58 protein-coding genes and 1 pseudogene (1 of these 59 cut by a window edge) are annotated in these 54,912 nt (G+C 60.0%); 30 read left to right on the top strand and 29 right to left on the bottom strand.

What is annotated here, in order from left to right:
• From M8Q45_RS07120 to M8Q45_RS07110, 3 genes are all read right to left on the bottom strand, one after another.
• On the bottom strand, window positions 1–1,681 hold the 5' portion of the coding sequence (locus M8Q45_RS07120) for an ABC transporter permease (protein ID WP_249877280.1). Its footprint begins 791 nt before the window's first position; 1,681 of the gene's 2,472 nt are visible here — the first part of the coding sequence; the start codon lies at window positions 1,679–1,681; the stop codon falls past the left edge of the window.
• Entirely contained in the window at window positions 1,678–2,346 is a 669-nt protein-coding gene (locus tag M8Q45_RS07115; protein ID WP_249874102.1) for an ABC transporter ATP-binding protein, read from the bottom strand. Before M8Q45_RS07115 ends, M8Q45_RS07120 begins: the two co-directional genes overlap by 4 nt.
• Before the next feature lie 243 nt (window positions 2,347–2,589).
• The gene (locus tag M8Q45_RS07110; protein ID WP_249874101.1) at window positions 2,590–4,287 is read right to left on the bottom strand and encodes a sulfatase-like hydrolase/transferase; all 1,698 of its coding nucleotides are present in this window, start codon (window positions 4,285–4,287) and stop codon (window positions 2,590–2,592) included.
• A gap of 377 nt (window positions 4,288–4,664) precedes the next feature.
• Here M8Q45_RS07110 and M8Q45_RS07105 point away from each other — a divergent pair, with 377 nt between their 5' ends.
• The 16 genes from M8Q45_RS07105 (at window position 4,665) to M8Q45_RS07030 (ending at window position 22,863) form a co-directional block, all read left to right on the top strand.
• Complete coding sequence (locus tag M8Q45_RS07105; protein ID WP_249874100.1) at window positions 4,665–6,023, top strand: UDP-glucose dehydrogenase family protein; 1,359 nt, start codon at window positions 4,665–4,667, stop codon at window positions 6,021–6,023.
• Entirely contained in the window at window positions 6,020–7,078 is a 1,059-nt protein-coding gene (locus tag M8Q45_RS07100; protein WP_249874099.1) for an NAD-dependent epimerase, read from the top strand. The genes M8Q45_RS07105 and M8Q45_RS07100 overlap by 4 nt, the downstream gene beginning before the upstream one ends.
• A complete protein-coding gene (locus tag M8Q45_RS07095; protein WP_249874098.1) occupies window positions 7,075–7,821 on the top strand; it encodes a sugar transferase in 747 nt (248 codons plus the stop codon). Before M8Q45_RS07100 ends, M8Q45_RS07095 begins: the two co-directional genes overlap by 4 nt.
• Entirely contained in the window at window positions 7,822–8,466 is a 645-nt protein-coding gene (locus tag M8Q45_RS07090; RefSeq protein ID WP_249874097.1) for a CpsD/CapB family tyrosine-protein kinase, read from the top strand.
• A gap of 20 nt (window positions 8,467–8,486) precedes the next feature.
• The gene (locus M8Q45_RS07085) at window positions 8,487–9,509 is read left to right on the top strand and encodes a polysaccharide biosynthesis/export family protein (protein ID WP_249874096.1); all 1,023 of its coding nucleotides are present in this window, start codon (window positions 8,487–8,489) and stop codon (window positions 9,507–9,509) included.
• Window positions 9,510–9,524: 15 nt separating this feature from the next.
• A complete protein-coding gene (locus tag M8Q45_RS07080; protein ID WP_249874095.1) occupies window positions 9,525–11,117 on the top strand; it encodes a GumC family protein in 1,593 nt (530 codons plus the stop codon).
• On the top strand, window positions 11,114–12,217 hold the full coding sequence (locus M8Q45_RS07075) for a glycosyltransferase family 4 protein (RefSeq protein WP_249874094.1): 1,104 nt from the start codon (window positions 11,114–11,116) through the stop codon (window positions 12,215–12,217). The genes M8Q45_RS07080 and M8Q45_RS07075 overlap by 4 nt, the downstream gene beginning before the upstream one ends.
• Window positions 12,214–13,584 (top strand): O-antigen ligase family protein, encoded by a 1,371-nt coding sequence (locus tag M8Q45_RS07070; protein WP_249874093.1) that lies wholly within the window; start codon window positions 12,214–12,216, stop codon window positions 13,582–13,584. The genes M8Q45_RS07075 and M8Q45_RS07070 overlap by 4 nt, the downstream gene beginning before the upstream one ends.
• Window positions 13,581–14,549, top strand: coding sequence for a glycosyltransferase (locus tag M8Q45_RS07065; protein ID WP_249874092.1), 969 nt, complete (start codon window positions 13,581–13,583; stop codon window positions 14,547–14,549). Before M8Q45_RS07070 ends, M8Q45_RS07065 begins: the two co-directional genes overlap by 4 nt.
• A complete protein-coding gene (locus M8Q45_RS07060) occupies window positions 14,542–15,678 on the top strand; it encodes a glycosyltransferase family 2 protein (RefSeq protein WP_249874091.1) in 1,137 nt (378 codons plus the stop codon). The genes M8Q45_RS07065 and M8Q45_RS07060 overlap by 8 nt, the downstream gene beginning before the upstream one ends.
• A 9-nt stretch (window positions 15,679–15,687) precedes the next feature.
• Window positions 15,688–16,704, top strand: a complete 1,017-nt coding sequence (locus M8Q45_RS07055) for a polysaccharide deacetylase family protein (RefSeq protein WP_249874090.1) — start codon at window positions 15,688–15,690, stop codon at window positions 16,702–16,704.
• Complete coding sequence (locus M8Q45_RS07050; RefSeq protein ID WP_249874089.1) at window positions 16,701–18,005, top strand: oligosaccharide flippase family protein; 1,305 nt, start codon at window positions 16,701–16,703, stop codon at window positions 18,003–18,005. Before M8Q45_RS07055 ends, M8Q45_RS07050 begins: the two co-directional genes overlap by 4 nt.
• Window positions 18,006–18,253: 248 nt before the next feature.
• Window positions 18,254–20,230: a hypothetical protein gene (locus M8Q45_RS07045; protein ID WP_502940230.1), complete on the top strand. Its 1,977-nt coding sequence runs from the start codon at window positions 18,254–18,256 to the stop codon at window positions 20,228–20,230.
• Complete coding sequence (locus M8Q45_RS07040) at window positions 20,227–20,916, top strand: GNAT family N-acetyltransferase (protein WP_249874087.1); 690 nt, start codon at window positions 20,227–20,229, stop codon at window positions 20,914–20,916. The genes M8Q45_RS07045 and M8Q45_RS07040 overlap by 4 nt, the downstream gene beginning before the upstream one ends.
• Before the next feature lie 5 nt (window positions 20,917–20,921).
• Complete coding sequence (locus tag M8Q45_RS07035) at window positions 20,922–22,097, top strand: GNAT family N-acetyltransferase (RefSeq protein WP_249874086.1); 1,176 nt, start codon at window positions 20,922–20,924, stop codon at window positions 22,095–22,097.
• Window positions 22,069–22,863, top strand: a complete 795-nt coding sequence (locus M8Q45_RS07030) for a ChbG/HpnK family deacetylase (protein WP_249874085.1) — start codon at window positions 22,069–22,071, stop codon at window positions 22,861–22,863. Before M8Q45_RS07035 ends, M8Q45_RS07030 begins: the two co-directional genes overlap by 29 nt.
• A 57-nt stretch (window positions 22,864–22,920) precedes the next feature.
• On the opposite strand, the gene M8Q45_RS07025 is transcribed toward M8Q45_RS07030, so the two are convergent.
• Both M8Q45_RS07025 and M8Q45_RS07020 read right to left on the bottom strand, forming a co-directional pair.
• Entirely contained in the window at window positions 22,921–23,463 is a 543-nt protein-coding gene (locus M8Q45_RS07025) for a hypothetical protein (RefSeq protein ID WP_249874084.1), read from the bottom strand.
• 97 nt (window positions 23,464–23,560) lie between these two features.
• Window positions 23,561–23,788, bottom strand: a complete 228-nt coding sequence (locus M8Q45_RS07020; RefSeq protein ID WP_249874083.1) for a hypothetical protein — start codon at window positions 23,786–23,788, stop codon at window positions 23,561–23,563.
• Between the two features lie 184 nt (window positions 23,789–23,972).
• On the opposite strand from M8Q45_RS07020, the gene M8Q45_RS07015 reads away from it, so the two are divergent.
• Entirely contained in the window at window positions 23,973–24,914 is a 942-nt protein-coding gene (locus M8Q45_RS07015) for an alpha/beta hydrolase (protein ID WP_283939016.1), read from the top strand.
• A 177-nt stretch (window positions 24,915–25,091) separates the two neighbouring features.
• On the opposite strand, the gene M8Q45_RS07010 is transcribed toward M8Q45_RS07015, so the two are convergent.
• From M8Q45_RS07010 to M8Q45_RS06985, 6 genes are read right to left on the bottom strand one after another with little or no spacing between them, the layout of a single operon-like run.
• Window positions 25,092–26,834 (bottom strand): ABC transporter substrate-binding protein, encoded by a 1,743-nt coding sequence (locus M8Q45_RS07010; protein WP_249874082.1) that lies wholly within the window; start codon window positions 26,832–26,834, stop codon window positions 25,092–25,094.
• A gap of 42 nt (window positions 26,835–26,876) precedes the next feature.
• Window positions 26,877–27,149 carry a DUF2160 domain-containing protein gene (locus M8Q45_RS07005; RefSeq protein ID WP_249874081.1) on the bottom strand — a complete coding sequence of 91 codons (273 nt, stop codon included), beginning with the start codon at window positions 27,147–27,149 and terminating at the stop codon, window positions 26,877–26,879.
• A 10-nt stretch (window positions 27,150–27,159) separates the two neighbouring features.
• Window positions 27,160–27,960 carry a carbohydrate ABC transporter permease gene (locus tag M8Q45_RS07000; protein ID WP_181288985.1) on the bottom strand — a complete coding sequence of 267 codons (801 nt, stop codon included), beginning with the start codon at window positions 27,958–27,960 and terminating at the stop codon, window positions 27,160–27,162.
• 10 nt (window positions 27,961–27,970) lie between these two features.
• Window positions 27,971–28,837, bottom strand: coding sequence for a carbohydrate ABC transporter permease (locus M8Q45_RS06995; RefSeq protein ID WP_249874080.1), 867 nt, complete (start codon window positions 28,835–28,837; stop codon window positions 27,971–27,973).
• The gene (locus M8Q45_RS06990) at window positions 28,834–29,943 is read right to left on the bottom strand and encodes an ABC transporter ATP-binding protein (RefSeq protein WP_249874079.1); all 1,110 of its coding nucleotides are present in this window, start codon (window positions 29,941–29,943) and stop codon (window positions 28,834–28,836) included. The genes M8Q45_RS06995 and M8Q45_RS06990 overlap by 4 nt, the downstream gene beginning before the upstream one ends.
• Window positions 29,943–31,037: an ABC transporter ATP-binding protein gene (locus tag M8Q45_RS06985; RefSeq protein ID WP_181288988.1), complete on the bottom strand. Its 1,095-nt coding sequence runs from the start codon at window positions 31,035–31,037 to the stop codon at window positions 29,943–29,945. The genes M8Q45_RS06990 and M8Q45_RS06985 overlap by 1 nt, the downstream gene beginning before the upstream one ends.
• 335 nt (window positions 31,038–31,372) lie before the next feature.
• Here M8Q45_RS06985 and M8Q45_RS06980 point away from each other — a divergent pair, with 335 nt between their 5' ends.
• A complete protein-coding gene (locus tag M8Q45_RS06980) occupies window positions 31,373–33,211 on the top strand; it encodes a sigma-54-dependent Fis family transcriptional regulator (RefSeq protein WP_249874078.1) in 1,839 nt (612 codons plus the stop codon).
• 124 nt (window positions 33,212–33,335) lie between these two features.
• On the opposite strand, the gene M8Q45_RS06975 is transcribed toward M8Q45_RS06980, so the two are convergent.
• On the bottom strand, window positions 33,336–33,836 hold the full coding sequence (locus tag M8Q45_RS06975; protein WP_249874077.1) for an anti-virulence regulator CigR family protein: 501 nt from the start codon (window positions 33,834–33,836) through the stop codon (window positions 33,336–33,338).
• Window positions 33,837–34,193: 357 nt separating this feature from the next.
• Here M8Q45_RS06975 and M8Q45_RS06970 point away from each other — a divergent pair, with 357 nt between their 5' ends.
• The 4 genes from M8Q45_RS06970 to M8Q45_RS28375 all read left to right on the top strand — a co-directional run bounded on the left by M8Q45_RS06970 (window position 34,194) and on the right by M8Q45_RS28375 (window position 35,648).
• Window positions 34,194–34,391, top strand: coding sequence for a hypothetical protein (locus M8Q45_RS06970; protein WP_198795984.1), 198 nt, complete (start codon window positions 34,194–34,196; stop codon window positions 34,389–34,391).
• A 272-nt stretch (window positions 34,392–34,663) separates the two neighbouring features.
• A complete protein-coding gene (locus M8Q45_RS06965; protein ID WP_249874076.1) occupies window positions 34,664–35,092 on the top strand; it encodes a DUF2628 domain-containing protein in 429 nt (142 codons plus the stop codon).
• Window positions 35,093–35,199: 107 nt separating this feature from the next.
• Window positions 35,200–35,376 carry a DUF3606 domain-containing protein gene (locus tag M8Q45_RS06960; RefSeq protein WP_080628505.1) on the top strand — a complete coding sequence of 59 codons (177 nt, stop codon included), beginning with the start codon at window positions 35,200–35,202 and terminating at the stop codon, window positions 35,374–35,376.
• 137 nt (window positions 35,377–35,513) lie between these two features.
• Window positions 35,514–35,648 (top strand): hypothetical protein, encoded by a 135-nt coding sequence (locus M8Q45_RS28375; protein WP_264427241.1) that lies wholly within the window; start codon window positions 35,514–35,516, stop codon window positions 35,646–35,648.
• Between the two features lie 33 nt (window positions 35,649–35,681).
• On the opposite strand, the gene M8Q45_RS06955 is transcribed toward M8Q45_RS28375, so the two are convergent.
• Window positions 35,682–36,113, bottom strand: coding sequence for a PACE efflux transporter (locus M8Q45_RS06955; protein WP_249874075.1), 432 nt, complete (start codon window positions 36,111–36,113; stop codon window positions 35,682–35,684).
• 105 nt (window positions 36,114–36,218) lie between these two features.
• On the opposite strand from M8Q45_RS06955, the gene M8Q45_RS06950 reads away from it, so the two are divergent.
• Window positions 36,219–37,103, top strand: coding sequence for a LysR substrate-binding domain-containing protein (locus tag M8Q45_RS06950; protein ID WP_249874074.1), 885 nt, complete (start codon window positions 36,219–36,221; stop codon window positions 37,101–37,103).
• 207 nt (window positions 37,104–37,310) lie between these two features.
• Here M8Q45_RS06950 and M8Q45_RS06945 read toward each other — a convergent pair whose 3' ends face one another.
• The 3 genes from M8Q45_RS06945 to M8Q45_RS06935 form a co-directional block, all read right to left on the bottom strand.
• Window positions 37,311–37,514 carry a hypothetical protein gene (locus M8Q45_RS06945; RefSeq protein ID WP_249877278.1) on the bottom strand — a complete coding sequence of 68 codons (204 nt, stop codon included), beginning with the start codon at window positions 37,512–37,514 and terminating at the stop codon, window positions 37,311–37,313.
• A gap of 77 nt (window positions 37,515–37,591) precedes the next feature.
• On the bottom strand, window positions 37,592–37,822 hold the full coding sequence (locus M8Q45_RS06940) for a hypothetical protein (RefSeq protein WP_249874073.1): 231 nt from the start codon (window positions 37,820–37,822) through the stop codon (window positions 37,592–37,594).
• Window positions 37,823–38,018: 196 nt separating this feature from the next.
• Window positions 38,019–38,573, bottom strand: coding sequence for a TetR/AcrR family transcriptional regulator (locus M8Q45_RS06935; RefSeq protein ID WP_249874072.1), 555 nt, complete (start codon window positions 38,571–38,573; stop codon window positions 38,019–38,021).
• Between the two features lie 81 nt (window positions 38,574–38,654).
• Here M8Q45_RS06935 and M8Q45_RS06930 point away from each other — a divergent pair, with 81 nt between their 5' ends.
• Window positions 38,655–39,344: a DJ-1/PfpI family protein gene (locus M8Q45_RS06930; protein WP_502940538.1), complete on the top strand. Its 690-nt coding sequence runs from the start codon at window positions 38,655–38,657 to the stop codon at window positions 39,342–39,344.
• Between the two features lie 23 nt (window positions 39,345–39,367).
• The gene (locus M8Q45_RS06925) at window positions 39,368–39,886 is read left to right on the top strand and encodes a DUF2867 domain-containing protein (protein WP_249874071.1); all 519 of its coding nucleotides are present in this window, start codon (window positions 39,368–39,370) and stop codon (window positions 39,884–39,886) included.
• An 88-nt stretch (window positions 39,887–39,974) separates the two neighbouring features.
• Here M8Q45_RS06925 and M8Q45_RS06920 read toward each other — a convergent pair whose 3' ends face one another.
• Window positions 39,975–40,616, bottom strand: a complete 642-nt coding sequence (locus tag M8Q45_RS06920) for a DUF998 domain-containing protein (RefSeq protein ID WP_249874070.1) — start codon at window positions 40,614–40,616, stop codon at window positions 39,975–39,977.
• Between the two features lie 152 nt (window positions 40,617–40,768).
• On the opposite strand from M8Q45_RS06920, the gene M8Q45_RS06915 reads away from it, so the two are divergent.
• Complete coding sequence (locus M8Q45_RS06915) at window positions 40,769–41,182, top strand: cytochrome c (RefSeq protein ID WP_249874069.1); 414 nt, start codon at window positions 40,769–40,771, stop codon at window positions 41,180–41,182.
• A gap of 142 nt (window positions 41,183–41,324) precedes the next feature.
• Window positions 41,325–41,489: pseudogene (locus M8Q45_RS06910) on the top strand (helix-turn-helix domain-containing transcriptional regulator); the annotation flags it as partial.
• A 141-nt stretch (window positions 41,490–41,630) separates the two neighbouring features.
• On the opposite strand, the gene M8Q45_RS06905 reads toward M8Q45_RS06910, so the two are convergent.
• A complete protein-coding gene (locus M8Q45_RS06905; protein ID WP_249874068.1) occupies window positions 41,631–41,903 on the bottom strand; it encodes a hypothetical protein in 273 nt (90 codons plus the stop codon).
• Window positions 41,904–42,371: 468 nt separating this feature from the next.
• Complete coding sequence (locus M8Q45_RS06900) at window positions 42,372–43,004, bottom strand: VOC family protein (RefSeq protein WP_249874067.1); 633 nt, start codon at window positions 43,002–43,004, stop codon at window positions 42,372–42,374.
• A 290-nt stretch (window positions 43,005–43,294) separates the two neighbouring features.
• Between M8Q45_RS06900 and M8Q45_RS06895 the strand changes: the two genes are divergently transcribed.
• Window positions 43,295–43,594 carry a hypothetical protein gene (locus M8Q45_RS06895; protein WP_249874066.1) on the top strand — a complete coding sequence of 100 codons (300 nt, stop codon included), beginning with the start codon at window positions 43,295–43,297 and terminating at the stop codon, window positions 43,592–43,594.
• A gap of 334 nt (window positions 43,595–43,928) precedes the next feature.
• On the opposite strand, the gene M8Q45_RS06890 is transcribed toward M8Q45_RS06895, so the two are convergent.
• Window positions 43,929–44,573 carry a hypothetical protein gene (locus tag M8Q45_RS06890; RefSeq protein ID WP_249874065.1) on the bottom strand — a complete coding sequence of 215 codons (645 nt, stop codon included), beginning with the start codon at window positions 44,571–44,573 and terminating at the stop codon, window positions 43,929–43,931.
• Window positions 44,574–44,998: 425 nt separating this feature from the next.
• Here M8Q45_RS06890 and M8Q45_RS06885 point away from each other — a divergent pair, with 425 nt between their 5' ends.
• Together M8Q45_RS06885 and M8Q45_RS06880 are read left to right on the top strand one after the other, a co-directional pair.
• Complete coding sequence (locus tag M8Q45_RS06885) at window positions 44,999–45,379, top strand: hypothetical protein (protein WP_249874064.1); 381 nt, start codon at window positions 44,999–45,001, stop codon at window positions 45,377–45,379.
• A gap of 18 nt (window positions 45,380–45,397) precedes the next feature.
• Window positions 45,398–46,090, top strand: a complete 693-nt coding sequence (locus tag M8Q45_RS06880) for an SOS response-associated peptidase family protein (protein WP_249874063.1) — start codon at window positions 45,398–45,400, stop codon at window positions 46,088–46,090.
• On the opposite strand, the gene M8Q45_RS06875 is transcribed toward M8Q45_RS06880, so the two are convergent.
• From M8Q45_RS06875 to M8Q45_RS06835, 9 genes are all read right to left on the bottom strand, one after another.
• On the bottom strand, window positions 46,068–46,583 hold the full coding sequence (locus tag M8Q45_RS06875) for a lysis system spanin subunit (RefSeq protein WP_249874062.1): 516 nt from the start codon (window positions 46,581–46,583) through the stop codon (window positions 46,068–46,070). The two genes, M8Q45_RS06880 and M8Q45_RS06875, sit on opposite strands and share 23 nt — an antisense overlap.
• Window positions 46,580–47,005 (bottom strand): cell wall hydrolase, encoded by a 426-nt coding sequence (locus M8Q45_RS06870; RefSeq protein ID WP_249874061.1) that lies wholly within the window; start codon window positions 47,003–47,005, stop codon window positions 46,580–46,582. Before M8Q45_RS06870 ends, M8Q45_RS06875 begins: the two co-directional genes overlap by 4 nt.
• Window positions 47,006–47,063: 58 nt before the next feature.
• Window positions 47,064–47,432 carry a phage tail protein gene (locus tag M8Q45_RS06865; protein ID WP_249874060.1) on the bottom strand — a complete coding sequence of 123 codons (369 nt, stop codon included), beginning with the start codon at window positions 47,430–47,432 and terminating at the stop codon, window positions 47,064–47,066.
• Entirely contained in the window at window positions 47,429–47,776 is a 348-nt protein-coding gene (locus M8Q45_RS06860; RefSeq protein ID WP_249874059.1) for a hypothetical protein, read from the bottom strand. The genes M8Q45_RS06865 and M8Q45_RS06860 overlap by 4 nt, the downstream gene beginning before the upstream one ends.
• A complete protein-coding gene (locus M8Q45_RS06855) occupies window positions 47,776–48,954 on the bottom strand; it encodes a pyocin knob domain-containing protein (RefSeq protein ID WP_249874058.1) in 1,179 nt (392 codons plus the stop codon). Before M8Q45_RS06855 ends, M8Q45_RS06860 begins: the two co-directional genes overlap by 1 nt.
• Window positions 48,955–48,966: 12 nt before the next feature.
• Window positions 48,967–49,641, bottom strand: a complete 675-nt coding sequence (locus M8Q45_RS06850; RefSeq protein ID WP_249874057.1) for a hypothetical protein — start codon at window positions 49,639–49,641, stop codon at window positions 48,967–48,969.
• A gap of 319 nt (window positions 49,642–49,960) precedes the next feature.
• Window positions 49,961–53,527: a TipJ family phage tail tip protein gene (locus M8Q45_RS06845; RefSeq protein WP_249874056.1), complete on the bottom strand. Its 3,567-nt coding sequence runs from the start codon at window positions 53,525–53,527 to the stop codon at window positions 49,961–49,963.
• Between the two features lie 57 nt (window positions 53,528–53,584).
• The gene (locus M8Q45_RS06840) at window positions 53,585–54,145 is read right to left on the bottom strand and encodes a tail assembly protein (RefSeq protein ID WP_283939132.1); all 561 of its coding nucleotides are present in this window, start codon (window positions 54,143–54,145) and stop codon (window positions 53,585–53,587) included.
• An 88-nt stretch (window positions 54,146–54,233) separates the two neighbouring features.
• Window positions 54,234–54,578: a hypothetical protein gene (locus M8Q45_RS06835; RefSeq protein ID WP_249874054.1), complete on the bottom strand. Its 345-nt coding sequence runs from the start codon at window positions 54,576–54,578 to the stop codon at window positions 54,234–54,236.
• Window positions 54,579–54,912 lie beyond the last annotated feature (334 nt).

Here is a 54,912-nt window from a genome sequence, read left to right as displayed (position 1 = left end):
GCAACGGCCAGTGCTGGCGGTAGGAAGCATGGTCGATAATGCCGAAAATATCCGTCGGCCAGCCTTGCAAGGGAATCGACACCTGCCAGTTGGGCAATACGGCGGTAACCGTCGGTTGCTGCTTGAGCCAGGCGTACAGCTCGCCGGCCTGGGCAGGCGTTTGCGGGCTGATGTACAACTCGGCGGTCAATCGTTGCTCCAGCCAATCGCTGAACGTCTGGCGAAAACCGCCGGTCATGCTACCGGCGCCGATGTTCGCCGCCAACGCCAGCAGCAACGCCATCAGCGCCAGGCTCAGCGTGGGTAATTGCTGGCGGCAATCGGCGAGAAACCACTGCCCAAGCACCGAACGACTGCCGCGCAACAACCGGTTCAACACCCCATTGAGCAGCACCGGCAAGGCCAGCGCCGCGCCCAGCAACAATGCCGTCATCAAGACAAAACCGCTCGCCAGGCTGTCGCCCCAGACCAGCACGGACGCGGCGATCAGCGCGGCCAACGTCGCCACCGCGCCCTGGCGCCGCAGCCATCGCGCATGGGCCTGGTGCCAGGCCTGGGGATTGGCCAGTGCCAGCAGAGGCAGGCGTGCTGCGCGCAACAGGCTCTGGGCCCCGGCCAGTAGCGCGCCGAGCAGGCCCAGCCCAATTCCGCCCAGCCACCACCAGGGGCTGAGGTTCAATTGCCCGGGCACTTCCGCGCCGTACAGGCCCCGCAGGCTCGCCGCCACATCGGGCAGCAACAGACTCGCCAGCCAATACCCACTGAGCACCCCAGCCACGCCGCCCAACAAGGCCAACGCGCCCAGCTCCAGCGCCAGGCTGGTAATCAGCACCCGCGCGCTGATGCCGCAGGCCCGCAGGGTCCGCAACAGGCTGCGGCGTTGTTCCAATGCCAGGCCGATGGCCGCATGAACGATGAACAACCCCACCACAAACGACAGGAACCCCAGCGCGTCGAGGTTCAAATGGAAGCTTTCGGTCAGGCGCGACAGGTTGTTTTCCTCGTCCGCGTGTTTGAATTGCAACAGGCCGTTGAATGCCTCGGGCAAAGTGGCCGTGAACGTGGCGGGCAGCAGCAATCGCGAAACCTGCTCCGGCAAGCCCAGCAGTTGCTGGGCGAAGCCGATGTCCATCAACAACACGCCCGGCGCCATGTCGGGTTGCACATGCAAGGGCGGCAAGGCCTGGTCGCCGACGGTGCGAGGCCTGTCGCCCTCCTTCAGCTCCAGGGCTTGCAAGGTCGAGGGGGCGATCCAGGTACGCCCGGCACCGGTGAAAAACTCCACCACCTCATCGATTTCCCGGGCCTGCCCCGCCACGGCCGAACCCGGCGGCAGCGACACCGGGTCGATACCCATCACTTGCAGCCGCTGCTCTTCGTGCCCCTTGAGCGTCACCCGCGCCTGCAACACCGGCGACACGGGCCAGCCTTGGCGACGCAGGTCGACAAACCATTGCTGCGCGAAGGTGCCGCCACCCGGCGCGCTCAGGCTGGCCTGGGGTTCGCCACCGATCAACTGACTGGCCCGGGCGTAGCTGTCGCGAGCCTGGCTGTTCAGTGCCTGGACGCCGACGAGCAGGCTGGTGGCGAGCCAGAGCCCGGTCAGCACACTGAAGAATTGCACCGGGTGTCGTCGCCAGTGGCTGAGCAGGGCCTTGAGCGTCTGGCGAAAAACCATCAGGCCTGGACCGCCTGTGCCAGACGCCCGCCTTGCAGCACCACACGATGCGCGAGGCGCGCCGCCACCCGTTGACTGTGGGTGACCATCAACAGGCTGGTGGGGCTGCCGTCGAGCAATTCCAGCAACAATCGCAGCACTTCGTCGCTGGTGGCTTCGTCGAGGCTCCCGGTGGGCTCGTCAGCCAACAGCAACGGCGGCCGTGAAGCCAGCGCCCGCCCCAGCGCCACCCGTTGTTGCTGTCCGCCAGAAAGTTGCTCGGGATAGCGCCGCAACAGGTCCGATAGCCCGAGCCGCTGTACCAGATGCGCCTGCCAGCCAGCATCGAAACGCCCACACAGGCGCGCCTGGAAGGCGAGGTTGTCGTCCACCGACAGGCTGCTGATCAGGTTGAATTGCTGGAACACCAGGCCGATTTCCGTGCGTCGCCAATTCGCCAGTTGGGGTTCGCTCATGCCGTCGAGCCGGTAGCGGCCGCTGCGGATGCTGCCTCGGTCGGCTTTGTCCAGGCCGGCGACCAGGTGCAACAAGGTGCTCTTGCCGCTGCCCGATTCGCCCATCAGCGCCAGGCTGCTGCCGGGAGGTAGCGTGAGGTCGACGCCCTGCAACACGGGCAGCGGGCCTTGGGGGGTGGCGTAGCTTTTGAAGACGTTGCGGACTTCCAGCATGGGCAAGACTCGGGGACAGATCGGCGAAGGCGTCAGGATAGCGGAGGTTCGAGGGTTGTGAGAGTTCCAAAAAGATGCTTGGCCTAGTGTCCAACTGTGGGAGCGAGCTTGCTCGCGATGGCGGTGTGACAGTCGATGAAGATTTTGAATGGGCTGACCTCATCGCGAGCAAGCTCGCTCCCACAAGGGATCTGTGGTGCGCGGTCCCTTCAGTCATGGCGCTGGATCAACCAGGGTCGATCCTCACTGCCCCGCCGCCACTTCGGTCTTCACCGGCCCTGGTGTGACGATGCTGTCCAAGTCGATATGTTTCCAGGCCGGCTTGGCCCCCAGCCGGGCATTGAAGCGGTAGTTGAAGGTGAAGTCGTCTTCGGTCGGTTGGCTCAACGGCTTGCCATAGTGGGCCATGACCGCGGCCGGGTCGTAGCCCATCAACTCCAGCAGCGTCGGGAAGATGTTGTAGTGGCTGGAGCGGTCCTTGTTCTGTGCCAAGGTGCTACGCCAGTCCAGCGTCTGCAGTTGGCTGCCCTGGATCACGACGAGCGGCACCAGCCCTTCTTCCTCCACTGGATCACCGCCGCAGTGAGTGTTGAGCCCGGGGTTGCCGCGTTCGTGGAGGTCCTGGCCGTGGTCGGAGGTGTAGATCAGCACGGCGTTCGTGAGGTTGCCTTCACGGAAAAGCCGCTGGAAAAATTCGCCGACGTTCCACAGCAAGGTGTTCTGGTAAGCGTTGCGGTAGAGCGCCCAATCGCCTTTCTCGCCGTTGAAACCATCGCGGCTGCCGGTGTCGCTCACGTCTTGGAACTGCCCGCGTGGCAGGGCCGGACGGTAGGTCATGAAGTCATCGGGGTATTTGTCATGGACTGGAAAATGCGCGCCGACCTTGTTGATCACCACCAGCTCGGCCCGGTCGTTGCCCAGCAACTCGACCAGCTTCGCCACGGCCGCCATGTCCCGGTCGCGTACGCGGGTCTGGTCGAATTGGACGAATTGATCGATCGCTTTTTTTTCCAGCTCGGTCATCAGGTTCTGCAGGTTGCCGCCAGTGCGCTGGGCGTCGATGTAGACAGTGCGCAACCCGGCCTGGTGGGCATACTGCCAGATTGACGGTTGTGTGCTGTTGATGCGCACGTAGTCGCCTCGGGTGCCGCCATAACGCAGGGTAACGTTGGTGTCGGCGCTGCAATTGGCAACAGACGCCGCGTAGCCATAATTGAAGATGTCGACGCCGGGTGGCGGTGTCTTCAGCCCAGTGGAGATGCCGGACGGGGTGTTGATGTCGAGGTAGTTGCCGGCAATGCTTTCGTCGATGATCAGCACGATATCGTGGTCGATCGGAGACGATTGCCGGGCGAGACTGACCGGCTCCCGAGGCCCGACGGTGTTGTGCAACGTCTCGTAGATGAACAGGTTCAGATAGGCCAGCGGCGTGTACATCACCGGCAGGCCGCGCGCGCCCTCGCCCGCTCGCACGAACAGCACAGCGCTGAGCAGCAGCACGCCCAACACGGGCGCGACGATCGGCACGTAGCCGGGCAGCGGTAGCCGACGTCGCGGCTTGAGGGCGATGCCCAACAACAGCAACACACCGCCGGCCACCGCGCTGATGATGACCTCGCGATATTGATAGGCCGCCTCCTGGATAAAACCACCGGAATACACCAGCGAGACGAACTGGCTGTAGGTCAGGTAACTGTCGGTCACCCGCATGTACGTCTCGAAGAACACCGCCGAGACAAACATCGCCAGGGCAAACAGATGCCTGACCAACGCCGGGCGAATGTAGGCGGTCATCCATAGCGCCAGCACCAAGGCCAGGAACATCGCGCCAAACAGCACCGTTGCAAAACCAAAACCCAGGGCCGCCAGACGTTCCAGGTACAAGTCATGCCCCCGGAAAAGGTACAGCACCAGCAGCACTTCCTTGAGGTATCGGGTCATGGGTTTCTCGACGGCGTCGCGCAGCAATGGAGGGTTCGTTTTCTGCACACTAGCAGCGGGTTTTCAAAGCGCAAGAAACTGGACGAACGGCTAGAGCGTCAAAAAAACGTTAGCCCGAAAATGACACCTTTGACACCCAAAAAATATAAAAAACTATGGATAGATACCGTTCATCGCCTCGTTAAACAACGATATCACCCTTTAAAAACGGCACTTCTCCAAGTCTGTCAATGACTTGATATCAAAAAGCCCCAATCTCTCGAGTTTGCCAACACTGACAACTGTCATTTTGCTGACACGCTTTTCAGAACCTGCGCTATACCCCTCTAAACAGTTTCATCCGAGTTACATCAATCGGTTTACGAGGCGCGCGAAAGATGGACGTGAGCGTATTTGGAACGGGGTATGTAGGTCTGATCCAGGCGGCGGCGCTGGCCGATGTCGGGCACCGCGTCCTGTGCGTCGACATCGACCCGAACAAGATCCGTCAATTGCAGCACGCGGTACCGCCGATCAGCGAGCCGGGACTGTCCGGCTTGCTCGAAGACAACATCAAGACCGGACGCCTGTCGTTCAGCTCCCAGGCCAGCGATGCGGTGAACCATGGCGAACTGATCTTCATCGCCGTCGGCACACCCGCCGATGAAGACGGCTCGGCGGACTTGAGCCATGTGCTGGCGGTCACCCGGCAAATCGCCGACTTCATGGACAGCGATCGCACCCTGATCATCAAGTCCACGGTGCCGGTCGGCACGGCTGACAAGGTGGCCGAATGTGCCCGGCAGGCGTTGGCGCGGCGTGGCCTGAAGCAGCTGAACGTGCGCGTGGTATCCAACCCCGAATTTCTCAAGGAAGGCAGCGCCCTGGCCGATTGCATGCGCCCGGACCGGATCATCATCGGCACCAGCGATCAGCTGGCGCGCGATCAGATGAGCGAGCTCTACGCGCCGTTCTGCCGCAACCACGAAAAACTGATGTTCATGGACAACCGCAGCGCGGAGCTGACCAAGTACGCCGCCAACGCCATGCTCGCCACCCGCATCAGTTTCATGAACGAGCTGGCGAACCTTACCGAACGCCTGGGCGCCGACATCGAGGCCGTGCGCAAGGGCATCGGCTCGGACCCACGCATCGGCTATCACTTCATTTATCCAGGCTGCGGCTTTGGCGGCTCGTGCTTTCCCAAGGATCTTCGGGCGTTGTTGCACACCGCCGAGCAAAGCGGCATGCCCCTGCGCCTGCTGCGCAGCGTCACCGATGTGAACGACAGCCAACGGCACATTCTTTTCGAAAAACTGGCGCAGCAGTTCCCGGGCGGATTGGCCGGCAAATCGATTGCCATCTGGGGCCTGGCCTTCAAGCCCAACACCGACGACATGCGTGAAGCGCCCAGCCGCTACCTGATGGAAGCGCTGTGGCGCGAAGGCGCGAAAGTCCACGCCTACGATCCGGAAGCCATGTCCGAATGCCGGCGCCTGTATGGCTACCGCAAAGACTTGAACCTGTGCGCGACCCGCGATGACACGCTGGAAGACGCCGACGCCCTGGTGATCTGCACGGAATGGAAGAATTTCCGCGTGGTGGATTTCGATTTCCTGGCCGGCAAGCTGCGCGCGCGGGTCATCATCGATGGCCGCAACCTGTACAACCCCGAGCACCTCGCCGCTGCCGGGCTGTTGTATCGCGGCATCGGCCTGCGGCACACCGTGCCCAGCATCCCGGGGCCACAAGCGTGAACATCCTGGTGACCGGCGCGGCCGGTTTCATCGGCGCCCATTGCGTGCTGCGGTTGCTGCGCGACGGCCACGACGTGTGCGGGCTGGACAATTTCAACGACTACTACGACCCGCAACTCAAGCACGACCGCGTGGCGTGGGTGAAGGACCAGGTCGGGGAATTTCCACTGGCGCACATCGACCTGACCGACGCGTCGGCGATCGATGAACTGTTCCAGTTCCGTCGCCCGGACGTGGTGATTCACCTCGCCGCCCAGGCCGGTGTGCGTTATTCGCTGGAGAATCCCCGCGCCTATGTCGACAGCAATCTCGTCGGGTTCCTGAACATTCTCGAAAGCTGCCGCCATCACCCGGTCAAGCACCTGATCTACGCTTCTTCCAGCTCGGTGTACGGCGCCAACCAGCGCACGCCCTATTCGGTGCAGGACGGCGTGGACCATCCGTTGTCGTTGTACGCGGCGACGAAAAAGGCCAACGAATCGATGGCCCACAGCTACAGCCACCTGTTCGGCATCCCTTGCACCGGCCTGCGGTTTTTTACCGTGTACGGCCCCTGGGGCCGGCCGGACATGTCGCCGATCCAGTTCGCCAAGGCCATCACCGAAAACCAGGTGTTGCAACTGTTCAACCACGGCGAGCACGCACGCGACTTCACCTACATCGACGACATCGTCGAAAGCATCGCCCGGCTGATCGAACGCCCGCCCCAGGCCACACCGGACTGGAATCGCGAGCAACCAGACCCGGCCACCAGCCTGGCGCCATGGTGCCTCTACAACATTGGCGGACAGCACCCGGTGGCGCTGCGGACCTACGTCGCGCTGCTGGAAAAACACCTGGGCCGCACGGCCCGGATCGAGCTGCTGCCCCTGCAGCCGGGGGACGTGCTCAACACCTGCGCCGATGCCAGCGACCTGGCCCGGGCCACCGGTTTCCAACCGCGCATCGAACTGGACGACGGCCTGGGTCGCTTCGTCGACTGGTTCCTCGGTTACTACGCGCCCCCCATCGTCCACGCGCCGCTTGCGGCCGAATCTCAGCGGAGGAGTCTATGACCCGACATGAACAAGGCATCCCGATCAGCGCCTTCGGACGCGACAAACGTGTCGACCCCGAGCACCGCCGACGCCTGGACGCGGCGATTCACCGCCAGGGTCGCGGCTGGTTGACCGGTCGCGATGGCGGTCGGCCCTGGACGGTCTCGCGGACCAATCGGGTGGTGGCCTGCCTCGGCGCATTGGCGATGCTGGTGCTGCTCGCCCCGGTTCTGCTGGGCCTGGCATTGCTGGTCAAGTTTTCCAGCCCTGGCCCGGTGCTGTTCGTGCAAAAACGCACCGGTTATCGCGGTCGCGTGTTTGGCATGTACAAATTCCGCACCATGGTCGCCGACGCCGAAGCCCTGAAAGAGTCGTTGCGCCACCTGAACAAGCACGGCGCCGACGCCATCGACTTCAAGATCGACAACGATCCGCGCATCACCCCCATTGGCCGGTTCCTGCGACGCAGCAGCCTCGACGAACTGCCCAACCTGATCAACGTAGTGACCGGCGACATGCGCCTGGTCGGCCCCCGGCCCACCTCGTTCAATGCCTATCGCTACAAGGACAACCATCTTGTGCGCCTGAGCATCTACCCCGGCCTCACCGGCCTGTGGCAGATCTCCGGGCGCAGCAATATCGACTTCGACCAGCGCGTGGAACTGGACCTCAGCTACATCGCCGAGCAGAGCCTGCTGTTGGATTTGAAGATCCTGATGATTACCCCCTTCAAAGTGTTCAGCGGCCACGGAGCGAGTTAAATGGACGGTTCGACGAATATCCTGACCATAGCCAGCCCGAGCGAGTCCAACCTGACCTCGACCGTGCTCGACCCGGATCTGCGGATCCTTCTGATGACGGCCGCCAACACCGGCACCGGCACGAGCACCAGCGCGATGGCGCTGGCCGCCCAGCTGGCGCAGATGAGCAACGGTCGCGTGTTGCTGGTGGATGCAAGCCAGTCGCCGCATAACCTCAGCCAACAACTGTCGCTGCAAAAAGAGCGCGGCTTCAGTGACCTGCTGTTCAACAGCCTCGCCCCGCCCCTGTTGCAGGACTGCGTGGTGCAGGTTTCCAGCCTGCCCTTCGATGTGCTGCCCAACGGTCGCCTCGGACACAACGCCGAGCGCCTGAGCCCCGAGCGACTGCGTCCGTTGTTCAGGCAACTGGCGGCGCAGTACCGCTTCGTGGTGATCGACGCCGACGCGGTGTATTCGGCCACCGACACCCTGGTCATGAGCACCCAGGTGGACGGCGTGGTGCTGGTGGTGCGCGGCGAAGACACCCGTTGGGAAGTCGCCCAGGCCGCGCGGCAGCGCTTGGTCCAGGCTGGCGCGAAGGTGGTCGGCAGCGTGTTCAACCGCCGCAAGTACTACATGCCCAAATGGCTCTACAACAACCTTTAAGCCTGCAAAAGGATGACGAGATGAACGCCAGAATACTTGTCCTGCTGTTGCTGCCGCTTGCCGGTTGCTCCAGCACCACCGATACCCGCTCGATGCCGGTGCAGATCCTCACGGCCGCGCCGGCCAACGCCCAGGCCACCGACATGCCCAAGGTCGAACAGACCTTGAGACCCCAGGATATCCTGGATGTGATTTTTCACATCGACACGACCTCTTCCCAGGCTTATCGCGTGCAGCCAGGTGACCAGGTTGCCTTGAACTTTACCGCCGCCAGCCAGCTCAACGGCACGCAACAGGTGATGCCCGACGGCACTATTGAACTGCCCGGCGCCAACACCTCGGTGAAAGTCGCCGGCCTGACCACCGACGAGGCGCGCCTGGAAGTACAGCGTGTCTACAACCAGAAGATGCTGTTCCAACCCAACCGCAACCAATTGAGCGTTTTGGTGACCAGCCCGCTGTCCGGCGAGACGAGCCTGCGCAATACCCTGACCCACCCGGCCACCGGCATGAGCCGGGAAATCATCGTGGGCCGGGATGGCTACGCCAGCTTCCCGGAAATCGGTGCCGTGCCGTTGCAAGGCATGACCGTCACCCAGCTGGAAACCTTCCTCAACGAGCGCTATGCCCAACTGCCTGGCCACATGACGGTGGACGTGCTGCTCAAGTCCACCGGCGGCAACGAAATCTATGTCCTCGGTGAAGTGGCCCAGCCCGGTTCCTACCCGATCCGCCGACCCATCTCGGTCCTCGAGGCGCTGACCCTGGCCCGCGGCACCAACGTCAAGGCCCGGCTCGATTCGGTGGTGATCATGCGTCGCAACGGCAATCAGGTCGAAGCCCGTCACTACGATGTAGAGAAGGCCCTGAGCGGTGACGCCTCGCAGATCGCCTACCTGCAACCGGAAGACATGCTTTTCGTGCCCAAGACCGGCCTGGCCAAAGCCGGTGAAATGGCCCGGCAACTGGCCGACGTGGTGCTGTTCCAGGGCGTTGGCGTCAGCTTCGGCTACGACCTCGACAACAATAGCAGCGGCAACTGACCCGGGTGAATGATCATGAATCCCAAGGAAAACTACCTGCACGAGTTCTTCAGGATCTTCTTCGCCAACAAGCAGTGGGTGAAGCGCGTCTTCCTGATTTTCGCCGTGATCGCCCTGGTGCTGCCGTTGATGCTCAAGCAGAGCTTCGACATCACCGCCCAGGTGATCGTCCAGTCGAAAAAGCTCTCCCAAGGCGATGCCACGACTTCGCTGAACCAGGAAAACGCGACGTTCGTTCCGCCATCCCTGGCGGACATGGAAACCGAGAGCAACATCCTGCGCTCGCCGGCGTTGATTCGCGAAACCATCAAGACCCTGCGCGACCAGGGTGAATACACCCCAAGCCCGGGCATCCTCAACAAGTGGGTGAGCGAACCGCTCAAGACATACATCACCCAGCCTTTGCGCGAATACGTCATCAATCCGCTGCGCGACGGCCTGGGGCTGGAAGTGGATCCGGTGCGCGACACCGTGCTCGATACGCTGACCGACGAGGCCATCGAAAACCTGAAGATCGAAACCCTCCCCGGCTCCAACGTCATTTCGATCGTCTACAGCTTCGGCGACCCGGCCCAGGGCACCCGGTTCGTGGCGCAACTGCTGGAAAACTACCTCACCGGCCGCCAGGACCTGCAATCGATCGAGTTGCCCCAGACGTTCTACGAGCAGAAAAAAGTCCAGTACCAGACCCGCCTTGACGGCTTGGAGGGCAACCGCCTGACGCTGCTTGAAGGCGTGGGTTCTTCCGATCCCAAGGAAGAAATCACGTTTCGCTTGAATGCGATCAACACCGAGGAACAGGCCCTGAACCTGTACCAGGACCGGCTGCTGCAAGGCCAACGCTGGCTCGATTATCTCAAGACCAGCCTGGCGGCGGCGAACAGCTCGCGATTCAACGACTACACCTTCCCGTACACCTTCACCACTACCGTGGACAACGTTGCCTTCGACGATCGGGAAATCAGGCAAATGGGTGAGCAATTGACCAGCCAGGTCAGCCGCTACATGAACGACCTGGCGATCTTCCAACCCAGCAGCGAACCCATGCTTCTGGCCCGGGAGCAGATCGTGCGCACTCGCCAGCAATTCCTCAAAGTGGTGAACAACCGCATCCAGGAGCGCACCACCGACCTCGCGGTGGTCAGTTCGGTGATCAATCAGAAAGTCGAACGTATCGCTGCCTTCAAGGAGCGCATCCACCAACTTCAGGAAACCCAGAGCAAGCTGCGGCAGATGGACACCGAGATCAATGCGCTCCACGCGGCGTTCTCCACCTATGCCCAACGGTTCGCCGAAGCCAGCTCCGCCCGTTCGCTGGACAACGACTTGTCCAACGCCCGAGTGCTGAGCCCGCCATTCGAACCCACTGCGGCGGCGTTTCCCAAGCCGATGCTGATCATCCCCTTCGGCCTGTTCTGCGGCTTGCTGCTGGCGATCGCCTTGGTCTATGTGCGGGAGTTCTTCGACCATCGCTTCAAGCATCCAGCGCAAATCGGCCATCAATTGGACTTGCCTGTGCTGTTGGTCATCAACGAGCAGTCTCCCGATCAGGTCAACCCCTACCGCAACTGGAGCGTGCCCAGCCTTGTCCATTGGGTGAAAAATTGAACGCGCCGCTCAGCCCGTCCCACCGCAGCCTCCCCCTGTCGATCATTCATCTGCTCGGCAGCGGAGGCTTCTATGGGGCCGAGCGGATGTTGCTTGATCATTGCCTGGCGACACCAGGACAGCACCAAGTGGTGTTCCTGTCGGCACCACCGACCTTGATCATGCGCTTCCGTCAAGCCGGGGTTGACTGCTGCAATTGCGCCAACTGGGCTGAGCTGTTGCAGCATTTACGGCAACGGCGCGTCGAGCGACCGCTGATCAATACGCACAACTTCAAGGGCCTGTTGTTCGGCTGGGCCGCAGCAACGATGCTGCGCCTGCCGCTGGTGATCACCCAGCACGGCTTCACGCCACACAGCCCCAAGCAGCGGTTCTATACGTGGTTGAGCCTGCAACTGTGCCGTACCGCGCCGGTCAAGCGCGTGGTGTGCGTGGCCGAAAGCATCGCGGCGCTGCACCGCCAGGCCAGTGTCAACGCGGAAAAACTCGACGTGATCCCCAACGGTCTGCCAGCCGTCACGACGCCGCTGCCCCACCGCAACGACAGGCAACGCTGGCGGGTCGGCTACGTCGGCCGCTTGAGCAGCGAGAAAGGCCCGGACCTGTTCCTCGACGCGATGATCCCGTTGTGCCAGCGCCATGCGTCGCTGCACGCGGTCATGCTCGGCGACGGGCCGGAACGCCAGCCCTTGCTCAAGCGCATCGTTGACGCCGGGCTGCCCCTGCGCATCGAATTGCCCGGCTATCAGACGGACATGAACGACTGGTGGAGCCGCCTCGATGTGCTGGTGATCAGTTCACGCACCGAAGGCACGCCGATGATCCTGCTCGAAGCCATGCAGGCCGGCGTGCCCGTGGTGGCGTTCGGCGTCGGTGGCATTCCCGATATCCTGCAAGACCGTCACAACGGCCTGCTCGCCACACCGGCCGATAGCGAGGAGCTGGCACGCCAGATCGAAACGCTGTTCAGCGAACCGCCACTGGCGCGGATCCTCGCCGACAACGCGCGCCGCACCCAGCGCGACCGCTACGACCTGCGCATGCTGGCCGAACGCTGGTCGCAACTTTATATCCGCACGGCACGGGAGGCTCGGCCATGATCGTCCCGCTCTCGATCGTCAGTCTGCTGGGGCTGGTGTGCCTGGCATTGCTCGCCAGTCCTTATCCGTTTCTCGCACCGGGTGCGGTGCTTGGGCTGGTGGGTGTTGCTGTGCTGTACCGCAAGCCTGGCTGGGGCTTGCTCGGCATTACCGCGCTGCTGCCGCTCGAAGGCCTGTTCAAGGACAATGCGTTTTCCGGCAGCAAGTTCCTCGGCGTGGCGCTGATCCTGATCCTGATGTTGCAGTTGGCCTTGCACCAGATCCCTGCAACGCGCTTGCGTAGCAATATCTGGAAGCCACTGCTCGGCTTCATGGTGTTGTATGGCCTGAGCCTGTTGATTTCGGAAAACATGGACCTGTCCCTGACGCAGCTGCGTGACCTCGCCGTAGGGCCGACTCTGTTCGTAATCACCTTGTTGATCGGTCGCGAGCTGAACCTGGAGATGTTCGCCCGGCTGATGACCGTGAGCGTCGCCGCGACCTGCGGGCTCGCGATGTTTTCCGCCAAATACCAGGAACAGGGCCGCGCCTTGGGTTTGCTGGAAGACCCGAACGGCTTTGCACTGTTGATTGCGTTTACCGTACCGCTGGCATTGTTGTTGACCCTACGCAGCCGGAACCTGCTGCACCGGTTGTTCTGGGGTGGCGGTCTCATGCTGTTGTTGGGTGGAATGACCAAGACCGAATCGCGTTCAGGATTGGTCGTGCTGTTGCTGACCCTGATGATCGGGTTGTATCACTATCGGGCGCAGCTCCCACGCGTGCGTCCTCGGCACCTGGGGTTCGCGATGCTCGGCCTGGCACTCATGATCCCGGCGGCAGTCGCCTTGATGCCTGCCAGCTACGTGGCACGCATCCAGTCCTTGAGCATCCTCAGCTCCGGCACCAACGACTACAAGGACGGGTCCCTGGGTCGCCGCACCTCATACATTGTGGTGGGCAGCCAGATGATCCGCGAGAAGCCGATACTTGGCTCAGGCCCGGGAACGTTTCCAGAGCACTATGCCCCCACCGGCTACGCCAAGGCGTTCTCGGCCAATCGCAAACGGGGGGACCTGTACCGCCAGGCCCATAACACCTACCTGGAAATCTTCAGCGAAATCGGCATACCAGGCGGCTTGATGTTTGTCGGCATGATTGGGCTGGGCCTCTACAACCTGATGCACGCGCGCCGACTCTGGCTCCAGCGCCGGGACTGGGCCCAGGCGGACCTGTTGACGCACCTGGGCATGAGCTTCCTGTCGCTGGCGTTGTTCCTGATGTTCCTCAGCGCGCCGAACCACAAGCTACTGTGGATCATGCTCGCGTTGACCAGTGTGTTGCGCTACGACGCCGAACAGGTCGCGCCGCAGGAGGCCCGTCCATGAGCCGCATCAGTATCGTCATCCCGATGTACAACGAGGCTCGGCACATCGGCCGCACGCTGCTTGCCGCACAGCGCGCCGCCAACGCCGCCGGTCTTGCGTGCGAGTTGATCGTGGTCGACAACGGCTCGCAGGATCAGGGCCCGGAGATTGCCCGGCAGTTCGGTGCGCAGGTGCTGGTGGTTCCAGGCGTGCCGATCGGTGCCCTGCGCAATCGCGGAGCGCAGGTTGCCAGCGGTGAATGGCTGGCCTTCATCGACGCCGACATCGAAATGCCCGAGGACTGGCTGACGCATTTGCTGGCGCTGGAGACCGCAGACGTCGCCGACGTATTCGGCCTGGACCTGTACACCCCGGCGCAGGCCCCCTGGTACGCCACGGCCTGGCATCGGCGGACCTCACTCCCCTTGCGACATACCATGCAGCGCGCGGATTGGCTCCCCACCGCCAACCTGCTGATGCGACGCCAATGGTTCGACAGGGTCGTAGGGTTCAACGAGACGCTGCGCACCGGTGAGGACAAGGACTTGACCCTGCGCCAGACGGCCAACGGCGCACGGTTACTGTCGGTCAACGAATACACCGCCCTGCACTGGGGCTATGAAATGAACTGGCGCGAGTGGATGGGCAAGGAGTTGTGGCGCCAGGGCAGCCTGGTGCAATTGCTGCGAACCAACGGCTTGAGCCTGCGCCTGTTGCGCTTCCCGATGTTGGCTGTGCTCGTCTGGCTATTGGACTTGCTGGCGATCTTCGCGCTGGTCACTGGCGCGCCTCAACCCGCATTCATGATAGGGCTGTTGACGACCGTGCCGGGGTTGGTGCTGAGCCTGCACCAGAGCCACAAGCACCGTAACCCGTGGCTGACCCTGCAGCTCTGGGGCCTGCACTGGGTGCGCCTGCACCTGGCCGGCGCCGCACTCATCCTCAGTTTGTGTCACTGGAAAGCAAGGAGGCCTGCCCGTGGCTGAATTCATTTTCTGGTCGTGCCTGTTATTGCCGGTTTACGCCTACCTGGGTTACCCATTGCTGCTGACGCTCGCCGGGCCATTTTTTCCCAGGCTCAGGCTTGAGCCCCTGCCTGCGCAACGGGTCAGTGTGATCGTTGCGGCGCACAACGAACAACGCAATATCGAGAACAAACTGCGCAATCTGCTGGCCCAGGACTATCAGGCCGCCAGCCTGCAGATCGTTGTCGCCAGCGACGGCTCCACCGATCAGACCGTGGCCCTGGCGCGCCGCTTCGACGATCCGCGCATCGAGGTGCTCGACTTGCCGCGCCAAGGCAAGAACAGCGTGCTCAACGCCGCGGTCAGTCATTGCACGGGCGATATCCTGGTGTTTACCGATGCTGACGTTCATTGGCTCGACGGCACGTTTGAGCGGCTGCTGGCGCCGTTCGCCGATCCTGGGGTCGGCGGCACTGTCGGTAATATGAACATTCCCGTACCGGGCTCAGGCCTGAGCGTGGGCGAAAGCCTGTACCGCCACTATGAAGCCTGGCTGCGCCGGGTGGAAAGTCGCACCGGTTGCACGGTCTCGGCCGACGGTGCGTTGCAGGCGCTGCGCCGCGAGCTGTACCAACCGATTCCAGCCCTGGTCAACGACGACTTTTTTATCAACACCTGCGCACCGGTCACCGGCAAGCGCGTCGTCTACGTCGACGACGCCAAGGTGCTCGATCAAGGCGTGGACGAAGCCGGCCGACAATTCAGCCGCCGCCAGCGCGTCACCGTCGGCGGCCTGATCAGTCTGGCGGCGCGGCGTGAGCTACTCAACCCGCTGTGCCATGGCCTTTACGCCATCGCGTTGATCAGCCACAAGCTGATCCGCCGGCTGGCACCGGTGCTGTTGCTGCCCCTGCTGGTGGCCAACCTCTGGCTGCTCGATGAGCATGGTTTCTATCGCCTGGCCTTGTCTGCCCAGCTACTCGGCTATGCCTTCGCCGTGGCCGGCCTGCTGGACGTGCGTCATCGTTTGCCCAGACCGTTTCGCCTCGCCGCGTTCGTGCTGGTGACCCTGGCCGGCATGGTCGCCGGCGTATGGCAGTTCTTGCGCGGGCACAGCTACAACCAATGGACCCCCGATCAGACTCGATGAGTGCCTGACATGCCGATCAATACCCGCATCAAGACCACAATCAAGCGCACCGGCGGCTGGCTGTACCTGAACACGTCCCTGGGTCGCCATGCATTACGCGGCGCCGGCGTCATTCTGATGTTGCACCGGGTGCTGAACAACGACCGCGCCGCCGAACTGCCCCATCGCAACGAGTTGTGCGTGGGGCCCGAAGCGTTCGAACACTTGTTGATCTGGCTGCAACAGCATTTTGAATGCGTGCCGTTGATGACCTTGTTGCTGGCCGATCCTGAAAGCGTTCCAAATCGTCCCCGGGTGGCCCTGACCTTCGACGACGGCTGGCGCGACAACGCCATGAACGCCTTTCCCCTGCTGCGCCAGTACCAAGTGCCGGCGAGCATTTTCCTGTCCACCGATTTCGTTGGCAGCCGGCAGCATTTCTGGTGGGAAAGCATCGGCGAAACGCTGTGGGGTAGCCACGGCCAGGTGGCGCGGCGCTCGCTGATCGAGCATTTGCAGCATGTCGGTCGACCGTTGCCGGTGCTGCTCGATGACATCGACGACGAGCGCCGCAGCCTGGCACTGCTGCACTACCTGCAAAGCCTCAAGACCCTCGATCCAAAAATATTGGGCGATCTCACCGACGTCTGCCCACAAGGCTCCCAGCCCCAGGCGCTGGACTGGACCCAGGTGCGCATGCTGGAGGATTCCGGCCTGGTCCGCTTCGGCCCCCACGGCGCCAGCCACGCCATCCTGACCGGGCTGGACGACCAGACCCTGCATGAAGAACTGACCCGCAGTTGGACGGCCTTGGAAAACGGCTGCGCCCAGCCCTTGCCGGTGTATTGCTACCCCAACGGTGACAATGATGCTCGTGTGCGCGAGCAGGTGGCGGCCCACGGTTTTGCGTTCGCGCTGGGCACGGAGGCCGGGCTGTATCGCCATGACGGCGACCCTCTGAATTTGCCCCGTTTCGGCGTCAGCCAGCGCAACGCCTGTCACCCTGAGTTATTGGCCTGGCGTATTCGCCGAGGAGCCCGTTCATGAACCGAGCACGTTACCTCAGGCTCTTGGTGATGAGCATGGGCACAAGCCTGGCGATGCTCGGCCTGCGCCTGTTGCGCAACGTGTTGCTGGCACGGATCCTGGGGCCCAGCGAACGCGGGCTGTTGGCGCTGCTCAGCACCCTGCCGGACCTGATCAGCGCCATCACCAGTGGCGGGCTGAATTCCGCCGTGGGTTATCAGGCGGCGCAGCACCGCTCGATGAGCCTGCTGCTCAGCCATGTGTTGGTCTTCGGTTGCCTGCTGGCGGGGTTGCTGACGCTGCTGGTGGTGACGCTGGTACGTGAGTTCGGCGCCGAACTGGACATCGCCGTACAACTGGGGCTACTGGCCTGGCTGCTGTTGCTGGCCGTGCCGCTGGCGGTACTCAAGACCAGCCTGCTGACGCTGCACAACGCCTCCGGCGGCGTCGGCACGTTCAACGCACTGCGGCTGCTGGAATCCCTGGTCCCGCTGTTGCTCTTCGTGGCGCTGTTCTGGATATGGAAAGACACGGCGCTGGAAGCGGCGCTGATCAGCTGGCTGGCGGGCCTGAGCCTGGTGGTGCTGGCAGGTTGGATGTGGTTGCGTCGCGACCATTCGATCACCCTGCGCTGGGACCGCACCGGCCACAACGAACTGTTGCATTACGGTGTCCGCAGTCACCCGGATATCCTGTTCCAGCAATTGATGATGCGCTCGGACTACCTGTTCATCGGCGCACTGCTGGGCAGCACGGCGCTGGGACACTACGCCATGGCCAGCGCCGCCGCGGAACTGCTGCATATCGTCCCGGAAGCGGTCACTACGCCGCTGATGAAAAGGCTCCTGCAGCAAGACACAGATATGAAGCGCCTGACCCCGTTGGCCTTGCGCCTGACCGCCACCGCCATGCTGGGCGCCTGCCTGGGCATGGCACTGGTCGGCGAATGGCTGATCGTCACCCTGTTCGGCATCGCCTATCAACCGGCGTACCCGGCCCTGCTGGCGCTGCTGCCAGGGGTGTTCGGGTTGTGCTACGCGAGCATCCTGCGCCTGGACCTGCTGGGCAAGAACCGCCCCGGCGCTGTTTCGCTGATGATGGGCGGGGGGGCGCTGTTGAACCTGGCGCTGAACGTGATCCTGATTCCGCGCTACGGCATCGTCGGCGCCGCCGCCGCGTCTTCAATTGCCTACCTGGGCGTGACCCTGCCGATGCTCGCCATGTATTGCCGCCTCAGCGGCGTGGCGCTGTGGCAGACGCTGATTATCCTGCCCAGCGATCTGCTGCCGATGCGTCAGATGCTGTTGGGGAAATCTGCATGAACACCGCCGCCCGCCAAACCGCCATCGCGAGCGAGCTCGCTCCCACAGGGACCGGTGGCGGACATGGCATCTGCATCCACCGAAGATCTACTGTGGGAGCGAGCTTGCTCGCGAAAGCGGTGGGTCAGTTTGCGGTGATGTTGAAGGTGACGGCCCCTTCGCGAGCAGGCTCGCTCCCACAAGGGGCCGGTGTTGGACATGGCATCCGCATTCACCGCAGGTCCACTGTGGGAGCGAGCTTGCTCGCGATGGGGCCAGTGCGGCGCTTGCTCAAAATGGGCGGCTGTCTGTGTTTCCTGCTTTTGGTAACCTCGGCGCAAGGCGCGTCCATGCAATGGACCGGTATCCGTGACGGCAGCCTGTACCTGCAAACCGACCGCCCGGACGCTGTCACCGTGCGCTGGGTGCCCGCCTGGCAGGCCGAGGCCAATACCGAACACCTGTATCTGCTCGACGGCCAGGGACGATTGGCGGGTGAGCGCCTGGTCAAGGCGGATCAGCCCCGTGGCGAACAGCAATGGCCGCTGCCGCCAGGTGCAACCAGTTATCGCCTGGAAATCCCCGGCTACAGCTTCCGTCGCTACACCGTCGAGCACGACGCGCGCACCCGGGCCCTGTTTGCCCCGGCAAAGGTGCATTTCAACGCCGAAACCCACGACGGCGACGAGCTGTATTTCAAAGTGGCGCCTGGCGAACAGGCGGTGCTGGCAGGCAAGTTCCACGGCGGCGTACGTGCGCTGCAAGCCCGGCGCGTCGGCGACGGCAAGCAGCTGCAACTGAACCTCAAGCCCTACCGGGCCTATTGGCAGTTCGATCAGGTCGCCCTGCCGATGGCTGACGTCGAGCAAATCTGGCGCTTGCATCTGCAGGGCAACGGCAAGGCCGCGTTCTGGCTGGACGGCACCGCCAACCTGTTCGCCCAAGACCCGGCACACCTGCTGCCACTGCGTGAGGATCCAGGCCAGACCCACCTGAAACTGTACGACGAGGCGCTCGGCACGACCCCCAAGCTGGGCATAGCCCTGCCCTACGAGTTATTGCCGCCGTCCACCTACGCCGTGCTCGATGCGCTCAAGCCCCAGGCGGCAAGCCTTTACAGCTTCGTCGATATCACGGCGGCCAGGGGCACCTATGAAGATGCCTTCCGGCGTTTATACCAGGAGCGCTTCGCCGTCAGCCAAAACATCACCCTCTTGGCAACCAGCCAGCGCCAAGTAGAGCTAAAGACCGACCGGACCAGTCACAGCGGCTTGCAAGCCTGGCTCACGTCGACCCGTGCCTTGGGCGGCAAAGGCCTCCATTACCTCAGTTTTGCCGATGAGCCGAACCTCAACTACCCAGACTTCGCCAGTTTCCAGCAACTGTTCCAGAGCATGGCGGCCGAGGTCCGCGCCGATCCCGCCAACGCACGTGCCGGTGTCCGCATCGCCATGCCGGCCAGCTCCCAGTTCACCAACGGCCCCTTCATCGAAAATGCTGCTGACAAACGCGGGATCGATTGGGCACGGCGACTGCTGGCGACGTCCGACGACCAGATCGACGCCCTGGCCTGGCATGAATGGATGATCCGCGACCTGCTGGCGACCCGGGTCTACCGCGACAGTGTCCGTCAGGCCGCCCACCTGGTGGGACTGGACGGCCAGGGTCGGCCGCGCAAGGCCTTGCTGCTGGACCAGACCAACATGTCCGCCGGTTCGAGCCTGAGCCCTTACGACCAGGAAACCCACTACGCCGCCCTCTGGTGGGCGTCGGTGGTCATTAACGCCTCGGCAGACGGCTGGCTGGACATGCTCAACTGGTTCATGGCCGCCGACGAACCGGAGTACCCCAAAGGCATGGTGCGGGTGCTGGACGATCAGCACTTCGAGCTCAAGCCCGTGGGCCTGGCCCAGCAGTTCATTCAACAGCACTGGCTCGACCAGGTGCTGCGCCTGGACAACGACGCGTTTGAAGTCGACGTACTGGCCATGGCCACCGGCAAGCAACGCAACCTGCTGGGCGTGAACAAAAGCACGCGAGCCCATCAGGTCAGCCTCGACGGCACGGCCTGCCCCAAGCCAGGCATGAGCCTGCTGTATTTCGGCCCGGACAACCGCAGCCACAGCGCTCCGTTTGATTGCAAGGCCGGCCAGGTCGGCTTTCTCCTGCCAGGGGAAACCGTGTTCGCCCTCGGTTGGACAGCTCCGCTTTCACCCCAACCCGCCACCCGTCAGGAGGCACCATGAACGCTCTGCAAACATTGCGTGATCACATCCAGAAAAAAGGTCTGCGCGCCGTCCTAAAGCAGCTATGCAGGCGCTACGTATTTTCCCACACCCGATTGGTGTGGCTGGAGCACGATATACGAACCCCGCTCCCCCCACACAACCTCAAGCCCTACCCACCGATGCGCCTGGAATTCATCACAATCGCCAACGCCGACGCATTTGCCCGGCACTTCGGCGATCGCGTCGAAACCATGCGCGAGTTGGCGGCCGAAGGCTATACAGGCTTGATGTACCTGGATGATCAGGGCGATAGCGTGGGTTTCGCCTGGGCCAGCACACGGGATTATTTCGACCGTCATTTCTATCGCTGCAACTTTCCGATCAAGCCGGGCGAGTACTTCCAGTTCGGTGGCGAGGCGATTCGTCGATACTGGGGAACCAGTATCTCGGCGGACATGCAATTGGAGGTATGGAAAGTCATGGCGGACCAGGGTTGCCACACCATGGTCGATGTCTGCGATTTGCAAAACGTCCAGGCGATCAAGATGCATATCCGCATGGGCTTCCAGGAGCGCGGCAAGATCACCCACGTGTATCGCCTGTTCGGACATTGGAGGTTCTTTCGCGACACGCTTTACCGCGGTTCCGTGCTGGACGGCTTTCGTAAACCGGCCCAGCCGGTTACCTCGACAGCCGCGGCCTGACTTCCATGGCGATCCGGTTCCAATGGTGTCGCTCCCTGGGCGCAGAGGATTTCCCTGCAACAGCTTATGAACAGCTGCGAACGCAGGTGGCCGACGCCACACCGTTCAACACCCTGGCCTGGCTGCAGGCGGCGGAATTCGCCCTGGTGCCGGAGCAGCAACTGCATATCCTGCTGGGCTGGCAGGACCAGACCTTGTGCTTCTGCCTGCCCCTGATATCAGGACTGGAACGTATCGGCGGGCTGCGGTTCCGGGTGTTGCGTCATTTGGGTTTTCCAATGACCGACCGCATCGCCCTGCTGGCGCGCATGGACGCCGAAGGCATGGGCCAGGCGCTGATGCAGATCCGTCAGCATTTGCCCCACGCGTTGCTGCAAATCAATGAAGTGATCGAGCCGGTCGGCGAGCAAAGCGTCCTCAGCGCCTGGATGGCGCTGAGCTCCACCGGAGAACGGCGCCTCAGTTGCCGGGTTCCGGTGCACCTGATCACTGAAAGCGACCATCAGGAGATTTCTGGCGATCCACGCTACAAGCTGCGTCGAGCGCGCAAGCGAATCGCGGCTTGTGGTGCCGAGATCCGTCGGATAACACCAGACGCCATCAGCATGGGGCAACTGTTGCGCGCCCTGGCCGATGTCGAGGATGCCAGTTGGAAAGGCGAGGAAGGTGTCGGCATCTTCGCCACCCCCGTTCGCCGGCAATGGATGAACCTCGCCTTCACCGCCCTCGCCGCCCAAGGCCTGGTGCGAGTGGTGATGCTGGAGCTGCACGGCGAGTGCATCAGCTATCGCCTCGGCCTGCTGGATCAGGGCCGGCTGTATGACTACAACCTGGCGTTCCTGCCGCAACACGCCGACCTGGGCAGCGGCCGGGTATTGCTCGAAGAGTGGATTCGCTGGGGGCTGGACGAAAACTGGCGGTGGATCGATGCGTCGCGGGTCAGCCTGGAGAATTCCAACCACCAACTGCACGAGCGCATGACCGGACAACTGGAACAGTGGCGTTGGAGCTTTTACTCCTGGCAACCCGATGGCTTGCTCCTGGGGTTTGCCTTGCGGCTATGGAAGAGCCTGAAACCCTGGCTCGGCAAGCGCAAGGCCAAACCAGCCGCGAAGACGGCATCGTCTTCCACCAAGCACCAGGAGAACACGAATGCCCCGCCAAGTGATCGTCAACGCTGACGACTTCGGGCTCAGCCATCGTGAAAACGACCTGATCCTGCGAGCCTTCGAGGCGGGGGTGATCAGCTCCGCCACGGCGATGGCCAACATGCGGGGGTTCGACCAGGCGTGCGAATTGTCCCGGCACCCGTTGCTTGAAGGGCGCGTCGGCCTGCATTTCAACCTCAGCTACGGGCCGCCGCTGAGCCAGGCGATCAGGTCACGGAAAAGGTTTTGCAATGCTGCGGGCGAGTTCGACCTCAACCTCTCGCGATACTGCCTGCGCCTTGGGTCGCGAGATCTGGCGGCGGTGGAAGAAGAGCTCCAGGCCCAGTGGCAACATTGCCTGGACCGTGGCCTGCGCCCCAGCCACCTGGACTCGCATCAGCACGTGCATAACATCTGGCCCGTCGGAGAGCTGGTGGCACGCTTCGCCGCGCGACACGGCGTACCGGTGCGGCTGGCTCGCAACCTGGGGGCCAACCTGAGCGTGCCCAAGCGCATCTTCAAGACGTTGTTCAACCATCGCCTGCGCCGGCTGTGCGGCGCGACCGCCGACTACGTCTGCACACCAGCGGACCTTGACCACGCCGCGCCGCCGGGCCACGGTTCGCTGGAAGTAATCGTTCATCCACTGGAACTGGATGGCGACTTCGGTGACGCCAGTTTGCTACCGGGCGACTCACTGACCCAGGTGCTGCACCAGCGCCTGGCGGGGGTGCCGAAGGTGGGGTATGGCGAGAATGGGCGCAGGTTCGTGCTGGTGGAATTCGGGGATGTGCACTGACGAGTGCACGCCTGTGGCGAGGGAGCTTGCTCCCTCGCCACAGGGCGGTGTCGTGTGTCAGTGACCCAGGCTCACCCGCGCCAGCGAGGCACAGCGATCGATGGCTTCGCGCAGCCGACGTTTTTGCGCCTCCCACACGTTGGCATCGACCCGGGCCGAACGCATCAACCTAAGCATCGCTGCCTTGGCATTCAGGTATTCAACCCAGGCATCCCGGGCCTTGAGCCTGTGTCGTTCTTCATCGCTCATGTCCATGCGCCTGAGCGCGAGGGTGCATTCGTCCTGGATCAGCGGCCCAAGGGTCATCTGGATCCGGTGAGGTGCCTTGAAGCCTGCCGTACCGGCGACGATTTCCCGCGCCCGACCCAGGCCCCATTCCAGCGCCTGGGGAAGCGGTTCACGCAAGGCGCGGTCATGGAATTCCTCGACCCAGACGGAGCCGTCCGGCCGGTAAACACAAACGAAAACCTGTGTGATGCTCTGCTGGTTGATCCGTGCCTGGACCTCGACCTGCGTGCCGTCCCCAAGAACTTCTTCGTGGTTGCGACCTGGCAACCGGCTGTTCACCCAAAGCCAATACTGTGCGCTTCTACGTCGCATCCCGTTGCCCTCCCCCTCAGGAACAGGCAGTAAGGCACACGAACAGGGTAATTTCCAGCGCCGAAAAGCGCGCTTCTGACGAATGACAGTCGCTGTTTCAGCGGTCCAGTTTTTTCTCCACCTGCCCGACCTCATCGCGCAACTTTTCAGCGTCTTGCTCATGGCTCTTGATCGATTTGGGCGTGATCGTCTTGTCCACTTTGTCAGTCGCCGGGTCCGGGTGGCGCACATCGCGCTCGACCACATCCACCGGCTCACCGGAAGCGTCTTTCGCCGGTGCGCTGTTGCCCGCTGGCGTCTGCCCTTTGGCCTGTTCGATCGTCATGACGTCGTCCTCGATGTGATGGCTGTTGAATTTTCGAGTGGGGCCAGACGGCGAGAGTTCGATCGGGTTGCATGCCCCCCTCGGAAGGCAGGACCCGGCCACGGGCAAACTGTCCGAAATCCCTGCGCGCGGTCCAGGGAATCTGCTAAAAGGCAGCTTCTGTCTCGATTAGCGAATCGCATCGATGTCCGCATTTTTATTTTCTCGCTTCAAACAGCGCTGGCTGGCCTGGTCGTTGATGACCGCGATGGTCGTCGGCTTGCCGGTGGGCTGCGCGGCGTTGCAGCACAAGGAGCGCGAGCTGGTGTTTCGCATCGAGCCGGGAACGGCGAGCTGGTTCAGCGGCCTTCCCAGCGGTCTACAGGAATTCGATCTCAAGCCCAAGAATTTCAAGGCCGGGGAAAATATCCATGGCTGGTGGTGGCCGGCTGAACGCAAGAACGCACCGGCCATCCTGTACTTGCACGGTGTGCGCTGGAACCTGACCGGGCAATTGTTTCGCATCCAGCAATTAAGGGCGCTGGGCTATTCGGTGCTGGCAATCGATTACCGTGGCTTCGGCAAGAGTCAGGGGGACCTGCCGTCGGAAGCCAGCGTCTACGAAGATGCGCGAGTCGCCTGGAAGCGTCTCGAAGTGTTGCAACCGGATCCGGCCCTGCGGCTGATCTACGGTCATTCGCTGGGTGGCGCCGTCGCGGTGGACCTGGCGGCGGAACTGGGTCAGGAGGCGGCAAGCAACGGCACCCCGGTGCCGGCCCGAGGCCTGGTGATCGAATCCACATTTACATCCCTGGGCGATGTCGCCACCGCCATGGCCGACACGTCCTTGCCGGTGCGCTGGTTGCTCTCGCAGAAGTTCGACTCCATCGACAAGATCGGCGAGATCAACATGCCGCTGTTGATTGTCCATGGTGCGGCCGACCGCTACGTGCCCCCCCGCTTCAGCGGACAGTTGTTCAACGCCGCCCGGGAACCCAAGCGTTTGCTGCTGGTGCCCGGAGCCACGCATAACAACAGCATGAGCCTGGCAGGCCGGACGTATCGGCAGGCGCTGGACGCGTTGATGAAAAGTACCCCCTCGTCGGTGGCTGGAAACGCCCAGGCCAGGCCGGACAAAGCGGGTTGATCCACAACCACCTGTGGGAGCGAGCTTGCTCGCGATGGCGGCGGCACATTCACATGGATGCAAACTGAACCACCGCTATCGCGAGCAAGCTCGCTCCCACAGGGGATTGGGTTACTTCATATCCTGGGTAATAAAAAACGGCACCTTTCGGTGCCGTTTTTTATGGCCGGTACAAGGTTACTTGCGCGCCGCCTCCCAAGATTTCAACAGCTCGGTGTAGCTCACGGTTTCACCTTTAGGCTTCTCGTTCGCCAGTTTCGGCTTCGGTGCGCCCGGCTGGTCGAACCAGTATTGCGCGTCGCGCTCAGGGTTCATCTTAGGCGCGCAGGTGGCCTGGGCCTTGGAGCGTTCCAGGCGCGTCATGATCGCGTCCTGGTCCTTGGCCAAGCCATCGAGGGCCTGCTGTGGCGTCTTCTCGCCGCTGGCCGCTTCGGCGATGTGGCTCCACCACAGTTGCGCCAGGCGCGGATAGTCCGGCACGTTGGTCCCGGTCGGGGTCCATTGCACGCGGGCCGGGCTGCGGTAGAACTCCACCAGGCCACCGAGTTTCGGTGCCAGGTCGGTCATCGCCTGGGAGTTGATGTCCGACTCGCGAATCGGCGTCAAACCGACGATGGTCTTTTTCAGCGACACGGTTTTCGACGTCACGAACTGTGCATAGAGCCAGGCCGCGAGCTTCTGCTTCTCAGGCGTGGACTTCATGAACGTCCAGGAACCCACGTCCTGATACCCCAGCTTCATGCCCTGCTCCCAATACGGACCGCGTGGCGAAGGCGCCATGCGCCATTTCGGCGTGCCGTCGGCGTTCACCACCGGCAGGCCCGGCTTGGTCATGTCGGCGGTAAACGCGGTGTACCAGAAGATCTGCTGGGCGATGTTGCCCTGGGACGGCACCGGGCCGGACTCGGAGAAGGTCATGCCCGCCGCTTCCGGTGATGCGTATTTCTTCAGCCAGTCCACGTATTTGGTGGTGGCGAACACGGCGGCAGGGCCGTTGGTGTCGCCGCCACGGGTGACGCTGGAGCCGACCGGATGGCAGTCTTCGACGCGAATGCCCCACTCGTCCACCGGCAACCCGTTCGGCAGGCCTTTGTCGCCGCCGCCAGCCATGGAGAACCAGGCATCGGTGAAGCGCCAGCCCAGGGACGGGTCTTTCTTGCCGTAGTCCATGTGGCCGTAGATGCGCTTGCCGTCGATCTCCTTGACGTCCTCGGAGAAGAACTTGGCGATGTCTTCATAGGCCGACCAGTTCACCGGTACGCCCAGCTCGTAGCCGTACTTTTCCTTGAACTTGGCCTTCAGGTCCGCGCGCTCGAACCAGTCGGCGCGGAACCAGTACAGGTTGGCGAATTGCTGGTCGGGCAGTTGATAGATCTTGCCGTCCGGCGCGGTGGTGAAGGAAATGCCGATGAAGTCCTTGATGTCCAGTGTCGGCGAGGTGTAGTTCTTGCCTTCGTTGGCCATCAGGTCGGTGATCGATTCGGTCTTGCCGTAGCGAAAGTGCGTACCGATCAGGTCCGAGTCGTTGACCCAGCCGTCATAGATATTCTTGTCCGACTGCATCACCGTCTGCATTTTTTCCACGACGTCGCCTTCTTGCAGCAGGTCGTGGGTCAATTGGATGCCGGTGATTTCGGTGAAGGCCTTGGCCAGTACCTTGGACTCGTATTCGTGCGTGGTGAGGGTTTCCGACACCACGTTGATCTTCATCCCGCGAAACGGCTCGGATGCCTTGATGAACCACTTGAGTTCTTCGAGCTGCTGGGCGTCCGTCAGGGTCGACGGCTTGAATTCACTGCCGATCCATTTTTTTGCGGCGTCTTCATAGGCGTCGGCCCAGGCCGTAGCGCTCAGCCCGCTGAGTGCCAGCATGGCTGCCAATGAAACGCTATGTCGCAGCTTATTGTTTTTATCGAACATAGAGACCTCCTGTTTGGGTTTAAGAGCCTGATCGCGAACCGACTAGCCCCACCGCATCACTGCCAACAGCCACACCCAGGACAACGCGAACGCTATCCAGATGCTCCAGTCGGTGGCGCCGATGACCAGCAGATGCAGGTAGGCGCTACCGAGAAGACCGATAAACAACCGATCGCCACGGGTGGTGGCAATCGGCAGGAAACCCCGCCGAGGGATGCTCGGCGAACGCAGTTCCCAAGCGGTCATCCCCGCCAGGAACAAGGCGATGACGCCGAAGAATGCCGCCGTGGGGGCGGTCCAGTTCATCCATTCCATCATCGACTCCTCAGACCCGGCCCAGGGCAAAGCCCTTGGCCACGTGGTTGCGAACGAACCAGATCACCAGCATGCCCGGCAGGATGGTCAACACCCCCGCTGCCGCCAGCACGCCCCAGTCAATCCCCGACGCCGACACCGTGCGAGTCATGACCGCCGCGATCGGCTTGGCGTTCACCGACGTGAGCGTGCGTGCCAGCAGCAGTTCGACCCAGGAAAACATGAAGCAGAAAAACGCCGTGACGCCGATGCCGGAGCCGATCAACGGGACGAAGATCTTGGCGAAGAACTTGGGGAAACTGTAGCCGTCAATGTAGGCGGTCTCGTCAATTTCTTTCGGCACCCCGGACATGAATCCTTCGAGGATCCACACCGCCAGCGGCACGTTGAACAGGCAATGGGCCAGGGCAACGGCGATATGGGTGTCGAACAACCCGATGGACGAATACAGCTGGAAGAACGGCAACAGGAACACCGCCGGTGGCGCCATGCGGTTGGTCAGCAGCCAGAAGAACAGATGCTTGTCCCCCAGGAACCGATAGCGGGAAAACGCATACGCCGCCGGCAACGCGACCGCCAGGGAAATCACTGTGTTCAGGCTCACGTAGTACAGCGAGTTGAGGTAACCGGTGTACCAGCTCGGATCGGTGAAGATCACCTTGTAGTTGTGGAAGGTGAAATCGTGTGGCCACAGGGTCAGGCCGCCAAGGATCTCGGTGTTGCTCTTGAAGGACATGTTCAGCAGCCAGTAGATGGGCACCAGCAGGAACAGGATGTAGATCAAAAGCGGAATCAGCTTTCGGTTGCTCATTGTGCGGGCCTCAACGGTTGGCGTCGGCGTGCGTCATGGCGGTGTAGAACAGCCAGGACACCAACAGAATGATCAAGAAGTACACCAGGGAAAACGCCGCCGCCGGGCCCAGGTCGAATTGACCGATGGCCATTTGCGTCAGGGTCTGGCTGAGGAACGTGGTGGCGTTGCCCGGCCCGCCGCCGGTGAGTACGAACGGCTCGGTGTAGATCATGAAGCTGTCCATGAAACGCAGCATCACGGCGATCAGCAGCACGCTTTTCATCTTCGGCAACTGGATGTGGCGGAACACGGCCCAGTTCGACGCCCGGTCGATCCGCGCAGCCTGGTAGTACACGTCGGGAATCGCCCGCAGTCCCGAGTAGCACAGCAGCGCCACCAGTGAAGTCCAGTGCCAGACATCCATCACCAGCACCGTCACCCAGGCGTCCATGGTGTTGGCCGCATAGTTGTAGTTGATGCCCAGCCCATTGAGCGCCGAACCCAGCAAGCCGATGTCGGCACGGCCGAAAATCTGCCAGATGGTGCCCACAACGTTCCATGGGATCAGCAGCGGGATTGCCAGGATGATCAGCACCAGGGACGACCACTTGCCCTTGGTCGGCATGGTCAGGGCGATGGCGATGCCCAGGGGGATTTCAATCAGCAGCACGCATGCCGAGTAGATGAACTGGCGCAGCAGCGAATCGTGCAAGCGTGGGTCGAGCAGCACCTGCTTGTACCAGTCGGCGCCGACGAAATAACGGCTGGATTGGTCGAAGATGTCCTGCACCGAATAGTTGACCACAGTCATCATCGGGATCACGGCACTGAAGGCCACCAGCAGGAACACCGGCAACACCAGCCACCAGGCCTTGTTGTTCTGCACCTTGTTCATGGCTGCACCTCGCCCACGGGTTCAAGCAAATATTCATCGGCATAGACCATCAGCCACTGCGCCGGAAAACTGATGTACGCCGTTCCTTCCGGCACCGGTTTATCTTCGGCCAGGCGCACTTTCAGCGGTGCGCCATCAAGGTTGAGGGTCAGGATCTTGTAGGTGCCCAGGTCTTCGACATGCACGACGTCCGCGCGCATGGCGTCGTCGTAAGGCCCGTCCCAGACATGCACGAACTCGGGACGGATGCCGACCTTCAGGCTTTTGCCTTCGACTTCGGCGACACGCTGTTGCAAGGTGTCCGACAGCGGCAAGTGGGTCGAGGCAAAGCCGACGCCACCGGGCTGCGCCGTGACCTCGATCAGGTTCATTCCCGGGCTGCCGATGAAGTAGCCGACGAAGGTGTGGCTCGGCCGCTCGAACAAGTCCCGTGGGGTGCCGAACTGCACGATCTGGCCGCCGTACATCACGGCGATCTTGTCGGCGAACGTCGAGGCTTCCAACTGGTCGTGGGTGACGTAGACCATGGTGATGTTGAACTGCTCGTGGATCTGCTTGAGCTTGCGCCGCAGTTTCCATTTCAGGTGCGGGTCGATCACCGTCAACGGCTCGTCGAACAGGATCGCCGAGACATCGTCGCGCACCAGCCCACGGCCCATGGACACTTTCTGTTTTTCGTCGGCGGTGAGGTTGCGGGCCTTTTTATCCAACAGATTCTGCAGGTCGAGGACCTCGGCGATTTCCTGCACCTTGGTGTGGATCCGCGCCTCGGCCATGCCCTGGTTGCGCAGCGGGAAGGCCAGGTTGTCGAACACCGTCATGGTGTCGTACACCACCGGGAACTGGAACACCTGGGCAATGTTGCGGCGCTCCGGGGTCAGCTCGTTGACGACTTTGCTGTCGAACATCACCTGCCCTTCAGACGGGCTGAGCAAGCCGGAAATGATGTTCAGCAATGTGGACTTGCCGCAGCCCGAAGGCCCGAGCAACGCGTAGGCGCCGCCCTGCTCCCAGATGTGGTTCATCTCGCGGATCGCGTAGTCCTCGGGGCCCGCCGGGGTGCTGGTGTAGCTGTGGGCGAGGTTCTGCAAACGAATTTCGGCCATCAGGCAACCCTCGCAATACGCTGGCCTGGGGCTTGGACCAGCTTGCCCTGGGCGTCGAAGACAAACAGTTTATGGGTCGGGATGTAGATGCGGATCGGCGCGTCAACGTCGTATTCATGCACGCCCGGCAAATGCAGCACCAGCAGGAAGTGTTCGTTGCGCACGTGCAGGAACGTCTCCGAGCCGCTGATCTCGGCCACCTCGACGGTCACGGCCAGTTCGAGGTCGTCGTCATTGCTGGGCACCAGCGAGATATGGCTGGGGCGCACGCCGAAACGGAACTCGCCCTCACCCACCGGGCGCAGGTCGACGTTCAGCGGAAAGTGGACGAAATTGGCGAAGCTGACTTCATTGCCGGCGATCCGCCCGGGCATGAGGTTGATCGGTGGTTCGGAAAACAATTCGGCCGCCAACACGGTTTGTGGCTGGTGATAGACGGAAGAAGACTTGCCGCTCTGGATCACCCGGCCCTCGTGCAGAATCGTCGTGGTGCCGCCCAAAGCCAACGCTTCGTTGGGCTCGGTGGTGGCGTAGACGGCAATGGTGTGGCGGGCCTGGAACAGCTCGCGCATTTCCTGGCGCAGCTCTTCGCGCAGCTTGTAGTCCAGGTTCACCAGCGGCTCATCGAACAGGATCAGCTCGGCGTCCTTGACCAGGGCTCGCGCCATTGCCGTGCGTTGCTGCTGACCGCCTGACAATTCCAGCGGGTGACGCTTGAGGAATTTTTCGATCCGCAGCATTTTTGCGGTTTCCAGGACCTTGCCCTGGATGATGTCTTCGGACACACCGCCCTGGCGCAACGGCGAGGCGATGTTCTCGAAAACGGTCATGGTCGGGTAATTGATGAACTGCTGGTAAACCATCGACACGTTGCGCAGCCGCACCGGGCGGTGGGTAACGTCGACGCCGTTCATCAGGATGCGGCCGCTGTCGGGCTTGTCCAGACCGGCCATCAGGCGCATGAGGCTGGTCTTGCCGGACAGCGTGCGGCCCAACAGGACGTTGAAGGATCCGGGTTCGAAACTCAGATTGGCATCGTCGATCCAGGGCTGGCCTTCGACGGTGCGACAGATGTGCTCAAGCTTTAATGACATGGCTCGGCCTTTTTATTATTTGGAGTCAAGCGACCCGAGTTGGAAAGCGAAAGCCGTGCCAGAAATCGCAACCTATTGATCAGATTGATATTCCCCTTGATTCCTTGGGAAAAGACGTTCGTTGGTGAACACAAGTGAACAACCATGAATGAACAATTGAACAACCGACCGGTTGACAATGAACAATTTTGAACAACACTGAATGAACGCTTTTCGGTTAGCCTGGCCATGCCCCCACAGGGTTGATGTATGAAGTCTATTCAGGCCTGCCCCAGCACAAGGAACCTGTGCGAGACTTGCCACAACAATAAAAACAGCTCCTGCGAGAGTGCCCCATGGCCGCACCTGCTCCTGCCTTGTCCCACGAGGCCATCATCCAGGCTTCCTGGTCCCGTTGCCGTGCCTTTGGCCTGAATCACCAGAGCGTGCCCGCGTTCGATCAGCTACCGGCCGACGGCATCGCCCAGTTGCTGGAGAGCCAGCATTCACTGGTGCAGACCACCCACCAGGAAGTCTTGCCGTACTACGAGAACATCCTGAGCAATTCCAATTGCCTGATCATGCTGGCCGACCATCAAGGCCAGGTCCTGACGTCTTGGGGCACCCAGCGCTTCATCGACCCGAAACTGGCCCATGGCTTCAGCGCCGGCGCGAGCTGGATGGAGCGCTGCACCGGGACCAACGCCATCGGCACCGCGCTGGCCTGCGAGCAGGCGGTGCACATCGAACATGATGAACACTTTCTCAAGGCCAACCGCTTCATGACCGGTTCCGCGGCGCCGATCTTCGACGCCGAACGCAAGGTCATCGCGGTACTGGACGTCTCCAGCGACAGCTACCTGCCGCCGTCCCACACCCTGGGCATGGTCAAGATGATGAGCCAGACCGTGGAGAACCGGCTGATCCTCAACCTGTTTCGCGGTGAACACTTCCAGCTGACGTTCAACACCGGACTGAACAACCTCGACAGCCAATGGGCCGGATTGCTGATTTTCGATGAAAGCGGCCAAGTGCTCTCGGCCAATCGCCGCGCCGACAATCTGCTGGGCCTGAGCCTGTCGCGGGTGAGCATCGAAAGCCTGTTCAAGGTCTCGCTAATGGAACTGCTGAACCAGCCCGACGGCCTCCCGTTCGCCTTGCAGGCGTCCGGGCGCAATCGCTTCCAATGCCTGCTCAAGCGGCCGAAACAGGTTTCGGTCAAGCCGCGCATCTTCGCTGAACCGACGCCCTCGCCCACTGATAACGGCATCAGCCTCAACACCCTGCACTTCGGCGACAGCCGCGTGGAAAAAGCCGTGCGCCAGGCCGAACGCCTGCTGGAGAAAGATATTCCGCTACTGATCCACGGCGAAACCGGCGTCGGCAAGGAAGTGTTCGTCAAGGCCCTGCACCAGGCCAGCTCGCGCTGCAAGCAGCCGTTCATTGCGGTCAACTGCGCGGCCATTCCTGCCGAACTGGTGGAATCGGAACTGTTCGGTTACGAAAAAGGCGCCTTCACCGGCGCCAATCAAAAGGGCAGCATAGGCCTGATCCGCAAGGCCGACCGTGGCACGTTGTTCCTCGATGAAATCGGCGACATGCCGCTGCCGACCCAGGCCCGACTGCTGCGAGTCCTGCAGGAGCGTTGCGTGCAACCGGTGGGCAGCGCCGAGCTTTTCCCGGTGGATATCCGCATCATCTCCGCCACCAATCGCTCGCTGCGTGAACAGGTGCAACTGGGGCGGTTTCGTGAAGACTTGTATTACCGCATCGGCGGCCTGACCCTGGAGCTGCCGCCCCTGCGCGAACGCAGCGACAAGCAGGCGTTGTTCAAACGCCTCTGGGAACATCACCGCGAACCGACCCAATGGGCTGGCCTGAGCCGTGAAGTCCTGGAGCTGTTCGAGCGTCATCCTTGGCCGGGCAACCTGCGGCAAGTCAGTAGCGTGTTGCAAGTGGCCCTGGCAATGGCCGAGGAACAACCGATCCGCCCCGAGCACCTTCCCGACGATTTTTTTGTCGATCTGGAGATGGAACCAGTGGAGACGCCGGAACCGTTGGCGGTAGACCTGAACGATGCCGAGGATTTGAACCGTCAACTTCAGGCGGTGGGCGGGAATATTTCCCACTTGGCACGGCGGCTGGGGGTCAGCCGCAATACCTTGTACAAGCGCTTGCGCCAATCTGACAGCTGATGCAAATCCTGTGGGAGCGAGCTTGCTCGCGATAGCGTCCGTTCAGCCGATGACGAGGTGACTGATACAACGCCATCGCGAGCAAGCGCGCTCCCACAGGCTGCCATTTCATTGAAACAACGGATCAGTCGAACGCACCGTTGAGCACTTCATAGATGATCCCGCTGGCAATCGCCACCAGGATCAGGTCGGTGCCGACCTGCTGCCACTCATAGCCGTCATAGTGCGGCAAGCGCCCCAGCAGTCGTCCGTCGAGCTTCTTGGCGATGCCGGGGGGCAACGGTTTGCCCCGGGCAAGGTTTTTCTGGATACCCGGCGGCAGTGCCGGGCCTGGGCTCCAATAATCGCGATAACCGCCAATCACGCCAAGAATACCGCCACGATCGATGCTCGGGCCGTTATGCCAATCGCCGCCACCGCCTTGGTTGCCCTTGCCGCCCTGATTACCTTTATTACCTTGGCCTCCCTTGTTGCCCTGCCCGCCTTTGCCTCCTTGACCGTGCCCCTGGCCCTGATCGAATTGAGCGTTTCCCTTACCGTTACCCGGGTCCGCGACAACGATCCCAGGGCCTGCGGCCAGGGCGAGACAGGTGACTGCAGCAATCAACGAGCGCGATTTGAACATGGCAGTTCTCTCAAAAAGGGGATGTCCCCTGTAAAGATATAGAGACTAACGGTGATATTAGTTCCATATCACGCTTACGTCATTCGCCGGCCCGACCGGGTCCACTGTTGCCCGAAAACGCCGCCACCCTGCGCCACAGGTTGATTGAGTTGGTTTTGTATTATCAGTGACTTATTTCTGAGGCATGGTTGAAACGTTGCCGGCCTCGACGGCCACTGGTCGCCTTTGAAACTTCGCGAACGTCACGCGGGCGTGTCTGGCTCAAGGTTTGCAGCGGACCGTGGTAGCAGCGCAGGACGACGTCTTCCTGGCGCGGCAGCAAATTCTCAACGCTTGGTCAGCCACTGGAGATGTACCGTGTCAACTCTCAACGAAATCGCAGCGAACCACGCGAGAATGGCAAAGTTAAAGGAAGAAGAGTCGATGCGGCTGAATGCGCTTCAAAGCCAGATAGTGGGCAGTTTTGAAATGCCGTCCACCCAGCCTACGCATGAAATGCCGCTGCACTTCTTGACCATAGCGACGGAGCATGTTTTTGCCGAGGCCGTGATTTGACGGTTTGCCCTGGTACTTGATCAACCTGTCGCCCGTTATAAAACGGGCGCGTCACGTTCGCCTGCCTTCAACTTCCCTAGCCTTTCCCCAAGCGCCATGCCTGCGTCCGCAGGATCTACCGTGATGCCCATCACAGATCAGATAGTCAGCTAAACAGCCAGTGCGGTATTTTCGTGCGCGAACGCTTATAAAGCGGACAGTAAAAACTGCTTCAAAGTCGCGCGACCTCTCGAGAGAACGAATTCTCTCATGGAAAACAAGGAACGATAAAAATGAGCATCCCCGAGCACGTGGAAAGCACCGACAAATACAGCGCCAAATGGCAAGAACGCTTTGACTTCTTTGAAACCTATGGCGCGCCAAACGACCCGCGCTACAAGGAAGCCGTCAAGACGTTGCCGGACTTCAAGAAAAAAATCCTGATCAACGCCAACGTGATCGCGTTTTTCTTCGGCCCGATCTACCTGTTTGTCCTGGGACTTTGGAAGAAAAACCTGGCCCTGCTTGGGGCCTTCCTGGCGATCAACATCGTATTGAGCGTGGTCTTCGCCATGATCGGCATGGATTTCCCCCGACCTTTGAGCATGGGCCTGAACGTCGCGATGTCGATGATGTACGCGCTGATGACCAACTACGCTTACTACTTGAAAGAAATCAAAGGCGAGCAAGACTGGAATCCGCTCAAGGGCATGCGTCTCTGAAAACGGGCCTAATCGTCAGTGCGCATAAAAATGGCGCAAACCGTCAAGCCTGATTGTCTATTGGAAGTCGCCTGGGATAACCAGGCTTTCTTCCAAGGAGCTCGAAAATGGCTGACGACTTGAGCAACCGCGGGCCGCGAGACCGGAGCCGCATCAACACTTCCGAAGAGTGGGAACTGAGATACTGGACAAAAGAGTTCGGCGTAACCGAAGACGAGCTCAAGGCAGCGGTCAAGGCCGTTGGGGCAGGAGCCGAAGATGTTCGCAGGCAACTGAAAAAGTAATCAAAAAAGCCCTGCATGACTGTAGGGCTTTTTTGTAAGTACTCGCGCCCCTCGATAAGCCTGTTAGAAAAAATGAATTACCCGCCGAGGCGTTCGGTCAACAATTATGAACGCAGTAATCTGACGAGGTAACAGCGATGACTATCGAAGCAGAGACACTCGTACAACTGACCGAAGCACTTCAAGAACGCGGCATGGTATTGGTATCCGACGTGGCATTTATTCGCGCACCGTATCGGCAGGATCATCATTGGGTTTGCATGGTCGAGTGATTAGGAATCCGCCGTGTTCATCGCGCCGGCAGTTCAATCAGAACGCGGCTGCGCCGAAAGTGGAACATCGAACACTCGGTCGAATACCCACTGAAAACCCAGTGAGTAAAAAAAGAAAAACACAAACAAGCCCAGGTTCGTCACCAGCGCCAACCACAGGCTGATACCCAACCAGGCTCCAATCACCGGCGTCAGGATCAGCGTCAAGCCGCCCTCGAACCCCAGGGAATGAAGCAGTCGGCGTTGCCAGTTGCGATGGCGGCTGCGCTGACGCCGCTCCCACCATTCGAACAGACCGTTGAAAAGCATGTTCCAGGCCAGCGCAACGGCAGAAATCACCAGCGACAGCAGGGTCGAATAAGCCATGCCCTGCCCGTAGACGAGCGCAAGGGAGGGCGCGACAAAAAGCACACCACCGGCCTCGTAGAGTATGGCCTGAAGAATTTTGCGAACTGCGCCTTGCATCGATGGACTCCAGCAACTGAGAAGGAACCACAGCCTGGCAAGTTGAGCGCTCGCGCTCAATTGAGCTAAATTGAGCCACGCTCAACCTGAGTAACCTTCCCGCCCATGTTCGCCAAACTGCCCCTTACCGCCTTGCGCGGCTTCGAATCCGCCGCACGGCTGGGCAGCTTCAAGGCGGCGGCCCAGGAACTGAACGTCAGCCCGGCAGCGATCTCCCATCAGGTCAAAAGCCTCGAAGCGTTTCTCGGCGTGCGACTGTTCGAACGCTCCAGCCAAAACGTGCGCCTGAGCGCTGACGGCGAACGCCTTCAGCCCTACCTGCACCGCGCCCTGCTCGACATCCAACACGGCCTGCAAATGCTGGCACCGTCGTGTACCGCGCAGTCCCTGGTGGTGAGCACAACGCCAGCGTTTGCCAGCCTGTGGCTGATACCTCGGCTCGGAGACTTTCATCGGTTGCATCCGGAGATTGATGTCAGGCTGCACAGCAGCAACGACGTGGTCGACCTACAACGTGACGCCAGCATCGACCTGGCGATCCGGGCCCTCTTCACGCCAGACCCTCACCTGTTCGAGCAACCTCTATTGGATGAATACTTTGGTGCTTATTGCCAACCCGGTTGGCAACCGCCCACAGCGGGCTCGCCCGTCGAACTCATCGACGTGCCATGGCTGAGCAGCGCAAACGTCGCGGTCGATTGGGCTGCATGGTGCGCCAAGGCCGACACCCTGGGCTGGCTGGATAACGCGCGCTTTCGACGTTATGACGAGGAACAGCATGCCTTGCAGGCGGCGGTCGCCGGGCACGGGCTGGTGCTTGCCAGCAATGTGCTGGTTGCCGACGCGGTTGCGCGTGGGGAGTTGATTGATTACCGGCCTGAGGTTCGTTTGGCGGGGGCGCGGTATACGGTGGTGTGCGTGCCGGGGCGGGAGCGGCAGGTGGAGGTGCGGGCTTTCAGTGAGTGGGTATTGGGGCAGAATGTGGGTTGAGTTGGAAAGCAACATGAAAAGGAACCTGTTGCCCGGATGAGGTGATTCTGTACAGAAAGCCACGTCAGAATCGCAGGATGTGAATGGAGTTATCTCGTCGCAAGGAAGCCAGGAAATATCAGATAGAAGAGAACCCGTGGGCGGACGAAGTGTTTGAACGAGCGGCACACGCCTGACGACAGACAAGCCCGGCACCAGGCCCGGTCTTCAATGAAGCACTCTACGACTTTCCCCTATTCTTATGCGGTCAAGGGCGCGGTTTAACGCATCCAGCGCTTTTAAAAGTGCCTGCGCCTCGGATTCCCGGCCATCTCCCCACAGGCGCTCAGCCATTTTGTTGAGCGCCAGGATCGATCGCTCGATTTCGGCAGCACTGGCTGTCGTTTTGTCGTCTGGTTGTTTCTTTGGCATTTTGATTGACGCTTCTTTCAAGGTTGGTAGAGGCATTTACGCTGCAAGCTATACCCTCCTATCGCAAAGCCCCACGCCTAAGCCCAGATGACAGACTCTGTGTTGATCTCTGCGACAGAAGTAGCATTGAACTGCCGCTGGCGGTGCAGATCATCGCGCATTTTCGGGTAATCGAATTTCTTGGTCGCCAACTCTTTCAGCACAAGACTTGAAATTTTGTAGGTGCCGCAGTCACCGCAGTCAACAAGCTCTCCACTTTGATCCGCTTCGGACTGCTTCGCTTCCAACCCGCATAGATAGCACTTCATGGCTGATCTCCTGTTTGCCGATGCTTAGGAGATCGTCTCGTCATGGCGGAAGTTTCAACTGGCTGACCTTCCGCTTAGTGACGGCCCCAAATCAATCGTTCCCAATTCAGATTTCAGCTCATAAAAACCCGGTTCAGCGGCCGAGTCCCCCTTTCTGCCCCTCGCGGCGCACGGTTGCGCCGTCTAACGGCATGACCTAGGCCCGCCACCGTGGAAGAGCTCTCTCGAAAAATGAAAAAGCTCGATGTACGAAACTATTGAAGCGAGCGGCATCACGCCGCAGGCCTGCTTGTTGCCCCCCAATCAGGCACAGGTGGGCCACCTGCCCTATCACTTCTGCTTCGCCCGGCCTATGGGCCAAGCGGCGACATGTCCGTATCGCGAAGTCGAGTCGTGTTGTGTCGACGCGCTGCTGAAACTCGGCAACCAACGGATCGTGCAGCGACCAGGCCCGGATTGAAATTTCCCGGCCAGGTTGTTTCTCAGCGGCAATGCTCAAGTAGCGTGTCAAGGTTTCGCCTGCGCTACGCCCCTCCCCTGCATAAGCGAGCATGCGCCCCGTGTAGTCTTCTTCCCAAGCGGTTAGCAACGTACGGACAAAGTCTTCGCGATTGCGGAAATGGTGATAGAACGATCCGCGGGTCACATTCAATCGGCGCGATAGACTCTCGGCTGAAACGCCAATATGCCCTACCTGGTCGAGGGCCTCAAAACCAGCCGAGATCCAATGGTTACGCGTTAGTTTTTCCATCCGCTATTTCGCTCCCTATCCAGCGCCATACAGGCTGTGTATGGCATGCAACCAATTGATACCTTGCGAGCACCGGCAAAGATGGCCGTTGCGTTTCATACGCCAGCAGTTTTGATGGAGCTCGCCTTGAAGAAAATCGTTCTAGTTGCTTTCGACCAGTTCACGGATATCGACCTGTTCCTGATGTGGGACATCTTGGGCCGCAACACCAAAGACTGGCACGTTCGAATATTGGGTTCCAGCGCTATCGTGCGTTCGGCCCATGGCCTGCCTGTTTCAGTGCATGGTCCACTGTCCGAGGCCAACAGTGCCGACGCGGTATTGTTCGTCAGCGGCAAGGAAGGGATACCCGCCGCACTGGCCGCCCCGGACTTCCTGCCGACGTTCGAACTTGACCCCAGGCGCCAGCGCATCGGCTCCATCTGCGCTGGAGCTTTCATTCTCGAACGGCTTGGGCTGCTCAGCGGCCGGGCAACTACGCACCCGGACGCACGATCGGGCCTGCAAGCCCTGGGACTCGAATCCGTGGACCAGCCGCTTGTTTGCCAAGGGAATGTGGCAACCGCGGGTGGATGCCTTTCGGCGCTCTATCTGGTGGGATGGTTGATCGAATCCTGGTTCGATGTCGACAAGCGCCGTGCGACATTACTCCCTGTTCTGCCAGCAGGGCAGCAAGCACTCTATGATGCCTTGATCGCGCTCAGTATCCGACAAGCAGAAATGGGCGCCGCCCAACAAAAAAAGCGACAAGGCATGTCGTCCAATTGGTAATGAGAACTCAGGAGAGATCCCCTATGCCCCGCAAATTTGAGCTCATCACGTCCGTGCCAGTCCCCTCAAGGTCTGGCATCACGCACCTTTACAAGTCGATGAACCTGGCGGACGCTTTTGCGATCCAGCTACCTGCGGGCACATCCGGCGATCCAGATTCGCTGGCTCGCTTCATCCTTTCCAACCAACCATCCTGGATCGGACGGCTCATGAAAGTCCGGGACACCATCGCGGCCTGCTTTGGTCTCAAGACAGCCAGACATTTGGCGACGCTTGCTGATCGGATTCAAATCTTCAAGGTCTACAGCTCGAACCAGACCGAAATCGTATTGGGAGAGGACGACAAGCACCTGGACTTCCGGATATCGATCCTGTGTTCAGAAGAGGCAGAGGGCCGTCGCCAACTGGTGTTTGCAACCGTGGTCCATTGTCACAACCGTCTGGGCCGGGCCTACCTCTTTGTTATTGCTCCGTTTCACCGTTTGGTCGTCAAGGCCAGCCTCCGCCGTGCAGCGCGCGTGGGTTGGCCTTTGGCTGCCTGAGCCGCGACACCACGAATCCCTTGCTCCCGAAATCGGTGAGATGGAGGTTAAGTGTGTCCGCCGGCGCAGACGGGTTATGAGCCGCCCATTAACGGACGGTTGCCAGGGTCACTTCAGCACGAAGAGCGATCCATGCCAAGACTGAGATCCACACGACGCATACGCCGTAATTAAGCCTTTGGTACAGGCCAAATCCATGCCCCTCGGCGAACGCCTTGGACATCATCGCTACCGTCACGACTGCCAGGATCAAGCAAAGCATCGAGAACCTTCCAAATCCAGGTGACGACAGGAGTGCCTTGCCGAGGAAACTCCACAAGCCAATGGCCAGAGCCAGTGAGACGAACATGATCAAACCGGCCAGGTTATGAAGCTGCTGAGAAGTTGAAGGCTGAACCGGCGTACATCCCTGATCACAGGAAAAATAGCCAGTAGCGAAGCTCGCCAGGCCGTGGAGTAATATTAAAACGGCGCTGAACAGGGCGAGGCGTGATCCTGCGAAGTTTCGCGCCAAACCTATCGCGAACAGTACGAACAGCACGCCCAGCGGAAAGTTATTAACCCAGGGGGAATAACCGTGCGTGGGAGCCCCTACCGCGCCCAACATACTCATCGCCTGGTCGAGATGGCTATAACCCGGATACCCCAGCGACGTCAGCGCCACACCCGCGAACAACCAAAGAGGAATCAACAGCCCCAGTCCCAGCAAAATCCGGTCAATGGTTTTCAAAGTTCGACGCTCCTTTTTTATGGAAATGAACCGCTCCGTCTCCTACGAAGCGTCTTCATGCTAGCGGGCGTCCGTCCCGGCGGATATCAATTTTTGCAAGCCAGCGGGTATATGCGCCATCCTATGACCCCTTCGAACCATGGACGGTCCTCATGAGCAAACGCGTGCCAAGCACTTTCCCATCGATTGCAAAAATGCTGTTCATCGCTGCGCTAGGAAACTTGTCGCTCATCCAACCTGTATCTTCCTTTGCGGATAACGCCAACGGCAAAAACCTCTATCTGCAGAGATGCGCCATGTGCCATGGAACAGACCTCAAGGCAACGGGCCCACTGGCTAGAAAAAGCACCCCGCCCACACCCGACCTCACGACGTCCGCCTTCAAAAAGCGACTGAGTGATTATCCAGGCGTTATCGTGTCCTCGATAATACTTCGCCCGAATGGCGACTTGATTCCAAAGACGTTGCGAGAGAACGGGGTACGGTTACCGCCACATGCTTGGAGCGTTATGGATCTGCGGGATTTGAATCAGTATATGCGTGGGGTGATTGCGGGAAATCGGTGATTGAAACAAGCGGCAGCTTGAGCTGCCGACTGGGAGAGATCGCTATTTTGGGTCCGCTTGTATCCGGCCCGCATCGCAAACCGCAGCCGGCCCCTGCCCCGTCCTGTTTGGCGAGCGAGAAAGTGGCAAAGGAGATTTGAACATGAGTCAAAACCTGACGACATTCGATATGGCTGCGCTGCTCGATAGCGATGAAGCAGCCATTGAATATCTTTCTCAAGTGTTAGCTGATGGTGACAGCGAAGAGTTTGTCCGAGCGATCGGTCATGCAGCCAAGGCCCGAGATATGGCGCATATCGTTGAAGACTGATGCTTGGGGCGAGAGTGCGAGAGAGCTTTTGGAAGGCCCAAGGAGTCGAAAGAGCCCGGCAATCAGGCCAGCACCACGCACATTTTGCAGCCATACATTTGTCAGAGAAACGGGCGACTGACAAGTCGCCCGTTTCATTTATTCCGCCACCTGCGCTCGCAATCGTCGCCCGATCACATCCACGACGTCACAGCCATCGCGCAATGACGTGGTCAGCAATTTACAAAAATCAGTCAGCACCACCGTGTCTGAGCTGATGTCAGAGCGAAACGCGATATTTTCCAAGACTTGGGTCACCGTGCGGATGCGGTAATCCGCGGTTTCGAAAAGGACGTCCAGCGGTGCTTCGGTGTCGATGAGCAGGGTTGCGGGGATGCAGTCGATGCCGGTGATGGGCATGTATCGAGTCATGAGCAGTACCTTCATTCAATTGATAAGGACTACCACTCAATCGTCGCCAAACGAATGGGTGGCAGCTGTGCTCGGGTTGGCGAACCGGGAATGAAAGCGAACCGGCAGACTCGGAAGTCTCCCGCACACAGCTGCCATAATGCAGTTTGCAGCTGCAAAAAAGCTCCACAGTGTAGCAGGAGCTTCTGCGCTTCATTCAATCGAGTCGCCAAACCCGAATCGCCATCTGGGCGACAGAGAGACAATAGGTCGCGCATTGAAATGCTGCAATGCGCTGGCTTCCGAGATTTGTGTAGGAATTTGCGTCGCTGCCCCTCGCGGCACTCGTTTGAGTCGTCATAAGCCGCAGCGAAGAGACGCAGGGGAAAGGAGACGGAAAAGAGGACAGTTATTACAAACCAGCCAAAAAAAGACTTTCAGCGCGGCGAAATAAATCTGTCCCCTTTTCTTCAACGTTGAATGTTCACCCTATAAATTCTTCAGGCCACTTGGCGTTCCGATACAGGAAACCAAGCGCGAAGTCTCAACGCTGTCGCACCGATGAAGCCGAACTGGCCCGGAAAAATTCAGGGCATCAAGCAGGTGGCTGATCCTCTCTGGCTCAGGATGAAAGATATCGAGCATCTGCAAAAAGCAGCCTTTGTCTTCAAGCATCGATGCCGGATGCACTGGCTGTTCCCATTGAATCAGGCTGGGCGCGGCACCTTTCAAAGGCAGGCTGCCGTCCGCCAGAATTGTAATATCCCAACATAACTCGCCTCGGCTCATGGGCTGCACCTGACCGACGACTTCTTCAAACTTCGGGCCAAGCGTTTTCAATGTGTCGGTTTTGGCGACCCAGTGGGCCAAGCGAGGAGACACGTTGGCTGGCAGCCTGTCCAGGTCAAACCATCGAGGGCGATGGGCCGGCGGGGCCATTGGGTCAACAGCGATCACCTCTAGATAAGTATGCGTACCTAGCCGCAACAGCTTGTTGTGAGTCCCCATAAGCCGATGGCAACCGCCTGGTTGAAGTTCTACACCCAGTCGCTGACTCACGAAGCGATCGCCCGCTTCCAGCGTAGGCGCCACGATGACTAAATGATCCAGCGAAGTCTGCATTAGGCCTCCAATGACCACAGGCGATGGCGTCAAAAACGCCGCACGCTCATTCGTTACCCGCTGGAAAAATACATCCCCTTCCACGCAACAGCGCTTTCACCTCTTCAATCACCTGCGCAGGATTTTGACTCACCTGCTCAAAGAGCCTGGAGCCCGGCGCGGATGATCAGCAGAGACCATCGATCACCGAATTCTGCTGTGATGCTTCGTGTTCAGCACTTGAAAAGTACATTGCACCGGGCACACCACCCTTCAGCTGCGCTCCGGTTCATTGGAAAACGGAGCAGAGGATGACCTGCATCGGCAACCGTCAAAACCAGCGAGAATCTTATGAATCTACGCCGAATCTCGTCGGCTGGAACGCTCGTGCCTGCCCCTTCGACTATTTGAAGAACGCCGCCCGATACCTTGCTGTCAATCTGTTGCCACTCACACTGCCAGCCTGTTACCCACGTGAAGTCTTGAATTTGATAGTGGCCGGTGGCGCTTTGGCATTGAGCAAGTTTCTTGTTGGAAAGGTCAAATACACAAAACAGGGGCCTTGGATAGCCGAGCATCTGAGTATCATCAAGGCTCAGACCTTCTTTTAGGTTGATGGATGCTACAAGTGCTTTCGCTCGTCTCTTGCGCCCTATCAAATACCCTATGGAGAGGCAAAAAATAGAAATGGAAGCCAGGAAGAGCTGACGTCCTTCGACTGTAAGCTTATCGGGCGAAAACCGTATCATGCCCCACAAGAGTCCTGTCGTCGCAAGCCCCGATAACCAGGCGGCGGGGATCACTACACTGTTAGCGAGGTTAGCTCCGAGCGTCCTCAAACAGCTTGTCATAATGCCCCTATCCTTCTATTTGCCAAGCAAGCACGAACTGCTTCATTGCTGCCATCATCGCAATTAAGGCCAAATGCCGCTTATTTTCCTGTCATCAAATTTTGCAGGCCACCTGCGGAGCCGCAGCAGGCGTCAGCTTTTGGGGAATCACAATTGAAGTGCCAGGCACCGCGCTCAGTTCGAGAACCGCCAACATGCAGATAAGCGCTTGCCCGCCATCTTTGTTTAGGCTGCTATCCACCCCTACCACTGCTTCGTAGTCTTTTCCCGGCTCCAGCTTGTAAACGAGCGCCCGGCCACCGCAGGTTCGGTAAGTGTTGCCATTGCCCGCAATGGTCGCGCCCCGGGTTGCAAGTTGGAAAGGCAGATCCGTCCTGACGCGATACTCGGTTACGACCTCCTTGTACACCCCTTCGCCCCTGCGAAGCGCAGGGATGTACTCGGTAAGACTGGGCCAAACTCTCTGCGGCATGCCTAAGCTCGCCGACTTCAGGGGATACTGCGGATAATTGATGTTCGCCGTTCCATCCTGCCCGAAACGTCCGGCTTCAGCCATCTTGTGTTGGGTAGCAGGAGCACAACCGCCGACGATGCTATCGCCTAACACGTCGGAGTTCGTGATAACGCGTATACGCGCCGTGCCCTCTGATTGAGCAGGCTCTTCGTAGGGTACTGATGGTATTCCAGAGCAGCCAGCAAGTGCTGCAGCAAAAAAAGTTACGAAACCGACAACCCGCATGACCATATCCTTATGTAATCGAGGTCCGCCCAATAAAAGGGGCAAATCCTGCTGTAAAATCTTCAGCCCACAAAAAAGGGCCCACCTTTCGGTGAGCCCTTCTAGACCGCCCAGCAGAGCGGATTTTGTTTGGTAGGCGCGATTGGACTCGAACCAACGACCCCCACCATGTCAAGGTGACCGTGAAGCGATCATAACACCCTGAAAAATAAAGGAAAGTGCAGCCAAAGCGCGTTAACTAAAAGCGCCGTATCGCGCTATATGAATCAATAACTTAGCGTTGGATATTCCTACAGTAGTCCCCCTTCCTCCGGCGTCCTGCCGACCGATCATCCCCAAAAATCCTACAGCTCGTCGTCTCATCGTCGCCCTTATCGAGCCGCCTCGATTACTGTATATCTAAACAGTATCCGCAAGGCATGGTCATGGACCCCTACGAAATCGAAGACACCAGCGACTGGCTGGGCACCCCCACGCCCCTGGAGATGTACAAGCACTCCTGCCTCATGCTTGAGAACGAGGTTCAGGAGCTCACCACTCAGCTGCGCAAGGCGCGCCAGGACATCTTCGGCTTAATCGAAATGCACGGTGCCGAAGCCAAAGAATGCGCCAGGCTTCGGGCTGAGCTGAAGCAGGCAAAGGAGCAATGGAATTCAGAGCATCTTCGATATGTCGAACTCAAGAACAAGTCGGATTGCGACTATATGGCGAGAACTTCGCTGATCGCCGACCTGTACCGGCGCCTGAAGGTTTACGAGGGGGACAGCCTCCCCGAGTACATCATCACCAACAACCAGCCAAGGTAGCGAACAGGAGGGTATTTCATGTGTGGTCGTCTCTCACAGTACTCTGGCATCCACGACTTCGTGGCTGTGTTGAGCATGCCTGATGCCATGGTCAGTGCCGTGGGCGACCAGCCTTTGGAGCGGTACAACGGCGCACCGTCGCAACAGCTGGCCCTATTCCATCAAGAAGACGACGCGCTGCACGCTGATCTGGTGCGATGGGGCTGGCGGCCGCACTGGGCCAAGGACCGCGCCGCACCTATCAATGCCCGGGTAGAAAAAGTGGCCCACGGCCCGTTCTACCGGCCGATCTGGCCGAATCGCGCTATCACGCCGATCAACAACTGGTTCGAGTGGGTTGATGAGGGCGGGCCGAAGAAGCAGCCCTACCTGATCCGCCGGCGGGACCAGGCGCCAGTACTCTGTGCCTCGATCGGCCAGTTCCCCACCAGCGGGAGGGAACCGGGCGAGCACGACGGTTTCGTCATCATCACCGCCGACAGCGCGGGCGGCATGGTCGACTTCCACGACCGTCGGCCCGTTGTGCTGACGCCAGAGCTTGCCCGGGAATGGCTGGATCCGGCCACGCCGAAGGAACGCGCCGAGCAAATAGCTTTGCATCAGGGCGAACCGGCCGAGGCCTTCGAGTGGTTCAAGGTGGACCGCGCCATCGGCAATGTTCGCAACCAGGGCCCGGAGCTGATCAGGCCTATCGCCGACTCACTTCTTTAGCGTAGGCCTGGCACGCACGCAGTGCGATCAACCCCCGGTCGCCGGCGTCGGTGATGGCGATAATTCGTTGAGCATGCGCTGGGTCAAGTTGGGCTCTTGCTCCTCCATGAACCACGCCGCCGGCGCCGGCGGTGGGAGGCACTGCGTTGCAACTGGCTGGATCCTCGGCAAGGAGGACTGACAGCCGGACATCAGCAGTGGCAAGGCGATCGCGCAGGCGATCCTGATCTTTCTGAACATTGGTCAGCACCTGGTGGTGAGTTTGTTCGCTGGTGGAAAGCTTCTGCTCGAGCGCCAGGCGGTTGGCTTGTGCCGCCTGGACCTGGGCGGCAGCCGCCATGCTGATCTCGGCCAGGTCGGACTGGTGCAATCCGTCCTGCTCCGCCAGCCGCTTCCCGTAGCGCCAGTCCTGCACCTTCCACGTCGCGCTGATCGCCAGGATCAACGCCACAGCCACACCGGCGATCAACAGCTTCAGGCGGGCGGGATTCATGGCACGTCCTTGAAGAAAATGTGATTTCCCAGGCGGAAGGTCTGGGTGGCGTCTTTGATCCAGGCCGGCGGCTTCGGCATCGTGGTCGCGTAGTAGTGGGTCGCGCCATTGGTGATGTCAGCCTCGGCGCCGGAGATAACCAGATCCGCCGCACGCTGCGCCTGGGCGAACTGCTTTGGCGGGATCTCCTTGGCGCCGCTCAGGTAGGGATAATTCGGGTCGTTCTTGTTCCAGCAGCTGAACTGGTACGGCTTCAGGCAAACCCCGGCATAGCCCTCGCCCCACCATGATTTGTCCCTGCCGTCGTTAACGCGATTGCGGATCACGCAGGCTACGGCGACCTGGCCGGCAAGCCCCTCCCCGCGGGCTTCGGCCCACAGCGTGCGCGCGAGAATGTCGCGGTCCTTTTCGATTGTGCTCATACTTTTCTCCAGGCAAAAAAAATCCCGCTCGATGGCGGGTTGCGGTGTTCCTGACGAATCAGATGGTGTCGATGGACGACACGGTCGGCGTAGCGGCAATCTCTTGAACTTCCGGTTCAATCGGCCAAACCGGCGACTCGAACCATCCCGGCTGCCCGGTGACTTTGCCGAGAGCGTATTTATAGAGCTTCCAGGCTTTCAGTGGCGCGGCCAGGCCCGCCTGTTCGGCCTCCTCTTCCGGTGTAGCCTCGCCCATCTCGATGCCGTAACCCAGGGTGTCGATTCGATCCTGAATGCGAGCAATCTGCACAATAGCGTCAGCGTTCTTTTGGACGAGTACGGCTTTGGTTTCCGCAAGACGCACAGCGGAGGCTGCCGCATCCTTCATCTGCTGGGTAATGAGTTGAGACCAGTCGATATTGCTCATGCTTGATCTTCCGTTTCTGTTGCCAACTTGGCCGCGATTTCGCTTTCTCTTAATGGTTGTGGAAATACCACTTCACCGTCAGGTACGTCTTCCAGCGGAAGTGGAAAAGCCTGAGCTTGGCTATAGTTCCATGGAATAGGCAGCAACAACGTCAATACCAGTTCGTTTTCAACTCGCTCTACCGGTCCAGAAAACCACATTGAGTCTATAGCACTGCGTGGCAGCGTGTCACCCACCTCGACTGGGGAAAAATCGAACTCTTCCCCGTTCACTACAAGAATATCGCCAGCTTTTACAACCTCTAACGTATCATCGCGCCGCTGCGGGCTTAAAATTATTCTCATCAATACCACCTGCCGATTAAATATGCATAAAAGGTGTAATTCTGGGTAGCGTCAAATCTAGCCCTAATCTCGACGTTATTGGCGGCATTCACAACGGCTGCTAATTTCTGGATGGTATACGTGTTGGTAGACGACGGTGCTCTAACGATTACTTGACACCCAGATGCAGAGGTAATAACCGGAACAGGAAGCGTCCAATTGATTACGCCATCAGAACCGGCCGTGAATGCCGTTTGCACTATAAGTAACCAACAATGGATAGTACCGTCGGCCATTTTTATAAATTCACCGTTGGTTGTCTGGCCTCGCTCCATTATCGAGCCAGTCGGCACACCGCCCGACTGGGTCGCCGTACCCACGACGTTTGACTGTTTAAAATTCTTACTCCAGGCGGTCCATGCACCATTGTTAAGTACTCGGGTATATTGATCGCCCTGTGCTACCGGCCAATAGTCCTGAATGGCGTAGTCGGCAGTTACTGTTTTCGAGTTCAAGTATCCGTTCTGATTTACTGGCAGGGTTCCCTGCCCCGTGTTAATAGCGACGTAATACAGACTGTTTGTCCGTATGGAGCCAATATCAATTGCCGCGATGGAGGGTATTCCGGCTCCGCCTATTCCGTGGTCGCCGACCTTCATAATTCGACCGATTGTCGTGTCATAACGACTCGCCGCTAACGTACCGGTTGCAGCATCACCCAGATCCAAAGCGGTTCGCCCGGCAGCCGGAGTAGAGGCCTGCATAACAGCAAGCCCAGTGACGCCATGATTGACTATGGCTGCCGTCCCGAGGCCGATTCCGCTCCGAGCCTCGGCCTGTGTGGTACCGCCTGTACCACCTTTGGCAACCGGCAGGATGTCGTAGTTGCCCGTTGTCCTGAGTGCCGCCAGTTTGGCGCCGTAGGTATTCACGATAGCGCGAAGCTGGTCTGCCGAGTCCTTCACGTAGCCCTGCATCGGAGCCAAGGCGTAAGCACCAGCGGCAGCTGTCGGGCCCTGATAAGGCGGATCGATGGCAATCGCTGTGTTGCTCGCCACGTTCGTGACTTCATACCACTGACCATCCGGTCCACGAAACGCATCGCCGACCCGGGAGTTCACGATGAAAGCCGTGTCGGTACCGGTTACAGCATTGGAATTCAGGGTGACGGAAACCGTCCCCGCCTTATACCAGGGCATAGTAATTATCCTTTAGAGTTTTGCGAATACAGCAGGCAAGAAGAAGGCAAACGGGTTGCCTGAGCCCACAGTTAGTGCGTACAGGTTCCCACCTGAGAAATCCCACCAGCAATACAGGGATCTGTTAAATGGGTCATCATTGAGCATCGGCATGCTGAAGGTATTTATCAGCATGTGTTCGCCTGCTGGAAAGTTGAAAGCGACACGGTAATAGTTTCTAGGCGTGCCCTGAGCAGTATGGTCTGTTTTAACATAGGCCCAGTTCTGAAATGCCCGGGTGAACCTAGCGTACGGCGTTCCGCTATCAAACAAAAGTTTCGAGCTACCATCCCACAAACGCATCCCAAACTTAGCCAATGGTGTAGCAGAGAAGCCGCAGGCGAAGTAGGAACCGTTGGGCCGATGCGTATTGACGTCATAGGCTCTTACATAGAAACCTGTCCAAGCTCCGGGAGAGCCGACAACCCGCATCAAGCATAACCCAGCTATACCGCTGGTAGCCGAGGGCCGAATAAACACAAGCGGCGGCTCTTGACTTGTAATTGTTCGAGGAAATGTAGTGATCGAGCCTAACCCTGACTCCAGATTCGGCACATACGTACCCTTCGCCAGAACAACAAGTCGCGTAAACTCGGAATCCACGGTCACCACTTTGCTATCGTTAGTAAACTCTAGTCCGTATGGCATTAGGAAAACCTTATTACAATGAGGCGCATGGTAGAGCTGGTGGTACTGCTGTACTGCGCTCTTCCCCGAATAAAGCTATAAACCCTAACGGCGTTTGCGATAACTTCGGTTTCAAGCTGCATATCAGTGCTGACGTTATAGCTACCAATCGGAACGACAAAAGCAGCGCCATTGGTAGGCGTGAGGCCGGGGACCGATATCGTTTGGTAGGTTGCGGAGTTCGTCCCTTTCACAACTCCGCTGTACACCACTCGCATCGTGAACGACGTCTCATCCAGTGTTACGTTTCCGTTCTCGTCCCAAATCTTCAGCCCAAAGCTCATGCGGAAAGGTCCCCAAGCTGTACCCGTTTAACCCCGTTCTCGTCGTAGACCTTGACCGCGCGATTGGTCATGGTCAGGCGACCACCGCCCGGGGCTGGACCGTTAAATTCAAGGTTGCCGGCCTTATCCAGGCGCCAGCCCTGCGAGCCGGCAACATAGTTGTCCGACTGCAAGTACTGCCCGATCTTCAGCATCGTGATGCTGCCGTCCTGGATAAACGCCGAGTTCATGAAGACCTGACCGCCTTGGACCGCGAACGGGACCGAGATGGCGCCACCGGCAATGGTGTTGACGATCGCGAATCGATCCGCGCTGACCAGAAACTGGCTTTGCAGCGTCCCGCCAACGTTCTCAATTCCAAGACCGATACCTGCCGCAACGTACTGCCCATTCGCGTTGAGCTGCATTTTCACCGACCACATCGTACCCAGCTTGCCGCTGGTATCGGCATAGGCCTCGGACGTCTGCTGAATCGCCGCCGAGTTGTCGCCGACCTTCACGCTCAACTGATCGATCTTTGTCGCCGTCGCCGACTCGTTGGTGGCTACCACCTCTTCAAGCGTGGTGAGGTTCGCCGCGTTCTCGCCAATCTTGGCGTCCAAGGTCGTCAGCCGGCGCGCGGATGCCTCGTTTTCATTCGCCCGCACGCTGCTCTCCGTTGCAATTGCAGCGGTGCTGGTCCATCCCTTGATGGCGTCGGCCAGGTCACCCTCCCCGTCGTCTTCACGATAGGACGCCCGAAGCGCCTGGAATGCCGTGGCCTGGGCGGTGATAACTCCGTCCAGTTCGACAATCTCGGCGGTGTTCGTAGCGACCTGCTGCGCCAGGCCGTTGGCAGACTCCACCGTCTGGCCGACATCCAGCCAATAGGCCGGATTGGGCGGTGGCGTGTCGCTTGGGACTGGGCCAATTGCCTGATAGATGCGCTTGCCGGAAACGACCAGGTCGTATTCCTCGTAGGTCGCTTCCGGGTCATAAGCCGAAAGGCCATCAAGCGCGTCGATCTGGTCTTGCAGGCCGGGGATCTTGCCAATCTCTTCGCGCAAGCGGTCGCTGAGTTCGGTTTCGCCAATCTGGCCGCCGATCATGTCGAGGATCGGACCAGCCTCAGCGCTTGATTGCCCTTGTACGCCGATCCCCACTGGATACCACGGTCCAATATTGCCGATCCGATCTACGAGGCGCGCCCAGAAATAGAATGTCACCCCGGCGGCCAGGCCGAGCAGGGAGAAGTCACTTTGCGGGTAGGCCAGGTCCGTCAGCTTGGTCGACGCCTCTTGGCTGGTGGTCGGTCCATACCAGATCTCCGTGCGCTGGGTATCACTCGATCCCTCCGGGAATCCCCACTTGAGGTAGATGCCGAACATCAGCGGGGTCGCCGTCAGGAACGAAACTGCCGGCGGCAGACCTTCCTTGCCCTTGAGTTCGGTCAACACGGAGTTACGCCAGATCGACGAGATATCGAAGGCGCTTACCGCACGGACGCGGGCCACGTAGGTGCCCGCGTAGATTCCTTCTACGTCCACGCTCGTCGAGCCTGTGCGCTGGACCTTGATCCAGTTGCCGTTATCCTTGCGCCATTCCACGTCGTAACCAACTGCCCCCTCAACAGCGGGCCAAGTGATGGTCATCGTGGCCACGGCCAACCCCTGGACAATCGAAGAGGTCGACGCGACTGTGACGCTCGCAGGCGCAGGAACGACGGTGATCGGTATCGCGCTGATTGGACGCTCTTCCAGTCGGGCGCCGGTATCGATAAAGGCGAACTTGCTCGGCTCATACTGCAGGGCGCTGATTTCGAAATCGCCCTCGGTGGTGCGTCTGGTGCGGAGCACGCGATACAGAGGAATCGCCAGGTCGTCGGCATCAAGAGCCCATTGAAGCTGGGCCCGAGGTGCCTCGCTGTAGGCAACGGTAACGGTCACAGCCCGGCCGGCGACACTTTGCACGGTGCGACCTTCGGCGCGCCCGCCGGGCAGGTTGATAATCAGCCTGTCCCCCGGCTTTGCCAACGTGTCACGGTCCAGGGTCACGACGCGGCCCGCGGCGAGGGAGATCCGCCCACCGATCTCCCGACCAGCCAGCAGCGAGTCGGCCACAGGGATGATATGACCCGGTAGCGGGATTACACCCTCCATGCCCGTCTTGAAGGTGACGGTGCGGTCCAGGTTGTTGCTCAAGATTGCCCACTTGCCCCGGCGCTGGGCCTCGGATGCACGGGTGCAGCCAATGGCGCTCAGCTCGGTTGGCCTGTCGCCATACCGACGCTGAAGGGCAAGGTCTGAAAACGGAATGACGTCAGTGTCGTAGTTGTTGGCCGGGTTGTCGTAGCTGACCAAGGCTCGGGTGTATCGGGTCTTTGCCGAGGCGCTGCCATAGGAAAATTTCCCATCAATGACGTTCGACCGGGTGAAGACGTAGTCGAAGTCCTGGGCACGCGGCATGTCGGCTTGCATGATCAACTGGCCCTGGGCCCAGTAGGTCATACCGCGGTAGATGCCCGAGATATCCCGCAGCAGCGTCCAGGCGTCTGCTTTGCCCTGCAGGTTCATGTCGCATAGGAAGCGCGGCTCTGTCCCGTCCAGGCCATTGGGCACCAACTGGTCGCAGTACTGGGCGATCCGGTACAGCTCCCACTTGTCGACCATGAACGGCTTGATGCGCTTGCCCAGGCCAAAACGGTCTTCAGTGCAAATGCCGTACGTGATCCAGGCAGGGTTATTGGTCCAGGCCAGCTTCATGCTGCCATCCCAGGTACCGGTGTAGGTCCGACTGATCGGGTCGTAGTTGCTTGGGACCTGCCATTTTCGGGCCTTGCACTTCACGGTAACGGCGGGAATGTTGGTGAACTGCTCGGCGTCGAATTCGATGTAAAGCAGTGCGGTATTCGGGTAGCGCAGTTTCGCGTCGATGACCTCGGTGAAGCCCGCGATTAGCATCGTGTCAGCGATGCGGTTGCTGTTCTGGTTGGGTGTGATGCGGCGCACACGAATCTGCCAGCCACTGGTGGCATCAGGCAAGTTGATACGACGTGACCGTTCATAGCGGGTTGTGGTCTTGCCGTCGACGGCTTCCGCCAACACTTGCTGGTAGGCGCCGCCGTCGGTCGCAACATCGATCGCGTACTGGATCCGATAGCCGCCGATGTTGCCTTCGTTGTCCTGGCGCTGAAGCGCAGGCCAGGCGAACCGGATACGCACGGCCGAGAGCTGAATGTTCGTGACCGACCGAACCCACGGCGCATCATTGCGCAGTTCGATATTGAGCGACGTCTCGTTCTCTACCGATGGGATGCCGGGGATATAGGCCTGGTCAACCGAGCCAGAACGCCATTCCCATTTCACATTCGGGAAGTTGACATTCCCGCTGGGATCGTTGATTGGCGTGTTGTCCAGATAGATGTTCGCTGCGGTAGGCGCTTCTTCAAACTCACCCTCGCCCACGGCAATGAGCAGCTTCGCCACGTTGGTCGAGCGCAGGTTGTCGCTGGCTTCTACCGGCTGTTTGGGCTTGTTGCTACCACCTTTCTCGCCGTAGATATCAATCTTGTGTGCTGCGCCCATGCTTTCCTCCAGGCGAAAAAAAACCGCCTCATGGGCGGCCTGCTTGCTGCGTTCGGGTTACGTTTTGTCTTCGGCGTAGATCGATGCGGAAATGATCATGCCGCCCCACCGCCGGTCGCCGATGCAGATCGGCACAGGGTTGCCGCTGGCCGTGGTGTTCTTGGCGCTGCCGAAGGCGTAGGACGGGGCGTTGTCGGGGGATGCGCTCTGCTTGAGGCCAGAGGCCTGGGGGCTGAGCATCTGGATGACGCCGCCGGCGACTAGAGCAATCCCCACCGGTGCCAGGGCCTGGAATCCCGGAATGAACGAGGCAGCAATGAGCACCGCCCCGACAATTGTCTGAAGCAACCCGGCGCGCTTACTGCCCGAGATCACCGGAACAATACGAATCTCCTCGGCGCCACCCAGCGCGAACTCCTTTTCCGCGACATTCTTCCGGTTCCGAAAGATTGCGAACCTCATGCCTCGGCGCTCCAAATCCTTGATAGCCACGTCGAAACCATCAAGCGTGCATTTCAGCGCTTTGAACGCTTCACCGACCGACTTGCTTCCAAGTTCGCGGCGATGGACACGGCCAAACAACTTGATGAGCGGACCGGACAGCAGGATGGTGGTCATTGTTTGATGGCTGCAATTAATTGCTGACACGCGTTTCTCCAGACATGAAAAAGCCGCCCGGAGGCGGCTTGGTGTTCGCTATTTCGTTTTACAGGCAGCTTCTAACCGCCCGTTCCATATCGCCTCGCCCATAACCAGGGGCCCAGGCCATACGCTGGTACAGCTTTACAGCGCTGCCTTTTGGCGTCTTGCGAATACTCAGCAATTCGTCAGTCATGTTGTTGGTTGCAGCGATCAGCCGGTAGCCATGCTCCGTTTCGGACATGGTCACGTCGCTGCGCGCGTCTTGCCATATCGGGAGAACGCAAAGCGCGTACCGCTTCGGGTCCTTCGCCGTACTGGCCGAGATACTGGGATCCTTCGACTCCAGGTCGCCTGGGGAAACGCACCCCGCCAGCAAAGCAACAGCTACCGCGCCTACGAACAATCTCATGGGGTCACTCCTGTGGAAGATGGCCACAAGATATCAGAAATGAAAAAGCCCAGCGGGTTGGCTGGGCTATTAAGGGGTTCTGTCGATTTCTTTATGTGTACCTATACGCCTCAACTCCGCTACGGTACCAATCAACTCAAAGCTGAGCTTATGGCTGTGATTCGCAGTGATATGAATCGTATAAATACCCGGCCTTTTATATCCAGACAGCTTTTCCAGGCGCAGCTTTTTGGGCTGAGGGTCTTGCAGGAGCAACCGATACGCTTCCTTAAAAGCGCTCTTTACGTCCTCCGGGAGTGCCTTGTAGGAGTTCTTAAACGACTTCCGGCCCATG

Origin of the sequence: Pseudomonas sp. T1.Ur (assembly GCF_023516725.1) — a bacterium.
GTDB classification, from domain to species: domain Bacteria; phylum Pseudomonadota; class Gammaproteobacteria; order Pseudomonadales; family Pseudomonadaceae; genus Aquipseudomonas; species Aquipseudomonas alvandae.
This window is presented reverse-complemented; position numbering and strand designations above follow the sequence as displayed.

Bases quoted from the DNA above. Each gene is read 5' to 3' on its own strand.
- M8Q45_RS07090 (WP_249874097.1), top strand. From the start codon at position 7,822: ATGGACGGTTCGACGAATATCCTGACCATAGCCAGCCCGAGCGAGTCC.
- M8Q45_RS06995 (WP_249874080.1), bottom strand. From the start codon at position 28,837: ATGAACAAGGTGCAGAACAACAAGGCCTGGTGGCTGGTGTTGCCGGTG.
- M8Q45_RS06850 (WP_249874057.1), bottom strand. From the start codon at position 49,641: ATGCCATACGGACTAGAGTTTACTAACGATAGCAAAGTGGTGACCGTG.
- M8Q45_RS06980 (WP_249874078.1), top strand. From the start codon at position 31,373: ATGGCCGCACCTGCTCCTGCCTTGTCCCACGAGGCCATCATCCAGGCT.
- M8Q45_RS07015 (WP_283939016.1), top strand. From the start codon at position 23,973: ATGTCCGCATTTTTATTTTCTCGCTTCAAACAGCGCTGGCTGGCCTGG.
- M8Q45_RS07085 (WP_249874096.1), top strand. From the start codon at position 8,487: ATGAACGCCAGAATACTTGTCCTGCTGTTGCTGCCGCTTGCCGGTTGC.
- M8Q45_RS06985 (WP_181288988.1), bottom strand. From the start codon at position 31,037: ATGTCATTAAAGCTTGAGCACATCTGTCGCACCGTCGAAGGCCAGCCC.
- M8Q45_RS06940 (WP_249874073.1), bottom strand. From the start codon at position 37,822: ATGAAGTGCTATCTATGCGGGTTGGAAGCGAAGCAGTCCGAAGCGGAT.
- M8Q45_RS06865 (WP_249874060.1), bottom strand. From the start codon at position 47,432: ATGAGCAATATCGACTGGTCTCAACTCATTACCCAGCAGATGAAGGAT.
- M8Q45_RS07010 (WP_249874082.1), bottom strand. From the start codon at position 26,834: ATGTTCGATAAAAACAATAAGCTGCGACATAGCGTTTCATTGGCAGCC.
- M8Q45_RS07000 (WP_181288985.1), bottom strand. From the start codon at position 27,960: ATGAGCAACCGAAAGCTGATTCCGCTTTTGATCTACATCCTGTTCCTG.
- M8Q45_RS06925 (WP_249874071.1), top strand. From the start codon at position 39,368: ATGCCCCGCAAATTTGAGCTCATCACGTCCGTGCCAGTCCCCTCAAGG.
- M8Q45_RS06945 (WP_249877278.1), bottom strand. From the start codon at position 37,514: ATGCCAAAGAAACAACCAGACGACAAAACGACAGCCAGTGCTGCCGAA.
- M8Q45_RS07105 (WP_249874100.1), top strand. From the start codon at position 4,665: ATGGACGTGAGCGTATTTGGAACGGGGTATGTAGGTCTGATCCAGGCG.
- M8Q45_RS07045 (WP_502940230.1), top strand. From the start codon at position 18,254: ATGGGGCCAGTGCGGCGCTTGCTCAAAATGGGCGGCTGTCTGTGTTTC.
- M8Q45_RS07115 (WP_249874102.1), bottom strand. From the start codon at position 2,346: ATGCTGGAAGTCCGCAACGTCTTCAAAAGCTACGCCACCCCCCAAGGC.
- M8Q45_RS07005 (WP_249874081.1), bottom strand. From the start codon at position 27,149: ATGGAATGGATGAACTGGACCGCCCCCACGGCGGCATTCTTCGGCGTC.
- M8Q45_RS07020 (WP_249874083.1), bottom strand. From the start codon at position 23,788: ATGACGATCGAACAGGCCAAAGGGCAGACGCCAGCGGGCAACAGCGCA.
- M8Q45_RS07030 (WP_249874085.1), top strand. From the start codon at position 22,069: ATGCCCCGCCAAGTGATCGTCAACGCTGACGACTTCGGGCTCAGCCAT.
- M8Q45_RS06875 (WP_249874062.1), bottom strand. From the start codon at position 46,583: ATGAATCCCGCCCGCCTGAAGCTGTTGATCGCCGGTGTGGCTGTGGCG.
- M8Q45_RS06890 (WP_249874065.1), bottom strand. From the start codon at position 44,573: ATGCGGGTTGTCGGTTTCGTAACTTTTTTTGCTGCAGCACTTGCTGGC.
- M8Q45_RS06905 (WP_249874068.1), bottom strand. From the start codon at position 41,903: ATGACTCGATACATGCCCATCACCGGCATCGACTGCATCCCCGCAACC.
- M8Q45_RS06915 (WP_249874069.1), top strand. From the start codon at position 40,769: ATGAGCAAACGCGTGCCAAGCACTTTCCCATCGATTGCAAAAATGCTG.
- M8Q45_RS07025 (WP_249874084.1), bottom strand. From the start codon at position 23,463: ATGCGACGTAGAAGCGCACAGTATTGGCTTTGGGTGAACAGCCGGTTG.
- M8Q45_RS06935 (WP_249874072.1), bottom strand. From the start codon at position 38,573: ATGGAAAAACTAACGCGTAACCATTGGATCTCGGCTGGTTTTGAGGCC.
- M8Q45_RS06895 (WP_249874066.1), top strand. From the start codon at position 43,295: ATGACCTGCATCGGCAACCGTCAAAACCAGCGAGAATCTTATGAATCT.
- M8Q45_RS07070 (WP_249874093.1), top strand. From the start codon at position 12,214: ATGATCGTCCCGCTCTCGATCGTCAGTCTGCTGGGGCTGGTGTGCCTG.
- M8Q45_RS06960 (WP_080628505.1), top strand. From the start codon at position 35,200: ATGGCTGACGACTTGAGCAACCGCGGGCCGCGAGACCGGAGCCGCATC.
- M8Q45_RS07110 (WP_249874101.1), bottom strand. From the start codon at position 4,287: ATGACCCGATACCTCAAGGAAGTGCTGCTGGTGCTGTACCTTTTCCGG.
- M8Q45_RS06840 (WP_283939132.1), bottom strand. From the start codon at position 54,145: ATGACCACCATCCTGCTGTCCGGTCCGCTCATCAAGTTGTTTGGCCGT.
- M8Q45_RS06885 (WP_249874064.1), top strand. From the start codon at position 44,999: ATGGACCCCTACGAAATCGAAGACACCAGCGACTGGCTGGGCACCCCC.
- M8Q45_RS07055 (WP_249874090.1), top strand. From the start codon at position 15,688: ATGCCGATCAATACCCGCATCAAGACCACAATCAAGCGCACCGGCGGC.
- M8Q45_RS06870 (WP_249874061.1), bottom strand. From the start codon at position 47,005: ATGAGCACAATCGAAAAGGACCGCGACATTCTCGCGCGCACGCTGTGG.
- M8Q45_RS06930 (WP_502940538.1), top strand. From the start codon at position 38,655: ATGGCCGTTGCGTTTCATACGCCAGCAGTTTTGATGGAGCTCGCCTTG.
- M8Q45_RS06955 (WP_249874075.1), bottom strand. From the start codon at position 36,113: ATGCAAGGCGCAGTTCGCAAAATTCTTCAGGCCATACTCTACGAGGCC.
- M8Q45_RS06880 (WP_249874063.1), top strand. From the start codon at position 45,398: ATGTGTGGTCGTCTCTCACAGTACTCTGGCATCCACGACTTCGTGGCT.
- M8Q45_RS07050 (WP_249874089.1), top strand. From the start codon at position 16,701: ATGAACCGAGCACGTTACCTCAGGCTCTTGGTGATGAGCATGGGCACA.
- M8Q45_RS06900 (WP_249874067.1), bottom strand. From the start codon at position 43,004: ATGCAGACTTCGCTGGATCATTTAGTCATCGTGGCGCCTACGCTGGAA.
- M8Q45_RS06975 (WP_249874077.1), bottom strand. From the start codon at position 33,836: ATGTTCAAATCGCGCTCGTTGATTGCTGCAGTCACCTGTCTCGCCCTG.
- M8Q45_RS06860 (WP_249874059.1), bottom strand. From the start codon at position 47,776: ATGAGAATAATTTTAAGCCCGCAGCGGCGCGATGATACGTTAGAGGTT.
- M8Q45_RS07040 (WP_249874087.1), top strand. From the start codon at position 20,227: ATGAACGCTCTGCAAACATTGCGTGATCACATCCAGAAAAAAGGTCTG.
- M8Q45_RS28375 (WP_264427241.1), top strand. From the start codon at position 35,514: ATGACTATCGAAGCAGAGACACTCGTACAACTGACCGAAGCACTTCAA.
- M8Q45_RS07035 (WP_249874086.1), top strand. From the start codon at position 20,922: ATGGCGATCCGGTTCCAATGGTGTCGCTCCCTGGGCGCAGAGGATTTC.
- M8Q45_RS06855 (WP_249874058.1), bottom strand. From the start codon at position 48,954: ATGCCCTGGTATAAGGCGGGGACGGTTTCCGTCACCCTGAATTCCAAT.
- M8Q45_RS07095 (WP_249874098.1), top strand. From the start codon at position 7,075: ATGACCCGACATGAACAAGGCATCCCGATCAGCGCCTTCGGACGCGAC.
- M8Q45_RS06835 (WP_249874054.1), bottom strand. From the start codon at position 54,578: ATGAGATTGTTCGTAGGCGCGGTAGCTGTTGCTTTGCTGGCGGGGTGC.
- M8Q45_RS07065 (WP_249874092.1), top strand. From the start codon at position 13,581: ATGAGCCGCATCAGTATCGTCATCCCGATGTACAACGAGGCTCGGCAC.
- M8Q45_RS06950 (WP_249874074.1), top strand. From the start codon at position 36,219: ATGTTCGCCAAACTGCCCCTTACCGCCTTGCGCGGCTTCGAATCCGCC.
- M8Q45_RS06965 (WP_249874076.1), top strand. From the start codon at position 34,664: ATGAGCATCCCCGAGCACGTGGAAAGCACCGACAAATACAGCGCCAAA.
- M8Q45_RS07080 (WP_249874095.1), top strand. From the start codon at position 9,525: ATGAATCCCAAGGAAAACTACCTGCACGAGTTCTTCAGGATCTTCTTC.
- M8Q45_RS06990 (WP_249874079.1), bottom strand. From the start codon at position 29,943: ATGGCCGAAATTCGTTTGCAGAACCTCGCCCACAGCTACACCAGCACC.
- M8Q45_RS06845 (WP_249874056.1), bottom strand. From the start codon at position 53,527: ATGGGCGCAGCACACAAGATTGATATCTACGGCGAGAAAGGTGGTAGC.